46 protein-coding genes (2 of these 46 running past the window's edge) are annotated in these 57,671 nt (G+C 30.0%); 45 read left to right on the top strand and 1 reads right to left on the bottom strand.

Annotated elements, in window-relative coordinates:
* From mutS to BQ5344_RS11560, 18 genes are all read left to right on the top strand, one after another.
* Nucleotides 1–1,038 carry the end of a DNA mismatch repair protein MutS gene (gene mutS, locus BQ5344_RS11650; protein ID WP_071125436.1) on the top strand. Its footprint begins 1,647 nt before the window's first position, so 1,038 of the gene's 2,685 nt are visible here — the last part of the coding sequence; the start codon falls outside the window, past its left edge; its stop codon occupies nucleotides 1,036–1,038.
* Nucleotides 1,039–1,062: 24 nt separating this feature from the next.
* Complete coding sequence (locus BQ5344_RS11645) at nucleotides 1,063–3,411, top strand: LptA/OstA family protein (protein ID WP_071125435.1); 2,349 nt, start codon at nucleotides 1,063–1,065, stop codon at nucleotides 3,409–3,411.
* 1,002 nt (nucleotides 3,412–4,413) lie between these two features.
* Nucleotides 4,414–5,148, top strand: coding sequence for an LPS export ABC transporter ATP-binding protein (lptB, locus tag BQ5344_RS11635; RefSeq protein ID WP_071125433.1), 735 nt, complete (start codon nucleotides 4,414–4,416; stop codon nucleotides 5,146–5,148).
* 5 nt (nucleotides 5,149–5,153) lie between these two features.
* Complete coding sequence (locus BQ5344_RS11630) at nucleotides 5,154–5,777, top strand: Type 1 glutamine amidotransferase-like domain-containing protein (protein WP_021769523.1); 624 nt, start codon at nucleotides 5,154–5,156, stop codon at nucleotides 5,775–5,777.
* Nucleotides 5,778–5,826: 49 nt separating this feature from the next.
* Nucleotides 5,827–8,442, top strand: a complete 2,616-nt coding sequence (gene alaS / locus BQ5344_RS11625) for an alanine--tRNA ligase (protein WP_071125432.1) — start codon at nucleotides 5,827–5,829, stop codon at nucleotides 8,440–8,442.
* Nucleotides 8,443–8,625: 183 nt separating this feature from the next.
* Nucleotides 8,626–9,042 carry a Holliday junction resolvase RuvX gene (gene ruvX, locus BQ5344_RS11620; RefSeq protein WP_021769521.1) on the top strand — a complete coding sequence of 139 codons (417 nt, stop codon included), beginning with the start codon at nucleotides 8,626–8,628 and terminating at the stop codon, nucleotides 9,040–9,042.
* Between the two features lie 348 nt (nucleotides 9,043–9,390).
* A complete protein-coding gene (gene secD / locus BQ5344_RS11615) occupies nucleotides 9,391–10,605 on the top strand; it encodes a protein translocase subunit SecD (protein ID WP_021769520.1) in 1,215 nt (404 codons plus the stop codon).
* Nucleotides 10,595–11,566 (top strand): protein translocase subunit SecF, encoded by a 972-nt coding sequence (gene secF / locus BQ5344_RS11610; RefSeq protein WP_021769519.1) that lies wholly within the window; start codon nucleotides 10,595–10,597, stop codon nucleotides 11,564–11,566. The genes secD and secF overlap by 11 nt, the downstream gene beginning before the upstream one ends.
* Nucleotides 11,567–11,633: 67 nt before the next feature.
* Nucleotides 11,634–12,731, top strand: a complete 1,098-nt coding sequence (gene alr, locus BQ5344_RS11605; RefSeq protein WP_021769518.1) for an alanine racemase — start codon at nucleotides 11,634–11,636, stop codon at nucleotides 12,729–12,731.
* A gap of 10 nt (nucleotides 12,732–12,741) precedes the next feature.
* The gene (locus tag BQ5344_RS11600) at nucleotides 12,742–13,323 is read left to right on the top strand and encodes a CvpA family protein (RefSeq protein WP_071125431.1); all 582 of its coding nucleotides are present in this window, start codon (nucleotides 12,742–12,744) and stop codon (nucleotides 13,321–13,323) included.
* A 94-nt stretch (nucleotides 13,324–13,417) separates the two neighbouring features.
* Complete coding sequence (locus tag BQ5344_RS11595) at nucleotides 13,418–14,515, top strand: LptF/LptG family permease (protein WP_036071189.1); 1,098 nt, start codon at nucleotides 13,418–13,420, stop codon at nucleotides 14,513–14,515.
* Nucleotides 14,516–14,528: 13 nt separating this feature from the next.
* Nucleotides 14,529–15,605 (top strand): LptF/LptG family permease, encoded by a 1,077-nt coding sequence (locus tag BQ5344_RS11590; protein WP_071125430.1) that lies wholly within the window; start codon nucleotides 14,529–14,531, stop codon nucleotides 15,603–15,605.
* A gap of 188 nt (nucleotides 15,606–15,793) precedes the next feature.
* Nucleotides 15,794–17,011 (top strand): M16 family metallopeptidase, encoded by a 1,218-nt coding sequence (locus tag BQ5344_RS11585; protein WP_021769514.1) that lies wholly within the window; start codon nucleotides 15,794–15,796, stop codon nucleotides 17,009–17,011.
* 23 nt (nucleotides 17,012–17,034) lie between these two features.
* A complete protein-coding gene (gene rodA, locus BQ5344_RS11580) occupies nucleotides 17,035–18,138 on the top strand; it encodes a rod shape-determining protein RodA (RefSeq protein WP_021769513.1) in 1,104 nt (367 codons plus the stop codon).
* 15 nt (nucleotides 18,139–18,153) lie between these two features.
* Nucleotides 18,154–19,113 carry an RluA family pseudouridine synthase gene (locus BQ5344_RS11575; protein WP_235846157.1) on the top strand — a complete coding sequence of 320 codons (960 nt, stop codon included), beginning with the start codon at nucleotides 18,154–18,156 and terminating at the stop codon, nucleotides 19,111–19,113.
* A gap of 97 nt (nucleotides 19,114–19,210) precedes the next feature.
* Nucleotides 19,211–20,062: an acetyl-CoA carboxylase, carboxyltransferase subunit beta gene (accD, locus tag BQ5344_RS11570; RefSeq protein WP_021769511.1), complete on the top strand. Its 852-nt coding sequence runs from the start codon at nucleotides 19,211–19,213 to the stop codon at nucleotides 20,060–20,062.
* A 34-nt stretch (nucleotides 20,063–20,096) separates the two neighbouring features.
* Nucleotides 20,097–21,053 (top strand): acetyl-CoA carboxylase carboxyltransferase subunit alpha, encoded by a 957-nt coding sequence (locus BQ5344_RS11565; protein ID WP_021769510.1) that lies wholly within the window; start codon nucleotides 20,097–20,099, stop codon nucleotides 21,051–21,053.
* A 160-nt stretch (nucleotides 21,054–21,213) separates the two neighbouring features.
* A complete protein-coding gene (locus tag BQ5344_RS11560; RefSeq protein WP_083378256.1) occupies nucleotides 21,214–22,263 on the top strand; it encodes a 2,3-butanediol dehydrogenase in 1,050 nt (349 codons plus the stop codon).
* Nucleotides 22,264–22,314: 51 nt separating this feature from the next.
* Here the strand turns inward: BQ5344_RS11560 and BQ5344_RS11555 are convergent, their stop codons facing one another.
* Nucleotides 22,315–22,983, bottom strand: a complete 669-nt coding sequence (locus BQ5344_RS11555) for a hypothetical protein (protein ID WP_071125429.1) — start codon at nucleotides 22,981–22,983, stop codon at nucleotides 22,315–22,317.
* 291 nt (nucleotides 22,984–23,274) lie between these two features.
* Here BQ5344_RS11555 and BQ5344_RS11550 point away from each other — a divergent pair, with 291 nt between their 5' ends.
* From BQ5344_RS11550 to BQ5344_RS11420, 27 genes are all read left to right on the top strand, one after another.
* Nucleotides 23,275–25,380 (top strand): glutamine synthetase III family protein, encoded by a 2,106-nt coding sequence (locus BQ5344_RS11550; RefSeq protein WP_071125428.1) that lies wholly within the window; start codon nucleotides 23,275–23,277, stop codon nucleotides 25,378–25,380.
* Nucleotides 25,381–25,537: 157 nt separating this feature from the next.
* A complete protein-coding gene (locus tag BQ5344_RS11545; protein WP_021769506.1) occupies nucleotides 25,538–26,500 on the top strand; it encodes an AEC family transporter in 963 nt (320 codons plus the stop codon).
* Nucleotides 26,501–26,789: 289 nt separating this feature from the next.
* Nucleotides 26,790–27,329 (top strand): hypothetical protein, encoded by a 540-nt coding sequence (locus BQ5344_RS11540; RefSeq protein WP_036071185.1) that lies wholly within the window; start codon nucleotides 26,790–26,792, stop codon nucleotides 27,327–27,329.
* 12 nt (nucleotides 27,330–27,341) lie between these two features.
* A complete protein-coding gene (locus BQ5344_RS11535) occupies nucleotides 27,342–28,217 on the top strand; it encodes a hypothetical protein (protein WP_071125427.1) in 876 nt (291 codons plus the stop codon).
* A gap of 237 nt (nucleotides 28,218–28,454) precedes the next feature.
* Nucleotides 28,455–29,351, top strand: coding sequence for an adenosylmethionine decarboxylase (gene speD, locus BQ5344_RS11530; RefSeq protein ID WP_235846156.1), 897 nt, complete (start codon nucleotides 28,455–28,457; stop codon nucleotides 29,349–29,351).
* 528 nt (nucleotides 29,352–29,879) lie between these two features.
* Nucleotides 29,880–31,343 (top strand): aminotransferase class I/II-fold pyridoxal phosphate-dependent enzyme, encoded by a 1,464-nt coding sequence (locus tag BQ5344_RS11525; RefSeq protein ID WP_071125558.1) that lies wholly within the window; start codon nucleotides 29,880–29,882, stop codon nucleotides 31,341–31,343.
* A 72-nt stretch (nucleotides 31,344–31,415) separates the two neighbouring features.
* On the top strand, nucleotides 31,416–31,946 hold the full coding sequence (locus tag BQ5344_RS11520) for a glycoside hydrolase family 108 protein (RefSeq protein ID WP_071125426.1): 531 nt from the start codon (nucleotides 31,416–31,418) through the stop codon (nucleotides 31,944–31,946).
* Nucleotides 31,947–32,085: 139 nt separating this feature from the next.
* A complete protein-coding gene (gene speE, locus BQ5344_RS11515) occupies nucleotides 32,086–32,928 on the top strand; it encodes a polyamine aminopropyltransferase (RefSeq protein WP_071125425.1) in 843 nt (280 codons plus the stop codon).
* 30 nt (nucleotides 32,929–32,958) lie between these two features.
* Nucleotides 32,959–33,810 carry an agmatinase gene (gene speB, locus BQ5344_RS11510; protein ID WP_071125424.1) on the top strand — a complete coding sequence of 284 codons (852 nt, stop codon included), beginning with the start codon at nucleotides 32,959–32,961 and terminating at the stop codon, nucleotides 33,808–33,810.
* Between the two features lie 41 nt (nucleotides 33,811–33,851).
* Nucleotides 33,852–35,549, top strand: coding sequence for an AAA family ATPase (locus BQ5344_RS11505; protein WP_071125423.1), 1,698 nt, complete (start codon nucleotides 33,852–33,854; stop codon nucleotides 35,547–35,549).
* Between the two features lie 206 nt (nucleotides 35,550–35,755).
* Nucleotides 35,756–38,347, top strand: a complete 2,592-nt coding sequence (locus tag BQ5344_RS11500) for a DUF2339 domain-containing protein (protein WP_071125422.1) — start codon at nucleotides 35,756–35,758, stop codon at nucleotides 38,345–38,347.
* Nucleotides 38,331–39,503, top strand: a complete 1,173-nt coding sequence (locus BQ5344_RS11495) for a hypothetical protein (protein WP_083378255.1) — start codon at nucleotides 38,331–38,333, stop codon at nucleotides 39,501–39,503. The genes BQ5344_RS11500 and BQ5344_RS11495 overlap by 17 nt, the downstream gene beginning before the upstream one ends.
* A 16-nt stretch (nucleotides 39,504–39,519) precedes the next feature.
* A complete protein-coding gene (locus BQ5344_RS11490) occupies nucleotides 39,520–40,086 on the top strand; it encodes a LemA family protein (protein WP_021768382.1) in 567 nt (188 codons plus the stop codon).
* A gap of 43 nt (nucleotides 40,087–40,129) precedes the next feature.
* Nucleotides 40,130–41,467: a DUF2207 family protein gene (locus BQ5344_RS11485; protein WP_071125421.1), complete on the top strand. Its 1,338-nt coding sequence runs from the start codon at nucleotides 40,130–40,132 to the stop codon at nucleotides 41,465–41,467.
* Complete coding sequence (locus tag BQ5344_RS11480) at nucleotides 41,454–43,406, top strand: DUF2207 domain-containing protein (protein ID WP_071125420.1); 1,953 nt, start codon at nucleotides 41,454–41,456, stop codon at nucleotides 43,404–43,406. Before BQ5344_RS11485 ends, BQ5344_RS11480 begins: the two co-directional genes overlap by 14 nt.
* Before the next feature lie 106 nt (nucleotides 43,407–43,512).
* Nucleotides 43,513–45,405, top strand: coding sequence for a DUF2207 domain-containing protein (locus tag BQ5344_RS11475; RefSeq protein ID WP_071125419.1), 1,893 nt, complete (start codon nucleotides 43,513–43,515; stop codon nucleotides 45,403–45,405).
* Between the two features lie 172 nt (nucleotides 45,406–45,577).
* The gene (locus BQ5344_RS11470) at nucleotides 45,578–46,621 is read left to right on the top strand and encodes a DUF2207 family protein (RefSeq protein ID WP_071125418.1); all 1,044 of its coding nucleotides are present in this window, start codon (nucleotides 45,578–45,580) and stop codon (nucleotides 46,619–46,621) included.
* Between the two features lie 119 nt (nucleotides 46,622–46,740).
* Nucleotides 46,741–47,880: a cysteine desulfurase family protein gene (locus BQ5344_RS11465; protein WP_071125417.1), complete on the top strand. Its 1,140-nt coding sequence runs from the start codon at nucleotides 46,741–46,743 to the stop codon at nucleotides 47,878–47,880.
* A gap of 150 nt (nucleotides 47,881–48,030) precedes the next feature.
* Nucleotides 48,031–48,642, top strand: coding sequence for a metallophosphoesterase family protein (locus BQ5344_RS11460; RefSeq protein WP_071125416.1), 612 nt, complete (start codon nucleotides 48,031–48,033; stop codon nucleotides 48,640–48,642).
* 69 nt (nucleotides 48,643–48,711) lie between these two features.
* Nucleotides 48,712–50,484 (top strand): DUF4032 domain-containing protein, encoded by a 1,773-nt coding sequence (locus BQ5344_RS11455; protein ID WP_071125415.1) that lies wholly within the window; start codon nucleotides 48,712–48,714, stop codon nucleotides 50,482–50,484.
* A gap of 168 nt (nucleotides 50,485–50,652) precedes the next feature.
* The gene (locus BQ5344_RS11450) at nucleotides 50,653–51,444 is read left to right on the top strand and encodes a Cof-type HAD-IIB family hydrolase (RefSeq protein ID WP_071125414.1); all 792 of its coding nucleotides are present in this window, start codon (nucleotides 50,653–50,655) and stop codon (nucleotides 51,442–51,444) included.
* A gap of 34 nt (nucleotides 51,445–51,478) precedes the next feature.
* Nucleotides 51,479–55,036 (top strand): DNA polymerase III subunit alpha, encoded by a 3,558-nt coding sequence (gene dnaE, locus BQ5344_RS11445; RefSeq protein ID WP_071125413.1) that lies wholly within the window; start codon nucleotides 51,479–51,481, stop codon nucleotides 55,034–55,036.
* A 24-nt stretch (nucleotides 55,037–55,060) separates the two neighbouring features.
* On the top strand, nucleotides 55,061–55,831 hold the full coding sequence (locus BQ5344_RS11440) for a hypothetical protein (RefSeq protein WP_071125412.1): 771 nt from the start codon (nucleotides 55,061–55,063) through the stop codon (nucleotides 55,829–55,831).
* Between the two features lie 93 nt (nucleotides 55,832–55,924).
* Nucleotides 55,925–56,479 (top strand): 16S rRNA (guanine(966)-N(2))-methyltransferase RsmD, encoded by a 555-nt coding sequence (gene rsmD / locus BQ5344_RS11435; RefSeq protein WP_071125411.1) that lies wholly within the window; start codon nucleotides 55,925–55,927, stop codon nucleotides 56,477–56,479.
* A 27-nt stretch (nucleotides 56,480–56,506) separates the two neighbouring features.
* Entirely contained in the window at nucleotides 56,507–56,728 is a 222-nt protein-coding gene (gene xseB / locus BQ5344_RS11430) for an exodeoxyribonuclease VII small subunit (RefSeq protein ID WP_071125410.1), read from the top strand.
* Nucleotides 56,729–56,831: 103 nt separating this feature from the next.
* Entirely contained in the window at nucleotides 56,832–57,188 is a 357-nt protein-coding gene (locus BQ5344_RS11425; protein ID WP_071125409.1) for a VOC family protein, read from the top strand.
* Between the two features lie 233 nt (nucleotides 57,189–57,421).
* Nucleotides 57,422–57,671: the beginning of a polyprenyl synthetase family protein gene (locus BQ5344_RS11420; RefSeq protein WP_071125408.1), read on the top strand. 641 nt of this gene lie beyond the right edge of the window; only the first 250 of its 891 coding nucleotides appear in the window; the start codon lies at nucleotides 57,422–57,424; its stop codon lies beyond the right edge, outside the window.

The raw sequence follows: 57,671 nt of genomic DNA, 5'->3' as shown, positions 1-57,671 counted from the left end.
TACATTGATGTAATGGTATCTTTTGCTGTAAGTGCCATTGAAAATGATTACGCAAAACCTGAAATGAATGAGGAATATTCCTTTGAAATTGAGGGCGGAAGGCATCCAGTTGTGGAAAAACTGATTGGAAGGACGGATTATGTTTCAAATGATACAGTCTTTACTGAAAAGGAAAGTTTTGTCGTATTGACAGGGCCTAATATGTCGGGAAAATCAACGTATATGAAACAAATCGCATTAATTTCCATAATGGCTCAGATTGGCTCTTTTGTCCCTGCTAAAAAAGCAAATTTATCAGTTATAGACAAATATTTGACACGGATTGGAGCTTCTGATGATATTTTGACTGGGCAAAGTACATTTATGGTGGAAATGAGTGAGGTTTCCAACATTCTGAACAATGCGACTGAAAAAAGTTTGATAATACTGGATGAAGTTGGACGTGGAACTTCGACAACTGATGGTGTTTCCATTGCGACTGCCATTTCAATGTATATTCACGATAAAATTGGTGCTAAGACAGTTTTTGCAACCCATTATCACGAACTAACTGATCTGGAAAATAAATTTGCACACATTGTAAATTATCGGATAGAAGTGGATGAAAAGCAGGGAAAAGTAATGTTTTTGCGAAATATTGTAAAAGGCGGAGCAGACAAGTCCTATGGTATTGAAGTGGCGAAATTGGCTGGGCTTCCAAAGGAAATATTGATTGAAAGCAAGAAAATATTGAAACGGCTGGAGCAAAAAAAGGAATTGATTGAAAGAACCGTAGATGTTCACCAGCTTTCACTTTTTGGAGGAAATTCAGAGTTAGAGAATGATTTTCAAGAATTTGAAAATGAAAGTGCAAATGATTTTGAAAATACTGAAAGTAATCAATTTTATACGGAAAAATTAGTACAGGTTGAAGAAGAAAAGGAAAGTTTGTTAGAAATTGTGAATAAAATAGAAAATTATGATGTGAATAATGTTACACCGATGGATGCTATAAAATTTTTGTTTGAATTAAAGCAAGAAATCAAAAAAGATAATTAAAATTGGTAAAATAGGAGAAAAATAATGTGGAAAAAAATAGCTTATGGAGGACTTGTATTAATACTGATATATTTTATATATGCGGTATTCTTTAAAAAAATTCCGACACCGCTTGAACAGATGCAAAAGGATATGAAAGCAAAAAAAGTTGTGTATAGATTAAAAGATGATGCTATCATTTATGCGGATGAACAGATTGGATCTGAAGGAGATGAAGTAATCAAATTCAAAAATGTAATAGTAGATTTGGTAAAGAAACAGATGATAATTTCTGGAAAAGAAGGCGAAGTCAATACTAAAACATCTGATGTTACATTAATGAAAAAAGTCGTTGGAACAACTAAGGACAAAAAATGGGAAATTTATACAGAACGTGTAGAATACAAGAAACAAGGCGATTTATTAATTTCACCAGTAAGGACAAAACTTATAAATACTGTTGATGATACAGTTTCTGAAGCAGATAGAGTTGAAACAACAACGAAATTTGAAACAATCGTAGCAATCGGAAATGCAAGTTATAATAACAAGAAAGATAAAAAGACTTTGACAGCAGACAAAATTACATATCATGATCCAACAAAAGTGTCAGATGCAGAAGGTCATGTAATTTACAAAGAAGAACAGACAAAAAGAGAACTGCGTGCTAACAAAATGCGTTATGATGATATAAATAAAATTGGAAATGCAGAAGGAAATGTGATTTATACAGATCCTGAAAATAAATTAACAGGAAATAAAGTTGACTATTATATGAAGGATGAGCGTATAGATGGGCAGGGAAATATTGTCTATACTGGTAAAAATAGTGTGATTTCGGCAGACACAGCTTCATACTTTGTAAAGAAAAAACAGGTTGATGGAAGAGGACATGTAAAATATACAAGTCCAACTTTAATAGTAACAGGAGATCATGTATTCTATGATGAAATTGCTAGAATATTGAATGGTGATGGAAATGGTACATACAATTATTTACCAAGAAAAACAACAGGAACATACAGAAGTGGAGTTTATGATTTAAAAACAGAAACACTTACAACAAATGATTACTATACTGCAAATTACGATGACTATAAAATGGATGGAACAGGACTTATATATGTTTTCCCAACTGGAGATGCCACAATGAACGGATCATTTAACGTTAAAAAGCAGAACTTTAATGTACATGGTGCAAATGGGACAATGAACACAATTTCAAAAGATATTTTTGCCAATAAAATGGAAATGACAAGTGTTCAAGGAGATAGAATTACATCTGACACAGGACGTGGAAGTTTTGAGAAAAAGGAATTTAGGTTTGATGGACATGTTAAAGGTAAAATTCGTGGAAATATAAAAGATCTTGTAAATGATCCAACACCACTTGTAGAATCAGAAGCAGTAAATTTCATAGGAAATACTGCCAAAGTTTATTTCGTTTCACATAAAAATGGAAGTAATATGAGTATTACGCGTAGTGAAATTAAGGAAAATGTGCATATGACTTATAAGGATATTACGCTTGATTCTCAGTATAATGAGATGGATTCAGGAAGAAACCTTATTCTTGCAAGGGACAAGGTTATGGTTGACTTTAAGAATAATACAAAGATGACAGCAAATTATCTTTATATGGATATGAATAAGCAGGAAGGGTATGCCAGAAACAATGTAAAAATTGTAAGTACATTGCCGCAGTTCAGAGCGATTAATACAAGTGCGGATAAAGCTACAATTTATTTGAAAGATAAAAAAATAAAATTAAATGGAAATGTAGTGACTTATCAAGGGAAAACACAAATTTCATCTAAAAGTGCAATTTACGATATGGATAAGAGAATCCTTGAAAACGAAGGAAATATTCAGATGCAATATGAAATTCAGAATAATGAGGAACAAGGACGGTCAGATCCTAAAAATGCAGCGGCAACTCAGGAAGTAATAGGCAAATTGTCAATTCCTGAAGGAGAGGTTAGTACAAGAGGAGGAATTAACTTGCCAAAATCAATGACAGCCTCAAATGGAGTTCCAGTTACAATAAAATGGCGTTCTTCAAATTCAAGCCTGTTTTCAGTATCTGGAAGAATTAACAAGCAATTTTATGGTGGCGGAACAAAAGGAGTAACTTTGACTGCAATAGCTAAAGCTGGTGTAGATACAGCTCAAAGAACTTTTAATGTGAGTGTTCCGACAGAATCAGCACACGAAATGCTTGTTAGAGCCGCAAAAAATATTTATGTTCCAGAAGATGGCGGCAACTTACCTTCGTCAGTAAGAGTAAATGTGAACAAGGGAACAATAGATGTGCCAATTTCTTGGAGCAAAAATGGAGATAGAAATGTTGCAACATTAAGATACGGTGGTGCTTCTTATCAGAAACAGTTTTAGATAAATAAGAAAAGTGGGTAGGAAATATACTCACTTTTCTTTAATATAAAAAAAATATAAAAAATTATAAAAAGAAAGGATGCATTAAATAGTATGGATATGAAAGAATTACAAGAAAAATTGACAGAAAAAAAATTAAATATTTTTCAGCAAATAAAATATACTTTTTTTATTTTTAAAAGTTTACTTTTTGACATAAATGGTGTGTGGTGGATACTATTTTTCTTTTTAATAGATTGTATTAAAATTATAGGAGTATATCTTTTTCAGAATACTTCACTTTCTCCTATGTTAAATTTATTTTCGATTTTTAACTTTTGTTATTATTTGGTACTTTTTTTGTTTTATCAAAAAATAATTTTTAAAATAGAGGAGAAAAATTATTTAAGACTAGGACAGTCAGCTTCAAAATTTTTCTTTTTATATTTTATATACTATATAGCTAGTTATATTGGAGAGTCTTTTTTTCCTTATCTGACATTTTTTGATGAACTTTTCTTAGTTTTTCTTGCAATATATTGGATAGCGATGGTAATTTTTTGGTTGTATATGTTTTATTTTATTCCATTATTTTCTGCAAGACCGTTTAATTTAAAGGAATCTTGGGATTATAATTTACATTTGATGAAAAGAAACTGGCTGAAAATAATATTTTTCGTTATTACATATCTAATTTTTATTTTTTTTACTACAGAAAGTTTTTTAGGTTTAACATACCCAATGTTAGAAAGATTAAATGTTGGATATTTATTTTTTAGTACAATATTTGGTACAGTTTTTTTTGAATTTTTTGGAACTTTTATATTGATATTGTTTGTAATTTTACAGTGTGTAATATATTTGAATGTGGAATATATGGATAGAAGGATAAAATAATAATCTGACTTTTTGCAAATTTTAAAAAAAAGTAGAAAAAAAAGCAAAAATGATTTATAATATAGCGAAGTGGTAACTTTCGATAAGTAAAGTTATTTGAATGATAATTTTAAAATAGGAGAAGATATGGCTAGAAAAATTAGTATAGAAGCCGATAGCTTGAAAAAGATATATAAAAACAGGGAAGTTGTGAAAAGTGTGAGTCTGTCAATGGAAAAGGGCGAGGTTGTAGGACTTCTTGGACCTAATGGAGCGGGAAAGACAACTACCTTTTATATGATTACAGGAATTGTAAGACCAAATCATGGAAGAGTAATGTACAATGGAGAGGAAATTACAACGTTGCCTATGTATAAAAGAGCTAGACTTGGACTCGGATATTTGCCACAGGAGGCGTCTGTTTTTAGAAACTTGACTGTGGAGGAAAATATTGTATCGGTTCTTGAAATGCGAGGAGTTAATAAGAAAGAAAGAATTGCCACAATGCAGAATTTAATTGAGGAATTCAAGTTATCTCATGTAGCAAAAAGTTTGGGATATGCACTTTCTGGAGGGGAACGTAGACGTGTGGAGATTGCTAGAACTATTTCTACAAATCCAGACTTTATATTGCTTGATGAGCCTTTTGCGGGAGTAGATCCGATTGCAGTTGAGGATATTCAGAATATAATAATGCAGTTAAAGGAACGTGGGCTTGGAATACTGATTACCGATCATAATGTGCGTGAAACATTGAGAATTACGGAAAGAGCCTATATAATGGCAGAAGGTACAATTTTGATTGCAGGAACAGGACAGCAGATTGCAAATGATGAAACAGCTAGAAGAGTGTATCTTGGGGATAACTTCAAGCTTGATTAGAGAGGATGATTTTTTTGAAAAATATGATTTTAACATCATCTTTATACGAAAGTATAGAACTTGTAAAAAAATTTTTAGATAAAAATACTGAAAGTAAAAAAATACTATTTATTCCCACAGCAACTAATGTAGACGAATATAAAAAATACATACATCTTACTCAAAAGGCATTTGAAGATTTTGGTTATGAAGTGGAGAATTTTGATGTTTCTATTTTTTCAGAAAATACTGCAAAAGAGAAATTATCAGAAGCGAAAATAGTTTTTATTTCTGGTGGAAATACTTTCTATTTATTGCAAGAATTAAAAAGAAAAAATTTGACATCTTATTTAAAGGAAAGAATAGAAAATGGACTGCTCTATATTGGAGAATCAGCAGGTTCAGTAATAGCGGCTCCAGACATAGAGTACGCCTCTATAGTGGATGATAAGACATTTGCAACAGAATTAAATGATTATACAGGGTTAAGTTTAGTAGATTTTTACATAGTTCCTCATTTTGAGGAAGAGCCTTTTGTGAAAAGTTCGAGAAATACTGTTGAATTATATAAAGATAAATTGGATTTAAAATTGATTAATAATAAAGAAGCAATATTGGTTGAAAATAATAATTTTACAATAATAAAATAAAGATACAATAGGAAAGGAGCGGGATTGTTTCAACAATCTCAAACAAATAATGACAGGAAATGAAATAAGAAAAAGTTTTGTAGATTTTTTTAAATCGAAAGAGCATAAGCATTTTGAAAGTGCGTCGCTTATACCAGATGATAAGAGCTTATTGCTGACTGTAGCAGGAATGGTACCGTTTAAGCCGTTCTTTTTAGGAGAAAAGGAGGCACCATTTAAAAGAATTACTACTTATCAGAAATGTATTAGAACTAATGACTTGGAAAATGTAGGAAGAACGCCTAGACATCATACATTTTTTGAAATGTTAGGTAATTTCTCATTTGGAGATTATTTTAAAAAGGAAGCTATTGAGTGGTCTTGGGAATATATAACGAAAGTATTGAAACTGGAAGAGGACAGACTTTGGGTGTCTGTGTATAAAACAGATGATGAGGCTTATGAAATCTGGAACAAGGAAATTGGAGTGCCAGCAGAGAGAATTGTTAGGCTTGGAGAAGAGGATAACTGGTGGGCAGCAGGACCTGTGGGATCTTGTGGGCCTTGTAGCGAAATTTATTACGATACTCAGAATATGGGAAAAAATAATGAAGAAGCTGACAGAAAGCCAGGAGATGACGGAGATAGATTTTTAGAAATCTGGAATCTGGTATTTACTGAATGGAATAGGCTTGAAGACGGTTCACTTGTGCCACTTCCAGAAAAAAATATTGACACAGGGGCAGGACTTGAGAGAATTGCTTCGGTTGTACAAAACAAGGATAACAACTTTGATACGGATTTATTTACAAATATTACAAAAGGGATAAAATCTGTACTTGAAATTCAAGGAAATGAAAATGAGGAAGCAGTAAAAATTATTGCCGATCACGTTAGAGCCTCAGTATTTTTGATTGGAGATGGAGTGTTGCCATCAAATGAAGGGCGTGGATATATTTTAAGAAAAATTATAAGACGTGCTTTTGGAGCTGGAAGTTCTGCAAAACAGAAAGTTTTTGAAAAAGAAGATATATTTCTTTATAAATTAGTGCCTTATGTTCTTGAGACAATGAATGAAGCATATCCAGAGTTAGCGGAAAAGCAGGAATACATTGAAAAAGTTATAAGACTGGAAGAAGAAAGATTTGCAACAACTTTGAAAAATGGAACTGAAATGCTGGAAGAAGAAATTCAGAAATTAAAAACAGCAAATCAGAAGGAATTGCCAGCTGAACTTACTTTCAAACTGTATGATACTTTTGGATTCCCGTTTGAACTTACAAAATTAATCTTGGAAAATCAAGGCTTTGAAGCATCAGAAGAAGAATTTGAGAAAAAGCTGGCAGAACAGGTACAGCGTTCAAAAGACAGCAGAACAACAATTTCTGATATGATAAAAGATGAATTTATAGATGAATTTTTTGAAAAACATGGGAAAACAGAATTTACTGGATATTTACAAAATTTTGAGGAAAAAAGCACGCTTTTACATATTGCCAAAAGTGAAGGAATCTCAGGATATGAGATGATTTTTGATAAAACTCCGTTTTATGCTGAATCTGGAGGACAAGTTGCTGATACGGGAATTATTACTTCTGGAGAATTTGAAGGAAAAGTTGTAAATGTGGTTAAAAAACATGATGTCTTTATTCATCAGGTTGAAATCACAAGGGGAATTGCTCCAGCTGTAGGCATGGAAGTGAAAATGCAAATTGATGTAAACCGTAGAAAAGATATTCAGAGAAATCATACAGCTACACACATTTTACACAAAGTTTTAAGAGAAAATCTAGGAACACATGTAGAGCAGTCTGGATCGCTTGTGGATGATGAAAAATTAAGATTTGACTTTTCACATTACGAAGCAATCAGTCCAGAAATGATTGAAAAAATTGAAAAAGGTGTAAATGACATTATTTTATCAAATTTACAAGTAAAAATAAATTATGAAAATATTGAAGATGCAAAAGCAAGAGGAGCGATGGCATTATTTTCAGATAAATATGGAGATATAGTTCGTGTTGTTGAAATTGACGGATATTCAATTGAACTTTGTGGGGGAACACACGTTAAATCAACCGGAGAAATAGGATTATTCAATATCGAATCTGAAAATGGAATTGCTTCAGGAACACGTAGAATTACAGCTACAACTGGATATAAAAGTCTAAATTATGTGAATAGGCTTGAAGATAAAATAAAGGAAATATCTGATATTTTTAGAACAGACGAAAAAAATGTTGTCGATATTATCGAAAAATATATTGGAGATATGAGAGCAGCAGTAAAAGTGCATGAGGAAATGCAAACAAAACTTGTAAAATACGAAATTAATGAAATGCTGGAAAATGTGGAAACAGTAAACGATGTGAAAGTATTAAAATCTTCATTTGAGGATAAAAATGTTGATGAATTGAAAGAGATTGTAGACAGAGGAAAAGAAAAGATGCAGTCTGGAATCATCATTTTGGGAACAAATAACAATGGAAAGGCAGTTTTTGTAGTTGGAGTTACGAAAGACTTAATTTCAAAAGTGAAGGCTGGAGAAATAGTAAAAATTGCAGCACAAGTCGCTGGCGGAAACGGTGGAGGACGTCCTGACTTTGCACAGGCTGGTGGAAAAGATGGAACTGCTGTAAAAGAAGCTGTTAAAAAAGCATTTGAATTTGTAACTGAAAAATTATAGTAAACCTACTTTACAACCATACAGGTTTAGATTTGTACTAAAACAGATATTATTTAGTAAGGGGGTAATCCCCCTTGCAAGACAATCTAAAATTATATTTGATTAAGTAAAACTTAAATTTATAAAAAAATAATTTTATTAAGTCTGTAAAATGGTAAATTGTTTAAGAAATGAGAAATAAAAATGAAAAAATTTATTGGATTAGATGTGGGAGATGTTAGAATTGGAGTTGCGAAATGCGATCCTTTGGGAATTCTTGCGACTGCTCTTGAAGTGATTGACAGAACAAAGACAAATCCTGTTGAAAGAATAAAGGAAATACTAGATGATGAAGGCACAAAAAAAGTTGTTGTGGGAATGCCAAAGAGCCTTGATGGTACAAAAAAACGTCAGGTGGAAAAAGTGGAGGAATTTGTGGAAGAATTAAAGAAAGACATTCCAAATATTCAGATTATCTTTGTGGATGAGCGTTACACAACAACAGAGGCTGAGCATTATCTAAAAAACTATTCCAAAAAGAATGGAAAAGAACGTAGAAAAGTAGTAGATATGGTTGCAGCGTCAATAATTTTGCAGAAATATCTTGATACATTGACTTAAAAACTCTAAATGTAAAATTTTTAATTAGAATAACAATTAAATTTTATTATAAGCGTTGATGTATTTTAAAATAAGCAAAACTTCGTTAAAAGAAAAATAGCTGTTTGAGCTTTTGGAATAAATCTTGAAATATATTTAATTATTTATATTAAAAATAATTGAAATTGAAAAGCGAGTTCTATTTTTCTTTTATAAAAAAGTTTTGCGTAAAGCCGGGATGCAAGGACATGGCGTTTGATGTCCTTGCTTAAATAAACTTAAAAATAAATAAAACTTAAAAAGTAATAAAAATATATTAAACATATTTATAAGAATAGATATTTAAATAAAAAAAGAAAGGATGAAAAAATGCAAAATAAAAAATCACATTATATTTGGTTACTTTTAGTAATTTTTGTTCCAGCTCTTATTTTGTACTTTAATAAAGTAAAATTGGGACTTGATTTACGTGGTGGAACATCGGTTGTATTACAGGCACAGGGGAAAATAGAGGCTGATACAATGAGTAAAGTTAGAAATATTATTGAAAGACGGGTAAATAGCATTGGAGTTGCTGAACCTGTTATTCAGCTTAGTGGAAATGATAAATTGATAGTGGAGCTTGCGGGGATAAAAGATCCTCAAAAGGCTATTGAATTGATTGGTACAACAGCAAAACTTGAGTTTAGAATAAAAAATAATGATGGAACTTATGGACCTGTGTTGTTAGAAGGTTCTGCGTTGAAAAGTGCGGGAGTTACAAGAGATCAAGTTGGGATGCCATCTGTAAGTTTTGAGTTAAATTCAAAAGGTGCAAATGATTTTGCTAAAATTACTAGAGAAAACGTTGGGAAACAACTTGCAATAATGCTTGATAACAAGGAACAGTCAGCACCTAGAATTAATGGTGAAATTAATGGAGGAAGTGGAATTATAACTGGAAGATTTTCAATGGAAGAAGCTAATAATTTAGCTAATCTTCTAAAATCAGGAGCATTACCTGTGGAAATTAAAATTGTTGAAAATAGAACAGTTGGAGCGACACTTGGTGTAGATTCAATAAAACAGACCGGAATAGCTGGGTTGATTGCCTTAGGTGTAATTTCGGTATTTATGATTGCTATTTATAAAATACCTGGAATTGTTGCAGATATTGCACTTTTAATAAATGGAGTTCTAGTTTTAGGACTGCTTAGCGGTATTGGTGCGGCTTTGACACTTCCAGGGATTGCAGGATTTATCCTTACACTTGGTATGGCAGTTGATTCAAATGTAATTACTTATGAGAGAATAAAGGAAGAATTACGGCTTGGAGAATCGCTTCACGATGCGGTTGAAAGAGGTTATGAAAATGCCTTTCCTGCCATAATTGATGGAAATATAACAACATTACTTGTGGCAGCGGTATTGTTCTTTCTTGGAACTGGTCCAATTAAAGGATTTGCTGTAACATTGTCGCTTGGGGTAGTGGCTACTGTGATTACAGGAGTATTTGTTTCAAAAGTAATATTAAAGTTATTTATAAAAACATTTAACATAAAAAGAGAGCAGTTGTTCTGGAAAGGAGCTTTGAATGAAGATTAATTTAAAAGTAATAGAGCGTAGAAAACTTTATTTGGGAATTTCGGCAGTAATGGTTATAGTTTCGCTAGTTTCATTATTTGCAATAAAGTTAAATCTGGGTGTAGATTTTAAAGGTGGAGAGTTAATTCAGTTAAAATATGAGAAAAAAATTGACCAGAATGCAGTAAACAGTACATTAAGTGGTTTAGTTGGAGAAATACCACAAATGAAAGCTAAAAGAGTGCAATTTTCAGATACAGATAATACTGTTATTGTAAGAACTGAACAATTAAGTAATACGCAAAAAGCAAAAGTAATGTCAGAATTGAGCCAAAAAACTGGGAAATATGAAGTTGTGAAAAATGAAACTGTAGGTGCCGTAATTGGTAAGGAATTAACATCTAATGCGATTCAGGCATTGTTAATTGGAAGTATTTTGATTATCATCTATATTACAATAAGATTTGAATTTATTTATGCAGTGGCAGGAATTGTGGCGTTAGTTCATGACGTAATAATTGCTTTTGGAGTTATTGCAATGCTTAAATATGAGATAGATACACCATTTATTGCGGCAATTCTTACAATTTTAGGATATTCGATTAACGATACAATTGTTGTATTTGACAGGATTCGTGAAAATATTAAAAGAAATAGGGAAGGTAGAAATAAAGTTACATTATCATTTGGAGAAGTGATAGAAAAATCCATAAACCAAGTTTTTACAAGATCAATTTACACATCATTAACTACGTTGTTTTCTGTAATTGTACTTCTTATTCTTGGTGGAAGCACATTAAAAACATTTAGTATGACTCTATTTATAGGAATGCTTGTTGGAACTTATTCATCAGTGTTTGTAGCAAGTCCTTTGGTTTATATAATGAAAAAAGGTAAAAATGAGCCAAAAGCTAAAGATGTTATAAAAAGTTCTGGTAAAACAGTAAACGGGTATGATGAAAGAGATAAAGTTTTAGTTTAATTAAAAAAGTCGATTTGATGATGCGGATAAAGAAATAAAATGATAAGTTTAGAAGGTGAATTGAAAAATGCGATGCTGGGCAGAAATAAATATAAATAATTTATATAGCAATATTGATGAAATTGAAAAAATTGCGACAAAAGATAAGATAATAGCAGTTATAAAGGCAGATGCCTATGGACATGGGATGCTTGAAATATGCGATGCTTTGATAAAAAAGGGAATAAAGAACTTCGCAGTTGCGACGAGTGACGAAGCGCTTAAAATTAAGGAGCTTCATAATGATATTACGGTGCTTATACTGGGTCCTGTGGAAAATGAATATATGGATTTAATTGCTGATAAAAATATTTATTTTATGGTGACAGATTTTGAGGAAATAGAATATTTGGAAAAAACTGGAAAAGAAAAAGGAAAAACGACAGATGTATTTATAAAGATAGATACGGGAATGGGACGTGTAGGATTTCAGGAAAGTGAAGTCGAAGATTTGAATAAAACCTTAAAAAATTCTAGCCATATTAATCCGATAGGGATTTTCTCGCATTTTTCATCATCTGATAGCGACAAAGACTATACAAAATTGCAGGAAAGCAAATTTAAAGCAATGTGTGAAAAAATATCAAGTGGGATACCATCAATAAAATACAGACATCTACACAATAGCTTTGGAACTTTGAAGTTTCAGGACAGCATAGAAGATTTTGTAAGAGTGGGAATTATACTTTATGGTGGAGTTACAGATGAAGAAACAGCTCCATATAGATTTAAGCCAGTAATGTCTCTTTTTGCAAAAATTAGCTATATAAAGACATTAAAGGAAGATAGCTTTATAAGTTATGGAAATACTTATAAAGGAAAAGCTGGAAAGACTTATGCTACAGTTTCTATCGGATATGCTGACGGAGTAAGGCGTGATTTGTCAAATAAAGGCTATGTTTTTTATAGAGGGCATAAATGTGAAATTGTGGGACGTGTCTGCATGGATCAGCTTATAATTCTACTTCCTGAAGAATTGAAAAATGAGGCTAAAAAAGGCGATGTTGTAGAATTTTTTGGGGAAAATATAAGTGTTGTGGAAGTTGCTGATTTATGCAATACAATTTCGTATGAAATTATGTGTGGAATAAGTCAAAGAGTGCCTAGAATTTATGTAAAAAAATAGGGGTAAAAAAATGATATTAGATATTGGATTTATAGTGTTGTTAGTAATATTTATTATTCTTGGTTATAGAAGAGGATTTTCCTTGGAATTTTTTAATATGTTTAAGTATATTTTTATTATTTTTATAACAAACCATATTTATAAGTTCTTTTTGAACTCAAATAAAATCACACCAAGAAATCAGTTTAAAATATTTATTATTATGGTTTTAATCCAATGTATTGTCTATTCTGCCATTCTAATAATCAATCGAAAATTTTTACAAAGTATAAAAATGAAAAAATTTGATAGATTTTACGGGATGATTTTTGGTATAATGAAAATATTTTTTGTCGCAATCATTGCCTATATTATTGTAATTACAGGCTCTAAATCTAGTAAAAGAATAAAAGACATAAGAGACAAAAGTTTTTCTATACAGATTATGACAAAATATGCATTAAAATTTGCAGATTCTTTTCCAAACTTTATAAAAAGTGACGTTGAAGGATATGTTATAAGTAATAGGGAAAAACAAGTAATAGAGGATGTTCTGAGCAATTACAAAAATATGAAGCCAGATGAATTTGAAAAAAATAAAATTATTAATTAAACTTCTTAAATTTTAAATTTATGTTGTTTTTACTTACTTAAATATTAAAGAAGTATAAATTTTAAAAGAAAAATAAAAAAGGAAATTGATAAAAATGAAAATAATTGACAGATATATTTACAATTCACTTATATTACCGTCGTTATTTGGAATAAGCATATTTACATTCATTATGATGTTAAATGTGGTAATGGAAGTTATGGAGCGATTGTTTGCAAGTGATTTGCCATTTATATCTATAATTGACTATTTGTTTTATGCTGTACCAGGAGTTCTTGTCCAGACAATTCCGATGGGAGCATTCTTGGGAGTAATGCTTGTGTATGGTGGGCTTTCTGAAACTAATGAAATCGTTGCTATGGAAGGTTCTGGAATAGGACTTTTTAGAATAATTCGTCCAGCATTTATCTTTGGAGTTATACTTACTCTTATTGGACTTGGACTTGAGCTTTATGTAAATCCACGTGCTCTAAAGAATATAAATGCTCAGACAAAACAAGTTTTAGCTTCAAAGCCAAGTTCATTATCAGAAGCAAAAGTATTTTTAACAAACGAAGAAAAAGGATTTGGATTTTACATTGACGAAGTTAACAATGAAAAAGCTACAGCTAAAAACTTTTTGATTATAAATAAACGTGGAGATAATCCTTATCCAATAGTATTTTTAGCAGAAAATGCAAAATTTGATCCAGGGATAATAAGATTACAGAAAGTAAAAGGATACGCTTTTGAAAAAAATGGAAATAGTCGAGTGTCGGCTGAATACCAGGAGCAAGAAATTCCAATCACAACTTTTTTTAGAGAAGACACAAAAGAAAAGAAAAAGAGCCGTAATGAAATGAATATAAAAGAGTTAAATGAATTTTATAAAAAAAATATAAAAAATCCTGAAGAAAAGGAAGCGGCATTAAAAGCACAAGTGGAAATTTATCAAAGAATTATTGGACCACTTGCAAGTACATTTTTGTGCTGGCTGGGAGTATTACTTTCAGTAGGGCATAGACGAAGTGGAAGAGGAATAAGTTTTGGAATAAGTTTAATAGTTATATTTGGATATATAGGAATGGCAAGTTATGCAAAAATTATGGTACTAAAGAATAATGTACCTGCAAACATTGCAATGTGGATTCCTAATTTTGTTTTATTTATATTATGTATATATTTTTCAATAAAGAAATATAAAGGAAATTAACGAAAGGAGGAGTATGAACAAGTTAGATAAATATATAATTATAAATTATGTAAAAAGCTTTATTCTGGGAATGATGATGTTTTTTCTAATATTTTTACTAGCTGAAAGTATTAGTCTTACAGGATGGCTTATGGATGGAAAAATGAAAGGTGGAGATGCCATAAGATATCTTAGATACGGAGTACCTGAAATTATAACAAATACTGCTCCTCTTGGAGTACTGTTAGGAAGCCTTTTATGTATAAGCAAAATGGCAAAACAATTAGAAATTGCAGCGATGAAAACAAGTGGGATAAGTTTTGCAAGGATAGCATTATTTCCCATGATTTTTTCATTTCTAGTAAGTTTAGGTGTTTTTTATTTAAATTATGATGTTTTAGGGAAATCAAATACAAAAAAAGAAAATTTAAAATCATTAAAAATTGATAATAAAGAGCCAGTAAAATCAGAAAAGAAATTCATTTTTGTAAAAATTAACAAAAGTACAGTTCTTTTTAGTGAACATGCCAATAAGAATACTGGAACTATGGAGTTTATTCAAATTTTAAAATTTGAAAAAGGATTTAGCCAGATAAAAAAAATCTACACTTCACCATCAGCCAAAATAAATCCAAAAACAAACCAATGGACTTTTACGGATTTAAAAGAATATGATAGTAAAACAAATGTTACAAAACAGATTGATACAAAGAATTTTAAATTTATCGCATCAATGGACAATATCCTAGCAAGTCCAGTAAAAGCAAAGAATTTGACAATGCCTGAATTACGTGAAAAAGTAGTTTATTTTACACGGGTTGGAGCAGATTCGTTAAATTTGAGAATTGAATTTTATTACAGAATATCATTTGCATTGGCTTCTTTCGTAATGTGTCTAATCGGACTTTCACTAGGAAGTAGATACGTAAGGGGAGGTGCAGCTGTAAATATAGGATTATCTGTAATAATTGGTTACGCCTATTATGGTGTCAGCACGATTTTACGTTCGATGGCAGTATCTGGAGCAGTTCCAATTTATGCGGCATGTTTCATTCCGTTACTTATATTTTTAGTAGTTGGAATAAAATTATTTAAAGATTCTGAATACTAATAAATATTTTTGATTTTTATAAAATGAAGTGATTGTCAATAGGTATTTATATGTTTTTCTTTTTTTTAAGTAGTATAAATTAATTGTTTACATTCTAAAAAATCACAAGATTTCAACGTAATTATCATGGTAATTTTAATAGAAAAAATTAATATTAATTAGAATAAGATAAAAAAGAAGGGAATGATATGATAGAGAAAATAAAGACAAATAGTGGAATAGAAGTAATTTTTGATAGACTTGAAAGTATTTCTACCTGCTCAGTTGGAGTATTTGTAAAAACTGGTTCACGAGATGAAAGTGATACGGAGGAAGGAATTTCACATGTGCTAGAACATATGGTATTTAAAGGGACTCCTACTAGAAATTATTTTGAAATTTCTGAAGAAATTGATTATCTTGGGGCAAATGTGAATGCACATACGACTAAAGAAGAAACAGTTTTTTATATAAATGCCTTAACACAGTTTCTAGGAAAATCTGTGGATATTTTGTTTGACATTGTTACAAATTCTACAATTGATGAAAAGGAACTGGAAAAAGAAAAAGATGTAATTGTGGAAGAAATTAAGATGTATAAGGATTCGCCAGATGATCTAGTATTTGAAATGAATTATGCAGATAGTATAAACGGGCAGTATTCAAAACCTATTATTGGGACACAGGAAAGTGTAAAAGGCTTTACTGCTGATGAAATCAGAAAATATTACAAGGAAAGATACACAAAAGATAATATTTTAATTGTTGTTTCTGGAAATTTTGATAAAAATGAGATTATTCAAAAGATTGATCAGTATTTTTCAAAATTAGTCGATAAAAAGACTGATAGACGTGATAAAATAGATTTTTCATTTAATGCTGGAAAGAAAATAGTCACAAAGGATATAAACCAGGTTAATATCTGTATTTCACATGAAAATGAAGATTACAACAGTAAAAATAAAATATATACAGATATTTTAGCAAATATAATTGGTGGCTCAATGAGTTCCAGACTTTTTCAGGAAATTCGTGAGAAAAATGGACTTGCCTATTCTGTTTACACATATAATCAATATTATTTATCAGGAGGCTTGACATCGACATACATTGGAACGAATCTGGAAAATTATGAAAAGGCAATAGAAATAACACTTTCAGAGTTTAAAAAGTTACGTGAAAATGGAGTAACAGAGGATGAACTTCAGAAGGCAAAAAATAAATATATGAGCAGGATTGCATTTGCAATGGAAAATCCACGTTCAAGAATGGGAATTTTGGGAAATTATTATATTAGAAAAAATGAAATTCTAGATTCTGAAAAGATGAAAAATGAAGTCAATGCAGTAAAACTTGAGGATGTAAATAATTTTGCAAAAACTAAATATTTGACGGAAAATATTACAGTTTTGGGGAATATTAAATAAAAATAAGAAAATAGGAGAAAAAAATGTTTCAAAGTCAAAAATTAATTGATCGAATGAAAAATAGTATTTTTCGGATGGATAAAATGATTTTATTAATAGTATACGCTCTTGTAACAATCAGTACAGTATTTGTGTATAGTGCAACAAGACAAAACGGAATGGTTATAAAAAATATTTTGTGGATTGGGATAGGTTCAGTATTATTATTTATTTTGGCATCTATTGATTATAAAATTGTAAAAAGATATATTTGGCATATTTATGGAATTGGTGCGACTTTATTATTAATTGTACGATTTGCTGGGAAAAAAACTTTAGGAGCACAGCGTTGGATTTCAATAGGACCATTTCAATTACAGCCATCTGAATTTGTAAAAGTATCAATTATTATTATTATAGCTTACTGGATTGCAACAAAATATAAAAATGGAATTAATAATCTAACAGAGATTGTGGGAGCAATTTTACCCTCATTACCACTTATTTTATTAATTTTGATACAGCCTGATTTGGGAACAACATTAATAATAGTTTGTGCATTTGTATTTATGATTTTTTTGTATGGTGCAAATATGAAACCGATTTGGATAATAACAATAGTAGTTATGTTGTCAGTTTATCCAGTTTATAGGTTTGTACTGAGTGATTATCAGAGAACACGGGTAGAAACATTTTTACATCCTGAAACTGATAGAAAAGGAAGCGGATGGCATGTAATACAGTCAAAAATTTCAGTTGGAGCAGGGGGAGTATTAGGAAAGGGGGTTTTACAAGGAAGTCAAAGTAGATTAGAATTTTTACCAGAAGCACAGACAGATTTTATTTTTTCAGTATTATCTGAAGAATTGGGATTTGTAGGGTCTTCACTGGTATTATTGCTTTATTTTGGACTAATTTACGAAATAATGCGAATAGCTCGGATTATTAGAGATGACTTTGGAAAACTCATACTCTATGGACTTGCAGGAGTAATATTCATGCATGTAATTGTAAATGTTGGGATGACAATCGGACTTGTACCTGTTACAGGGAAACCTCTATTGTTTATGAGTTATGGTGGAAGTTCCTTTTTGGCATCGTTTATAATGATAGGAATAATTGAAAGTATAAAACTTCATAGTGATTAAAACAGGAGAGAATTTTTGGAAAAGAAAGAAGTTAAGCAAGTTATTGTAGATTCTGAGCTGGAAGGAATGCGGCTAGACAGATATTTGAGGAAAAATTTTAAGGATGAATCGCTTAGCAGAATTTTTGGAGCAATAAGAGCTGGAGATGTTAAAGTAAATGGAAAAAAATCAAAAGAAAATTACAGGCTTTTATTAGAAGATAAAATTACTGTAAAAAATTTATTTCAAAATAATTATGAAAAGTCACAAAAAACTAAAAATAAAGTAAAAAAATTAGAAATACAAAAAAATGAGATTGAAAAATATAAAAAAATGGTTATTTTTGAAAATGAAGATTTTTTCATCGTAAATAAAAAGGAAAAAGTGCCAATGCACAAAGGAACAGGTCATAAATATGGACTTGCTGAAGTTTTTAAAGAAATTTATAAAAATGAAAACATTAATTTTGCAAATAGATTAGATTTTGAAACATCAGGACTTGTGATAGGTTGTAAAAATTTGAAGTTTTTGAGGTATATTTCTGAGAAAATTAGAGAAAATGAAGTTCATAAAAAATATTTTGCAGTTGTTCATAATATAAATAAAGAAAATCAAGATTTTAATTTGAAAAATTTTACAATTGAAAATTATTTGACAACAACAGAAAATAAGGTAGCAGTTTCAAAAAATCCTGTTTCAAAGGAATCTAAAAAAAGTATTACACATTTTAAACAAATTAATTTTGATAAATTAAAAAATTCAAAACAAATATTAAATTTATTGGGAAAAAATAGTAAAAATGCAACTCTTCTAGATATTGAGCTGGTAACAGGGCGAAAACATCAGATACGGGTTCAAATCGCAGATCAAGGTTTTCCAATTATTGGAGATAAAAAATATGGTATAAAAGATGGAAGTGACAGATTTTTTCTTTGTTGTTACTTTCTTTCTTTTGATAATTACAAGTTTTCAATTTTTGATAAAGCATTTTTTTAAAAAAATATATACAAACAAAGTTGTTTCTAATAAACATGAGGTATTATATAAAGTATTGTAACATCTGTTATTTAATTTTAAACACGAGGTGAAGAAAATGGGATTATTTTCAAGTAGAAAATCGAAAAATAAATATGTAACACTAACATCTAAATCAAAATTGACAGTTGATGTTGTAGATGATAACAAGTGGAAAAAATGTAATCAATGTAACGAGATTATTTATAACGAGGATTTAAAAAATAATTTGAATGTATGTCCAAAATGTGGAAATTATTTCAGATTAACGGCATTTGAAAGAATTGAACTCTTAATTGATGAAGGAACATTTATGGAAAAGGATATGACACTCAATTCAAAAAATATATTAAATTTTCCTGAATATGAAGAAAAACTTGAAGTTGCACGTGAAAAAAGCCGAATGTTAGATGGAGTAATCAGTGGAACTGGAACAATAAACGGGATAGAAGTAAGTATTGCAGCAATGGAATTTAATTTTATGGGTGGAAGTATGGGTTCTGTTGTTGGTGAGCGAATTACAAGGGCTTTGGAAAGAGGGCTTAAAAATAAAATACCAGTTGTGATTGTTTCAAGTTCTGGTGGAGCTAGAATGCAAGAAGGAATTTTGTCACTTATGCAGATGGCAAAAACTTCTGGAGCAGTAAAAAAATTAAATGAAGCAGGAATACCTTTTATTTCAGTTCCAGTTGATCCAACTACTGGAGGAGTAACAGCCTCTTTTGCAATGCTTGGAGACGTAATTATAACAGAACCAAATACTTTGATTGCCTTTGCAGGACCTAGAGTTATTGAGCAAACTGTAAATCAGAAGTTGCCAAAGGGCTTTCAAAGAGCAGAATTTTTGTTGGAACACGGAATGATTGACATAATTTCAGAAAGAAAAGATTTGAAAACAACGATTTATAGAGTATTGGAAAAATTAGTGTAAATTTAAAATTTTTTCAAATGAAAGGATAAAAATTATGAGTATAAAAGATGAAATTAAGGAATTGGAAGACAATATAGCCGAGTTAAAAAGATTTTCAGCTGAAAGAAGCATTGATTTCTCTGCTCAAATAACAGAACTGGAAAAAAATCTAGAAGATAAATACAAAGATTTTGAAGAAAATGAAATGGATGCTTGGAACAGAATTCAAATTTCAAGAAATCCTAAAAGACCGTATACTTTAGATTATATAAACGAATTAACACAGGATTTTGTAGAACTTCATGGAGATAGGCTTTCAAAAGACGACAATGCCGTTGTAGGTGGACTTGCGACAATTGACGGGTACAAAATAATGATAATTGGACAGCAAAAAGGAAGGGATATTGATTCAAATATTTACAGAAACTTTGGAATGGCCAGTCCTGAAGGATATAGAAAAGCATTAAGATTAATGAGGATGGCAGAACGTTTTAAATTGCCAATTTTAACTTTGATTGATACGGCTGGAGCATATCCTGGAATAGAAGCAGAAGAAAAAGGACAAGGAGAAGCCATCGCTAAAAATCTATCAGAAATGTTTGGTTTTCGAGTACCAATTGTATCAGTAGTAATTGGTGAAGGTGGAAGTGGAGGAGCATTGGGAATAGGTGTGGCAGATTCAATTTTAATGCTTGAAAACAGTGTATATTCTGTTATTTCTCCAGAAGGATGTGCCTCAATTTTGTTTAATGATTCAACAAAAGCTCCAGAAGCTGCAAAAAGTTTGAAAATGGATGCAATTAGTTTAAAAAGTCTAGGAATAATAGATGAAATTATAAAAGAGCCATTAGGTGGTGCTCATAGAAATTTTGAAGAGACCGCTCAAACCTTGAAAGAAGCTGTTTTAAAGGAATTTAGGAGAATAGATAAATTTTCACTTCGTGAGTTATTAAGAAGAAGATACGAAAAATATAGAAATATGGGAGATTTCTTTGAAGAAATTGAAGATTAGAAATAATTATTTTGGTAAGACAAGAATTAACTTGTCTTATTTTTTTGTATAAATTTATAGATATAAAGTATTGTTTTTGAGAAAAAATGGGGTATACTATTAGAGTATCAAGAAAGAAATTTATAAAATATTATGAATAGTTAATTTAGGAGGTAATAAAATGGCAATTATGAAAGCTGCGAGATGGCATAACAGAAAAGATGTAAGAGTGGAAGAAGTCGAAGTTCCTGAAATTACGAAAGAAAATCAAATCAAAATTGCAGTGAAATATGCTGGGATTTGTGGAAGTGATTTACACGAATATTTAGGAGGACCAATATTTATTCCAGCAAATGCTCCGCATCCATATACAAATGAAAAAGCCCCTATCACAATGGGACACGAATTTTGTGGAGAAGTTGTGGAAATAGGAAGTGGAATTACAAAATTCAAAGTAGGAGACAGAGTTACAGTTGAACCAATTTTAGCAAAAAATGGCTTAATTGGAAAATATAATTTGGATCCTAACTTGAATTTTATTGGACTTGCTGGTGGAGGAGGAGGATTCTCTGAATTTGTAGTTGTAAATGAGGATCAGGCTCATAAATTACCAGATGAAATTGATTATGAACAGGGAGCATTGACAGAACCTGCGGCAGTGGCAGTTTATGCAGTTAGACAAAGCAAATTTAATACAGGAGATACAGCAGCAGTTTTTGGGTGTGGACCAATCGGACTTCTTATAATTGACGCATTGAGAGCATCTGGAGCAACAGAAATTTATGCTGTGGAAGTTTCGCCTGAAAGACAGGAAATCGCTAAAAAATTAGGAGCAATAATCGTAGATCCTACAAAAGTGAATGCAGTTGAATTTATAAAAGAAAAAACAAATGGTGGAGTAAACGTTTCTTATGAAGTTACAGGAGTTCCCGCTGTATTACAGCAATCTTTAGAAGCCGCTGAAAAAGATGGAGAATTGATGGTTGTAAGTATCTGGGAAACAGAAGCACCGATTCAGCCTAACGAAGTGGTAATTCAAGAAAGAACAATAAAAGGAGTTATCGCATACCGTGATGTATTCCCTAAAACATTGGAATTAATGAAGCAAGGATACTTCTCAAAAGATTTATTAGTAACAAAAAGAATTAAACTAGAAGATATTGTGAATGAAGGATTTGACGCACTTGTAAAAGAAAAAAGTCAAGTTAAAATTTTAGTATCACCTAAATAATTAATAAAACAGAGGGCTATCTTAATATGGATAGCCCTTTTATGTTTTTTATTAATTTACAGATTTATATATTTCTCTAAAGTTTTTTAGTTTTTCATCAAGTTCAGCAATTCCCCATTTTCCATTATCTTTTTCTAAATAAATTGTTGTTTTCATAGAAGCATACTTATCGGTTTTTTGGAAGGCTTGTTTCATTGAACTAAACATTTTTGTTATTATTTTATCAAAGATTTCGTCTTCTGAGAAATTATTTAGATTTTTCATTTCTTTTTCGTTTAGAAAGTTGTTATTCATTAATTCTGAATATTTTTGTAAATTTGTTGTTACATTTGGCGTTTTTATATTTAATGTTACTTCAACAATATCATTTGTAACATATCTTATCTTTTCAATTTCAATTTTATTTTTATCCATTATATAATCAAACATATCATTATATAATTCGTTCATTTTTTTCTGAAATTTAAGAGAATTTTTTTGACTTATTGCGGGTAATTGAATTTGTTCATCCAACATTCTGGAAATCATAGATTTCATCCCAACTGATACTGCTCGTTTAATTGAATCATAATCCCTTTTGGCCGCAATCTCAATTTCACTGTTATTTTTTGTAATTTCCTGCTGTGATAAAGTAACCCCTTTCTTTAGAACAACTTTGTAATTGGCTGAGAATAGCTGGATTGAAAGTGTTAGTAGTAGAAAAGTTAGTAATTTTTTCATAGGTAATCAACTCCTTTGGTAGTTTTGTTTATGAATTTATTTTAACATATTTTTTAAGTTTTTACTATTTTTTATAAAATAAAATATTTTAGATTTTTATACATATCCTAATCAAAATAATTAAATAACTCAAAAAATAGAAATTTATTTATGTATAAAGAAATAATAAATGAAAAAATTTTTTGTTTGACTTATATTTTCCCACATTGTATAATAAAATATATTTGAAAAAATGAAGAGTCTAAAAATACTGCTTCATAAGAAATTGATACGGAAAAGAGGTTAAAATTTATGGAAAACGCTATGAAAAGCTTTGGAGAAAATGTCTTTAGGGACAGTAATTTGAAAAAAAGAGTTTCCAAGGCTGTTTTTAAAGAGTTTAAGGCGTCGCAACTGGGGGAAACTGAATTGTCGAAAGAAACTGCTGAAGTTATTGCAAACGCTATTAAAGATTGGGCGACTAAAAGAGGTGCTACTCACTATTGTCACTGGTTTCAGCCATTAAATGACTTGACAGCGGAAAAGCATGATTCATTTTTAGAACCTACTGAAAATGAGGAACTTATTTATAAATTTTCTGGAAAAAATTTGATAAAAGGTGAATCTGATGCATCTTCATTTCCGAATGGAGGACTTCGTAGCACATTTGAAGCAAGAGGTTACACAATCTGGGATACGAGTTCATATCCATTTATAAGAGAAAATAAAAATGGAGTTACATTGTATATTCCGACAGCCTTTATTTCATTTACTGGTGAAGCGTTGGATAAAAAAGTACCTTTATTGAGATCAATGAAATATATAAGTGGACAAGCATTAAGAGTTTTGCGTGCTTTTGGAAATAAAACTTCTAATCATGTATTTAATACTTTGGGAGTAGAGCAGGAATATTTTCTTGTTAAAAAAGATATGTTTGAAGCAAGAGATGATTTGTTGCTTACAGGAAGAACGTTATTTGGAGCTTCTGCACCTAAAGGACAGGAATTAAGCGATCATTATTATGGAAAAATTAAAGAAAAAGTAATAAACTTTATGAGTGATGTTGACGTTGAATTATGGAAATTAGGTATTCCATCAAAAACAAGACATAATGAAGTGGCTCCAAATCAGTTTGAAGTAGCACCATTATTTTCAGTAGCAAACTTGGCATCGGATCAAAATCAGATAATAATGGAAACTATTGAAAAAACAGCGTTAAGACACGATTTAGTAGCATTGCTTCACGAAAAACCGTTTGCAGGGGTAAATGGTTCAGGTAAACATAATAACTGGTCACTAGGAACAGATGATGGTAAAAATCTTTTCAGTCCTGGAAAAGATATGAAATCAAATACTCAATTTTTAATTTTTGTGGCTGCGGTAATTGAAGCTGTTGACAGATATTACCCGATGTTAAGATATGCGACTGCAACTGCTACAAATGATCACAGACTTGGTGGACATGAAGCACCACCTGCAATTATTTCAGTTTTCTTAGGTGATGAATTGACAACAGTTTTAAGCAATATTGCATATAAAAAAGATGCACCTGTGTCAGAATCATCAAAAGTAAACTTGTCAGTTGATGTATTACCTACATTTAGTATGGATGCTGGAGATAGAAATAGAACTTCTCCGTTTGCATTTACTGGAAATAAATTTGAATTTAGAATGCCAGGATCAAGTTCGACACCTGCAACTTCTGCGGCTGTAATAAATGCAATGGTAGGAAAAGTGCTGTCTGAATATGCAGATAAACTTGAAAAAGCAACTGAAAAATCATTCCTGAAAGTGGCAAATGAGATTATTGCTAATGCATATAAAAAACATCATAGAATAATTTTTAATGGAAATGGATACAGCGAAGAATGGGCAAAAGAAGCTAAAAAACGTGGACTTACAAACGAAGTGGCTTCAAATACTGCACTTAGAAAAATGATAGATAAAGATGTGCTTGAACTAACTCAGGAAGTTGGAATGCTTTCTGAACAGGAATCAATTGCAAGATACAACGCTTATGCAGAAAGATATATAACTCAGTTAAGTATTGAATCAAGAACATTAATTGACATTGCAAATAAAAATATCTTGCCATCAGGATTAAAATATGCAAATTTATTAGCTGATCATATTGAAAAAAATTCAAAATACGGGAAAGCGTTCATAAAGGAGCAGGAAGAAATCTTAAAAGATGTATTAGCAAATATTACAAGCTTGAGAAAAGAAGTAAAATCACTTGAAAAAGAAATTAATCGAGTAAGAAATGAAAAAGATTTAGGAAAACAGACAGATTTGGCAAAAGAAAAATTGGTAACAGGACTTGAGGCATTACGAATTCCTTGTGATAATTTGGAAAAAGTTATTGATCAAGAATATTGGAGTTTCCCAACTTACACGGATTTATTATTTAAGTTATAGTATTGATAAAAGTGCAGGGGCTTTAAAAGTCCTTGCTTTGTTTGTTTGAAATAATATTTTTGAAGTAAATTGTGGAAAAATCAAATTTAAAAGTTATGGGATTATTAGGTTTGATTGTGAAAAAAATGGAGTATAGTAGAGAAAGGAATGTTAAAAAATGATTTTTTTGAAATCACTGGGAAGTATTTTCCCTATTATTGTTATGATTGCGGTTGGATATATTTTGAAAAAAAGGCACTGGTTTCACCATACGTTTAGTGAAAATGTTTCAAAACTTATTACAAATGTGGCTTTGCCTTGCTCAATATTTTATTCAGTTTTGAAATATTTGAATATGGATGCCTTGAAGGAAGTGTCAAATCGTCTAATTTTTACATTTGCTTCAGTTATTATTGGATATTTGGCTGCTTTTTTTGTGATAAAGATGGTAAAAATGAGAGATGGACGACGTGGTATCTTTTATAATGCTGTGGTAAATGCAAATACTATATTTATTGGGCTTCCGTTAAATATGGCACTTTTTGGAGAAGCCGCTTCAAAATATTATTTGATGTATTACATTACAAATACTGTGTCAATCTGGACATTGGGATACATGCTTTTATCAGGAGATTCGATTGACGGTAATAAAGATGGAAAAGGTGGATTTAATTTAAAAAAATTATTATCTCCTCCACTTATTGCTTTTGTGATAGCCTTTGCTGTACTTTTGTCAGGCATAAGAGTGATAACTCCAATTGTAGAAACTACCAAATATCTTGGAAGTGTTGTAACTCCTCTTGCGTTGCTGTATATAGGAATAGTGCTAGCAGATGCAGGGCTTCACAGTATTCGGTTTGATTTGGATACAAATTTGGCTTTACTTGGAAGATTTGTATTTTCGTCAATTGTCATGATAGTATTATTGAAAATTGCTGGACATTTTGTGCAGTTGAATGAACTGGAAATAAAGACATTTGTGATACAGTCGGCAGCACCAGTCTTTGCAGCATTGCCAATTTTGGCTAATGAAACTAATGGGGATATTGGATATTCTACCAATGTAGTTACAACAAGTACAATTTTATTTATATTAGTAGTACCTATTTTGATGAGTATTTTAAATATTATACATATATAATTTTGGAAAATCATTAATTTGATTTTCTTTTTTACGTAAAAACTTGATTTTTGAGTTTGCTTTTAAAGAGGTTTTAATATATGTCTTGAAATTAATAAAAAAATATGGTAAACTTTTATTAGTGATATATGTTAATAAAAATAAAAGGTAAAATAAAACTTATAAACATAATAATAAAATATTTTTCACAAAGTTTTAAAATCTAAAACTATGTATTTTAAAACTTAATTATAAGGATATTTTTATAAAATATTTATATTAAATGAAATTGTAAACATTGGGAGGAAACGTGAAAAAATTAATCATATTAATTATTTTATTGGTGTCGGGTATTTCATTTTCAAAAACTTGTAATTGGATAAAAGATCCGAATATATATGTAACTAAGGAAATTGAACTTATAGGTCGTTCACGTTTGACAGGAAATATTTATTGCGATGTAGAACGTGATTTTATGACTTATTATGTTGGGCTAGATAATTTGGAAGTTGGATTAGTTTACAATATACGTGAAAGAAGAGAATTGACATATGAGAATATTTTTAAAATATTAATTGATTTTGAAAATGATATTGCAAAACTGATTCCTACAAATATTCCAAAAAAAGATGAAAAGAAAAAACCAAGATATTATACTTTCAGACTTTATGCTTATGATGCAACTAAAAAAGATACTTTTATGCTATTTAAATATATTTTAGACACAAATAAGATTGACGGGGACTGGAAAACATATTATAATAATGAAATTTTCTCCAAAACAAGCGAGAAAATGCGAAAAACATTGAAGGATAGCGGATATAATCCTACTGAAGATATTGTGTATTAATTAAGGGGAAAAATGGAATTAATTTTAGAAGAAGATATTGTATATAGAACAAAAATAAACGACTTTGGCGTGGAGCCGGTTAACAAAAGAATTATAACAACTGGAGAAAAGCTGATATATTTTAATAAAAATAAATTTGAAAAGGAAAGCGGTGGAAAAGTAAAAAATTGCGAAATTATAAAATATATAAAAGAAAAAAACCAGTTATTTGTTTCAAGTATGTTTTTTGTTTCGACTCCAAATGGAAAAGTGTACAAATGTGATGGAAATAAAAAGAAAATAGTTGAACTTGTATTCGATACAAATGATAGCATAAAAGTAATGAATTTTATAACAAGTGGCAGGATTGTCTATATTGAAAAAAATTGTCTATTTTCCTATGATGTTGACACAGAGGAACTTATTTCTACAAAGTTGACAAGAACTAGAAAAAATGGAAATTATAAAATTTTCACAAGTGGAGAAAACGTTATAATCAAATTTAGGGAAGACCATAAACATATAAATACAATAAATATTTTTGAAAATAAATTAAAAAAAATATTTGAAGTAAAAACGGAAAATAATCACACTTACTCAAAAATAGTGGGACTTCAATATTTTGCAGGAACAGAAGATGGTGAAATAGAAATATGGAACATTTTGGATCAGGAACTTTATAATTCGATAAAAATTTCTGACAGAAAAATAACGTACATTGAAGAATTTGAAGGGAAATATTTTATTGGTTTGGAAAATGGAGAATTGGTAATTACAGACAGTAAATTTCATATTTTAAAACAGGAAAAAGTATTGAAGGAAGGAATTGTAAAAATTTGTGTAATTGAAGATGAAATTTATGTTATGGGGTGTGGAAATAGGATAGTTAAGTATAGGATGGTTTTATAAAAAGATATTTTATTTATTAATCACAGTTATTAATTTAGCTGTGATTTTTTTTGAAAATTCATTTTACAATTTTAATTGTAAAAATTGTGTATAAATGTTATAATTTGGCGAAAAAATAAGTCAAAAAAATAATTAAAAATATATAGAAAAATAAATAATTTTTAAGACTATCAAAAAAAGATTTTAAAACCAAATCTAAATAATAAATTTATCTGTATTTAAAAGAGTTTTAAAAATATGAAAGAAATTGATGGAAAAGGAGAGGAAGTGATGAATGAGTTGGAAAATAATAAAATTAAGCTATATGGATTCAATAATCTAACAAAGACATTAAGTTTTAATATTTATGATATTTGCTATGCGGAAACAGAGAGGGAGCAGAAGGACTATATTGCATATATTGACGAGCAATATAATTCAGAAAGGCTTACAAAAATACTTATTCGTGTTGCAGAAATGATAGGAGCACAAGTCTTGAATATATCAAAGCAGGATTATGAGCCACAAGGAGCTTCTGTAAATGTTTTAATTGCAGAAGAAAGAATAAGTCCTAAGAACATTGATAAATCTTGTAATCAAGGGAAACCATTCTTTGAAGAAATTGGGATAGATAGCCAGAGCATGAAAAAGGGAAATACAAGTCAAGACACCGACACGGTTCACGCTCATTTGGATAAAAGCCATATAACGGTGCATACTTTCCCGGAATACCATCCAGATAATTCAATTTCCACTTTTAGAGTGGATATTGATATTGCAACTTGTGGGGAAATTTCGCCATTAAATACGTTAAACTATCTGATAGACAGCTTTGATTCGGATATAATTACGATTGATTACAGAATACGTGGATTTACAAGAGATATTTCAGGAAAGAAATTTTTTACAGATCACAATATAACTTCTATTCAAGATTATATTGAGCTAGAAAAGTTAAAAATTTACGATGCTATAGATGTAAATGTGTATCAGTCAAATATTTTTCATACAAAAATGCTTATAAAGGAAATCAGATTACAAAATTATCTATTCAATCAAGATGTTTATGAAATTGCACCTAAAAAAAGGCTGGAAATTACAGATAGACTTAGGAAGGAAATGATTGAAATTTATAGTGGAATGAATATCTATTAAGCATTTATAAAGCAAAGGGGAACAGTCGCCATCCCCTTTTATTTCGCAATATTAGTTATTTTAATTTCTTTAAATCATAACATCTGAAGATTTTGGCGAAAGTGCTACGCACTAATCCCCACTTGTCTAAGCATTTTTTGAAATGAAATTAAAATTTTGGAAATTTATAATAAATATTTTTTTAATAAAATAAATTTTTTAGTTTTAGTAAACTGACGGAGCTTTTATTTGTTCAGCTACGATTGTCTGACGACTGAAAGGAGGAGTTTCGGAGTTGGGCAAATAAAAGTCGTAGTCTAGCCATAGGTGCAGGATTTGCGGCAATGAGCAATCCTGCGAAAATAAAGAAAAAACATAATAAAAATAGTAAAAACTGTTATTAAACAAAATAACTTTTATTCCTTGTTAAATAGTATATAATTCAAAATTTATTAAATATTTGCTTTTTAAATAAAGGAATAATATTAATAAAAAATTTGGAGATTTAAAATTATGAATAAATAAAAAAATATGGAAGGAGTTGAAGAAATGGGGAAAAATATAAATAGAAATAAACAGAATAAGACTGTTCTTTTTGATGCTTTAAAAAATCATCTTTCTAACAGGGTTGTGAGATTTGATGTGCCAGGGCATAAGGGAGGGCGTGGAAATAAGGAGTTTCGAGATTTTATCGGGCTGGATGCCATGCAGATGGATGTTAATTCGATGAAACCGCTTGATAATTTATGCCATCCGACTTCGGTTATTAAAGAGGCTCAGGATATAGCGGCGGAGGCTTTTGGGGCAAAGGAGGCTTATTTTATGGTAAGCGGGACGACTGGGGCTGTACAGGCTATGATTATGGCAACTTGCAAGGCTGGAGATAAAATCATTATTCCAAGAAATGTGCATAGAAGTGCTATTAATGCACTGGTAATTTGTGGAGCGATACCAGTTTATATTAATCCCGGACTTAACAAGAAATTGGGAATATCACTTGGAATGTCGATTAATGATGTGAAAAAGGCAATTCAGGAAAATCCTGATGCAAAAGCAATATTAGTGAATAATCCCACTTATTACGGAATTTGTTCAGATTTAAAATCTATTGTAAAACTGGCACATGAAAATGATATGTTTGTGCTAGTTGATGAGGCACACGGAGCACATTTTTACTTTGATGAAAATTTACCAATTTCAGCAATGGAAGCTGGAGCAGATATGGCGGCAATCAGTATGCATAAGACAGGCGGTTCTTTAACACAAAGTTCGATTTTGTTAAGTGGTGAGAGAATAAATGCTGATTATGTTCGGCAAGTTATAAACTTGACTCAAACTACGAGTGCATCGTATTTACTTATGACTTCGCTTGATGTGGCAAGAAAAAATTTGGCGATAAACGGAAGAGAACTTTTTGAAAAAACAGTTAAATTTGCAGAATATGCCAGAAATGAAATTAATAAACTAGGTGGGTATTATGCGTATGGGAAAGAACTGATTGATGGAGATTCGGTTTATGACTTTGATACGACAAAATTATCTGTGTATACAAAAGATATTGGGCTTGCTGGAATTGAAGTTTATGATATTTTGCGGGATGATTATGAAATTCAGATTGAATTTGGAGATTTGGGAAATATTTTGGCGATAATTTCCGCGGGGGACAGAGGATTGGAAATAGAACGGCTAATATCTTCGCTTGCAGAAATTAAACGGCTTTACTCAAAAGATTCCACAGGAATGTTTGATCACGAATATATAAATCCTGATGTTGTGCTTCCGCCACAAAAAGCCTTTTATTCAGAAAAGGAAATGATTCCGATAAAAGATAGTGCAGGTAAAATAAGTGGAGAATTTGTTATGGCTTATCCGCCAGGGATACCGATATTAGCACCAGGAGAACGAATTACTGAGGAAATCATAAATTATATCGAATATGCAAAGGAAAAAGGATGTCTATTAACAGGAACTGAGGATATGCATGTTGAAAAGATAAATGTTGTTTTGGAGTGAAAATTTTTGATGTAAAAACGCAGACAGTGTTTGCGAAATTCCAATTAAAATAAATGAAAGAAGGAAACAAAAATGGCTGACAACAGATTTTTGAAATTTTTTAATTATATTTTGCTAGTTGAAGGAAACTATTCTAATGATAAGAATGATAAAGGCGGGGAAACAAAATATGGCATTACTAAGGAAAGAGCTAGAGAATGTGGATATAAAGGTAGTATGAAAGATTTAACAAAAGCAATGGCACAAAAAATTTATGAAGAAAAATATTATAAGGCTAGAAAATTGGATCAAGTGAAAAATGATAAGGTGGCACTAAGCATATTTGATTTTTCAGTAAATGCTGGAAGATATGGAATTAAAAAGGCTCAGGAGGCTGTGAATAAGGTTTATGGTAAAAATGTTGTGAGTGTGGATGGAGCAATTGGACCTCAGACCCTAAAATATTTAAATGATGTTAATCCAGTTAAATTTTTGATGGTTTATCATAATTTACAGCGTGAATACTACAAATCTCTTGCTAAAAGAGATGCGACTCAGAATGATTTTTTGACAGGATGGTTAAATAGGGTTAAGGTTAAGGAAAATTATTTGAGAAACGTTTAATGAATGTAAGAAATAGAATAAAATTATAAAAAATGGAAAAGTTGAGGAATTTATAAAAAAGTTTCAAAGTACAAAACATTGGAAATAAAAGGTTAGATATTAAAAAAATAGGTAATACAAATTGAAAGGAGTGTAGCAGATGGAATTATGGTACACAGAAGAACATACGAAAAATGTTCGTTTTTCTATAAAGATTGATAAGCAGTTAGTTAGTGCAAAAAGTGATTTTCAGAGAATTGATATTTTTGAGTCGCCAGAATTTGGGCGATTTTTGACATTGGATGGATTTATGATGTTGACAGAAAAGGATGAGTTTATTTACCATGAGATGATAACTCACGTTCCTATGGCTGTAAATCCTAAGGCTAAGAAAATATTGGTAATTGGTGCTGGAGATGGAGGTACTGTTCGTGAACTTGTAAAATATGAACATATTGAGAGAATTGATATGGTGGAAATTGACAAGATGGTTGTCGATCTTTGTCGTCAATATTTGCCTAAGACGGCTAATAAGCTGGATGATAAGAGAGTTTATATTTATTATGAGGATGGATTGAAATTTGTACGTTCCAAGGCAAATGAATATGACATTGTAATTGTAGATTCGACAGATCCGTTTGGACCTGGAGAAGATTTATTTACAAGAGAATTTTATGGAAACTGCTTTAACGCACTAAAAGAGGACGGAATTCTTGTAAATCAGCATGAAAGTCCATATTATGAAGCAGATGCTAAGGCAACAGCAAGAGCAAGTAAACAGTTAAGAGCAGTATTCCCTTTTGCAACAGTCTATCAGCTACATATACCGACATATCCGTCAGGACATTGGCTATTTGGATTTGCTTCAAAAAAATATAATCCTGTAGAAGATTTGAAGGCTGATAAATGGAATAAGTTTGGAATAGAAACAAGATATTATAATACAGAATTGCATAAAGGGGCTTTTGCTTTGCCAAATTATGTGAAAGATTTAATAAAATAATTTAAAATAAAAACTAGAAGGAGAAGTTATATGAAAAATAAAAATATACATACATTTGTAGGGTGTGACAATGAATATAATGAGAGCAAAATCGCTATTTTTGGAGCACCATTTGACAGCACAACTTCGTTTAGACCAGGGACTAGATTTGCTTCGGCGGTTATGAGAAATGAGAGTTTTGGGATAGAAACGTATAGTCCGTATCAAGATAAGGATTTGGAAGATATTAAGGTTTTTGATGGAGGAGATTTGGAACTTTCATTTGGAAATTCGGAAAGTACGTTGCAGGATATTCAGGATGAAACAGCAAAAATTTTGAAGGATGGGAAAATTCCGTTTATGATTGGTGGAGAGCATTCTGTTACGTTGGGAGCTGTGAGAGCAGTTGCTGAAAAATATCCAGATTTGTATATTATTCAGTTTGATGCACATACAGACTTGAGAGATGAGTATTTAGGGCAGTATTATTCGCATGCTTCTGTAATTAGAAGATGTTGGGATATTGTTGGAGATGACAGAATTTTTCAGTTTGGAATAAGAAGTGGGGAAAGAGATGAATGGAAATTTGCAAAGGAACATCTTCATACAACAAAATTTAATTTTGATGGACTTGATGAAGTTGTAGAAAAATTAAAAGGGAAACCTGTGTATTTTACATTGGATCTAGATGTGCTTGATCCATCGGAATTTCCTGGAACTGGAACGCCTGAAGCTGGAGGAGTTACTTTTGTGGAACTACATAAGGCAATAGAAAAAATTTCGCAGTTAAATATTGTTGGGCTTGACATGAACGAATTATCGCCTGTATATGATCAGTCTGGGCAATCTACGGCACTAGCTTGCAAACTGCTTAGGGAAATTCTGCTGTTTATTTATAAATAGTCTAGTTTGGTATTGACCAGGTAAAAAGGGAGGAATGTTAAATGAAGAAAAAACTGCCAATAGGAATATCAGATTTTAAAAAAATAATAGACGGAAATTACTATTATTTTGATAAAACAGAATTGATAAAAAGCATTATAGGAGAACCTGGCGAAGTTAAGCTGTTTACACGTCCGAGAAGATTTGGAAAAACACTTAATATGTCGATGATAAAATATTTTTTTGATATTGAAAATAAAGATGGAAATAAAAAACTGTTTGAGAATTTAAAAATTTCTGAAAATGAGTATTTTGAAAAGCAGGGAACCGCTCCAGTTATTTCTATTTCATTTAGGAATTATGATGAAAGTAGCTGGGGAAATGGGTTTGAGATGATAAAAAATACAATTTCGGATTTATATGATGAATTTGAATTTGTAAAGGAAAATTTAAGTGCGAGAAAAAAAGAAAAATACGATTCAATTTTATTTAACAGAGCAACAAAAGCAACATGGAAATTATCCTTGCTGGATTTAACAAAATATCTATATGAATATTATGGACAAAAAGTGGTAGTGCTAATAGACGAGTATGATCAGCCGATAATTGATTCATACGTGAAAGGCTATTATCAAGAAGCAATTAGCTTTTTTAAAACATTTTATGGAGTTGTCCTAAAGGATAATAATTATCTGGAAATGGGAATTATGACTGGGATTTTGAGAGTTGCAAAGGAAAATATATTTTCTGGATTGAATAATCTAAGAGTTCATACAATTCTGGACAATAGATTTACAGAATATTTTGGGATTACAGAAAGTGAAGTTGAGCAGGCTTTAAAGGATTTTGATTTAGAATTTGAACTTAAAGATGTCCAACGATGGTACAATGGATATTTGTTTGGAGATATAAAAGTTTACAATCCGTGGTCGATTATTAATTTTCTGAATGATGAAAAATTAAAGTCGTACTGGGTAAATACGAGTGGAAATGAATTGATAAAACTATATTTAAAAAAACTCAAAAATGAGATTTTTGATGATTTTTCAAAACTTTTGAATAAAAAATCCATTTTAAGAAGAATAGATGAGAATATGACTTTTGCAAACTTGGAAGCAAATTATGAAGAAAATATATGGAATTTGTTTTTTCACAGCGGTTATTTGACATTGGCAGAAGAAGTTCAAGATGATGAGGAACAAGTTTATTTGAAAATTCCGAATGAAGAAATATTAAAAATGTTTTCAAAAATGTTTATAGAAGTATATTTTGAGAATTATAACAGCTTTTATAATATGGTATATTCCTTAAAAAATGGAGATATCGAAATTTTTAAGAAGGAATTAAGAAAAATTTTATTGGAAAACATGGGAATATTGGATGTAAGCGGAGTTTATAAAGAGCAATTTTATCATGGCTTAATGCTTGGAATAATTTTGACTTTGAAAAATGAGTATGAAATAACTTCAAATAATTTTGCCGGGAAAGGCAGATATGATTTGCTTTTGAAGCCTAAAAATATGGAAAAAAGAAAAGAAGGGATTATTTTGGAATTGAAGGTTGTAAATGCAATGGAAAATTTGAGTGAAGATAAAATTTTTGAAAAATTAGAGAATGAGTGTGATATTGCACTACAGCAGATTGAAAAGAAAGAATATGCTTCTGTATTAAAAAATTCTGGAGTTGAGAATGTATTGAAAATTGGGATAGCATTTTTTGGAAAAGAAGTGGCAGTTAAATTTGATAGAAATTATAGTTAATACTAAATCCAATTTATATTAAACCCCATTTAAATAACGAATTTGTTACGGACTTTTCTAACAAAAGATATAAACCAATATTCTTATAATAATTGAAAATTTATTAAATATTCACTATTTAAATGGGGAATAGTATAAAATTATAAATTATTTTACAGATTAAAAATACATTTATAAAAAATTGTGAGTTTTGAGGAGGTTTTACAATGATTGACAAAATAAAGGAATTGGAAAATCTTGAGAATAAGTATAAGGAGATTGGGAAATTAAATTCTGAGATAGAATCAATAATTGCAAATATAAAAAATGAGGCTGGAATAAGCAGGGAAAAAGAACTTTTGGAAGATAATGAAAGGCTGGCGAAGGATTTAACGGCATTTCATGAAAAGATGAAAGTTAGGGAAGAGGAAATTGGAAGGCTTAAAAATAGTAATGCAGTGCTTATTGAGGAATTGAAGGAAGCGAAAAAGGTTAGGAGAAATGGTGAGATTGATAAGTTTCAGAATATTTTGGCTGAGAAGATGAATGTGGAATTGGAAAGTGGTGTGACCAGAAGGCTTTCTAATTATGCAGAGGAAATGAAGAGAAAAGTTAAAATGCTGGAAAGAAATCTTTATCACGAATTTTCAGATGAAGCTGATTCATTAAGAGATGAATTAAAAAAAATTGATGGGAAAATTGGTGATTTTTTAGAGAAAAGTAATAGGAAAACTTTTGAAAATAAAGTATTTCTCCAGGAGGAGTCTTCGGTTTTTCATAATAAAATAAAAGAAGAAACGGTTTTGAAGGAAGGGGAGTTTCTTTTTGAAAGAGAGAAAAAAAGATTTGTATTTGAAAAACTTATTGGTTTGAAGGGTTTTAACTTTTTAGGGATAATATCAATCTTTTTGGGAGTTTTTTTAGTATTTCGGACACAGTTTGCAAAAATTTTGGCAAATAATTATGTGAAAAGTTCGGCTTCGTATTTGCTTGGGATGTTTTTTCTTTTTGCTGGAGAAAAATTTTATCAGAAAAATAAGAAGCATTTTGCAGTTGAGCTGATTGGTGGTGGAATTGGGATTCTTTATTTGACTACACTTCTTTCCACGCTTTATCTCAAACTTTACCCAATTACAGCGGGACTTTTTATATCAGTAATACTGACAGGGCTGGTTGTAATTCTTTCATTGCGATATAATAGCCAGATAATCGGAGTATTGTCGCTGATTGGTGGATATTTGCCTTACGGAGCGTATATTTGGGTGAATAAGAGCAATGTCCAGATTTATTATGTTTTGGCATATTCTTTGATTTTGCAGGGAATTGTGCTTGGAGTTTCTTGGAAAAAGGACTGGATATACAGCAAGATTTTTGGATTTGTTACAGGTGTAGTAAATATGACGGGGCTGATTTATTACTTAAATTATAGTGTTCATGATAAGATCACGGCATTTTTCTACATCGTAATTTTTACAACAGCATACAGTTTCATTTTCCTAAATTCTCACAAAAAAGAAAATCGTCAAAGCAACGTAATCGACTATATATTTCTAAGTTTAAATCTAATTATAAAATTTTCATTGATTTACAGCCTGTTTGACAAGACAACACCAAGCTGGCTAAAAGCGGTATTAGTCGGAACAGTCGGAATAATTTACGGATTTTTTGGCGACAGGCTCAAGGACAACAAAGTTGCAAAAATCTTTTATATCGTGGCATTAGGAAGTTTTATCCTAATTATTCCGTTAATTGTGCCAGAAAAATTTGTTGTGGTTGCGTGGGGTGCTGAAACTGCACTATTATATTTCTTTTATAGAAAATATAAAAATAAAGAAATGCGATATGGAACGATTGGGATTTATCTAGTTTCGCTAGTGAGTAATTTAATTGTGCGGGAAGAAAAATATTTGCTTGTGTATATTCAAGATTTGATGATAATATCTTTTTCATTTGTGCTTTATTTCCTGATAAAACAAAAAAGCTACAAGACAGAAGTTAGGATTTTAAATGGAATATTTAAATATCTGATTTTTATTTATTCAATATTTTTTATAAATAAAGTTGTTTTTAATGTTGTTACTTCATTTAAAATGATAAATTATGGTGAAGATATATTTTTGAGTTTATTAGTTTCGCTTTTTGTTTTAAGAACAGTAACGTATAAAGCGAAAAAATTACAAGACAGTTTTAGTTTGAAATTCTTGATAATAATTGAAATAATTTATTTGTTATTTATAAATATGATTAATCTTATCCTGTATTTTTTTGGTTGGAGTTCGGATATATTAAAAGAAAGAGTACCAATAAGTTATATATTTCCGTTCTTTTTACCAATTTTAGTAAATATCTATTTATTTATGGTTGCTAAAAATGATATTCATTTATGCTTTTTCAAAAAAAATGAGAAAAAACCATTGTGGATACTCGGAGAATCAATATATTTCCTTTTTGTAGCAAATATTATTTTACGGATATATGAACATTCAGGTGTATTAATTTTAGGAGCTGGACTAGCTTTGGATATAGTTGGACTGCTATTATGTGGATATTTAGTCTGGAAAGGATTTAGAGTGCCAAATAGGAATGTTAGAAGAATTGGGCTTGGAATAGGAATATTTTTTGTGGCAAAAAGTTTTTTATGGGATTTCTTACGATTTGATAATTCCTATAAGTTGATTGCTTACTTTAGTATGGGGGCTATTTTGATTGGGACTTCTTATATTTATCAGACAGCTTTGAAGAAATTGGAGCAGGAAGTGAAAGAGAGTTTGAGTGGCACGGATTTTGGGAAAGGTGAGAAAAATGAAGAAAATAAATAAAATAATATTGTTTTTATTTTTAATAACAATTATTCAACTTTTTTCCAGCCAGTATTTTAAAACTATAAAAATAACAGGAAAGTCGGCATACAAGCAATTTTTTCTAACAGAGGATATTTATGAGAACAGTAAAAATAATCTTGGAGATATACGGATAATTGATAAGAACGGGAAAGAAGTTCCTTATGTTATCGAAACTGGAAAAGAGCAGGAAAAGCGTAGCGAAAAAATTGTGGCAAAGGCAAAAATAGATGAAGTATTGACGAAAAAGGATAAAATGGAATTTATTGTGAAATTTAATTCCGACAGTTCGTTAAAGGATATAATTGGAAACAGGCTCGAGTTGATTCCTTCCAAAAATTTTTACACCGAGTATACTTTGCTTGGAAGTAATAACGGTACAAATTGGGAACAGATAACTTCGGGAGAAATTTATAAGACACCTGATAAGTCAAACTTGACAATCGAATTTTCAGAAAAAAGATATGAATTTTATAAAATCGTAACGCCGTTGGATAAAGGGAATATCTTTAGTGAAGCAATTTTGAAATTGTCAAATAATGAGGCTGGAAAACTTAAAACTGTAGGGACAAAATTGGATTATAAGGTTGAGCAGGAAGGAAAAAGTACAATTTTGAAAATCAAGAGCAAGTTTTTGCCGTTAAAAAATATTGTTCTAGATGTAAATGATGAGTTTCAGAGAAATTATACTGTGAGAAGTGGAGATAATTTTTATGTGGAAGGCATAATTTCTAAAGTTGGGGAAAAGTCAAATTTGATGATAAATTTAGAAAATGTTCCAAAATTGTCTGAAATAATCGTTGAAATACAGAATGGAGATAATTCACCGCTCAAAACAAATGAAGTAACAGGAAACTATGTTCCAGACAGAATTGTGTTTAGGGCTACAGAAGGGGAAGATTATAAAATAACCTTTGGAGATGAAAGTTTAGATAAGCCTAAGTACGATATTGCGGAATTTGCTGATTCAATAAAAGAACGAGATGAAGTTTTTGTAGGAAAATTGGAAAAGGCAGATATAAAGAAAGTTTCAAAGCCAAGAGATTACACGGTTTATTATAATGTTTTTATAGGGGTGGTTGTGGTAATATTAATTGGATTTATGGTAAATAAAATAAATAAAAATAAAAAATAGAAGAGGAGAATGAATTATGAGTATTGTATTTATTTTAATAGGAATTTTGGTAGTTTTGGTTGTAATCGGAATGGGAATTTATAATAAATATATTAGACTAAAAAATCTGAATGAGGAAGGTTGGAGTGGAATAGGCGTATATTTGCAAAAAAGGCTGGATTTGATACCAAATCTTGTTAATACTGTTAAAGGTTATGCAACACATGAAAAAGAAACACTCGAAAATGTGGTAAAATTAAGAAGTCAAATGATGTCGATTGATACAAAGGATATTGACAATATTGAAAAAATTCAAAAGCTTGAAAATGAAATGACAAAAACGTTAAGATCAATAATGATGTTACAGGAAAATTATCCAGACTTGAAGGCAAACGAAAACTTTTTGAGCCTGCAATCTCAACTAACTCAAATAGAAACAGAAATTCAAAGTTCAAGAAAATATTATAACGGAACAGCAAGAGACAGAAATACTTTTGTGGAAACTTTTCCAAATAATATTTTTGGTGGAATTTTTGGATTCAAAAAGGCTGAGTTCTTTAATGCTGTGGAAGGAGCAGAAAAAGCTCCAGAAGTTAAGTTTTAATTTGTTTAAAGTTTTGTAAAATTATCGTAAAGGAAATAACTTTATGGAAATAAGTTTGACTCAAATAATAATTTTATTGATAATGCTATTAACATTGGTGATTTATAGCTATATTACGTGGAAAAAATTTGGGAAGGATTCTGTCGATGAAATTATGTCGGTGTCAGAGCCACCTAAAGAAATTTCGGCAATGATGGCTACTTATATAAATAGTTCTCGGAAAGAAATACCAGATTATTTGGTATATATTGGATTGTTGGAGTTGATAAGCAAAGGATTTGTAATAATTGAGGATTATGTTGACTTGAAAAAATATAATAAAGTTAAGAAAAATTTAAAAATGACAGAAGATGAATACGAAATAAAAAAAGATAAAAAAACTGTTGAAATCATTGACATTGAAAAATATTATAGACAGATAACCAAGAAGAAATATGGGTTCAATATGGAAAAAGTCAATGATTATGGGTGCAGGCAGTGGGAACTTTCGGAAGAGGAGAGAATGGTTCTGGAATTTTTAATTGAATATGATAAGGACACTATTCTTGGGCATAAAAAGCCTATTATGAACCAGCTTCTTAAAATTCTTGAGGTTTTAAAGGAAAAATTTGATGGGAGAGGAAACTACGCTTTCTTGTATTTAATTGGAATAAAGTCTGTAAATAGGGAAAAATGGGATAAAAGGCTTTATACTTCAAATTGGAGATTCCGAATATTTTATATAATTATAATATTTTTGTTTGGAATTTTTCTTTTTATTTTTGAAGGATTTGAGGGAATTGTGCCATTAATTATTTTTTTTCCTATGTATTTTTGGGCAATGTTATTATCAGGTTTGATTTTTGTAATTTTAAAAAATAAAATGTTTCCGATGGTTATCAGGTTAGCAGTTTTTATTTTAATAGGTCTATTTGAAGTTATTATATTATTTTTTTCTGGACTTATGGTTTATGGACTTGGAATATCTGGGATAATTCTAACTTTAGTTGCTATTCTTCAGTTTTTTTATTTTAAAAATATTGGAAAATATACAGATAGAGGAATTGAAGTCAAAAGAAATCTAGAAGGATTGAAGAAATACATAAAAAGTGGTGAAACTAGAAAATTTGAGAATATAGAAGAGTTGATTTCATATTTTAAAAAGATTTTACCATTTTCACAAGCTTTGAAAGTGCAAAAACATGTTGTAAAGATGGTGGAAAAATCTATAGAAATATCAGGATTTAATGATAAAAAGGAATATATTGAAAATATGCTTAATATATTTATTTATAAAAATGATAAATTTATGAAATCGTTTGGGAATGAGATATTTACAAACGAGATATTGGAAAGGGCTCGTAATGATGCATTGGGAGGAAATTACTATGAAGAGTTTTAGCAATCGAAAATGGAAGAGTATTTTTTCAATAAGTTTTGTATTTTTCGCATTGTTTTTTTTTAATGCAAAATCATTAATTTCTGAAAAAATAAAGAATTATGAAGTTACAGTTCAGATGAATAAAAATGGGACTTTGACAGTAAATGAAGTGATTGACTATGAATTTGACGGTTCGGCAAAGCACGGGATTTATAGGGATATTCCATTACGTTCAAAGAAAAATGGCGTGGATATTTACAAATCTTATATAAAAATGAATTCAATAAAGAGAAACGGTATTTCTGAAGAATATTCTACGAAACTTTTTGATGAAGGTATTAGATATAGGGTTGGTTCTGCAGACAGATTTGTGGAAAATGGCGTAAATAGATACGAATTTAATTACGTGATTTATAATGCAGTATTTGAAAAAAATGGAATCTATCAGGTTTACTTTAATGCAATTGGTCAATTTTGGCAAGTTCCTATTGAAAAAGCTGCGGTAAATATAAAATTTGCAAATGGAGAACCTGTTTTAAAAAATGAAATTAGACAATTAGATATTTTTACAGGTGAATATGGACAAAATGGAAAAGATTATATTACAAATTTGAATAATGGAACTGTTGAAATTAAAACAAATAAGGTTTTAGAGGCATATAATGGATTAAGTTTTCGTCTGAATTTAAAAACAGATAATATAAGCCCAACATTTTGGGATAAATTACAGACACTTTATTATGCTCATCCTTTAATTGCTGTAGGACCGATTATAATAATAATTCTAGCAATTTATGGATTTGTAACGTGGTATATATTTGGAAGAGATGTGGATAAAAAGGCAATTGTTCCTGAATTTAACATACCAAAGGATATTTCTGCCATGTATGCGGCTTACATCAATGGAGAAAGGGAGCCAAAAGAAATATTGACAATCGGAGTGCTTTCATTGCTTTCTAAAGGTTATGTTGAAGCTAATGACGAAGAAGGTAATGGAAGAAATGTAGAATATACATTGTCTGACAGTAGAAAAAGCAAACCTGAATTAGCAGAAGAAGAAAAGATTGTTTTTAATGCTCTTTCTGATAATGGATATATATTTAAAAAAGAAAGAAGTCTTTACGACGCTTCAAATAAAATATTAAAATCATTTGAAAGAGAGTATAAAAAGAAAGTTTACAAGGATAATAACATTTTTAATATTGTCTTTATTGTCGGTATGATTATAGTTTTTATGATTTCGTCAACTGCAAGCGGCGGAACGGCAGGTATTTCTGATGGCATTTCCGGAGCAGTTTCTCTAGTTATGGTTGCTATTTTCTTTGGAATAGTATTAAATACGATTTTTTCAATTATCAATAATATTTATGGAAATAATAGTAAATTTTTAAAAATTATTAAGTGGATAGCAGTATTATTCTTTTCATTAATATATGGAGTTTTAAATTTCATTATAATTGGAATAATTATGGCAATGTATGCTGTTTATTCAAAAATAATTGGAAGATATACTGTTGATGGAATGAGAAAAAAAGAATACTTGGATGGCATGAAAATGTACATAAAGACTGCTGAAGCAAATCAGATTATGAAATTTAATGATGTAGATGAGCTGGTAGCTTATTTTAAAGGTATATTGCCTTATGCGGTAGCTCTTGGTGTAAAGAATGAAGTAGTAAAACTTATGAAGAATACAATAAAACTTTATGATTTTGATGAAAGTACATATTCTTACATAAATAGAGGAGTACATTTTAATTCATACAATAATTTCTTTTTATCAGATATGATTTCAAGAGGTTATAACAATGCATACAATGAAATAGCAGAAGAAAGATTTAGCACTTTGAGAGAAAACTCTAGAAATTCGAGCGGAAGCGGTTTTGGCGGAGGCGGATTCTCAAGTGGTGGAGGCTTCTCTGGCGGAGGTTCCGGCGGGGGAGGTGGAGGAAGCTGGTAGAAATACTGGCTTTTTACGATTTTTACATAAATTTTAAATTTGTATAATTGTTAAAGTTTGATACTGAAAAAGTTTTAGAATAACTAAAAATAAGGATAGATAAAATATGATATTTCAAGATAAAAAATTTTCAATATTATTTATGTTTATGGTGATGTTTTTATTTAATTCAAGCAGGCTTGTTGCAGTAATATTGCATAGTGAAAAAATAAGAAATTATGAAGTTACAGTGCAAATTAATAAAAATGGCACGCTGACTGTAAATGAAGTGATTGATTATCAGTTTGGCGAAGAGTTTAAGCACGGGATTTATAGAGATATTCCTTTGCGTTCAAAAAGGTTTGGATTTGATGTTCATAAGTCTTTTATCAAAATGAATTGGATAAAGAGGGACGGAAAGGATGAAGAATATACAAAAAATCATTTTTATGAAGGAATAAGGTACAGAATAGGTTCCGAAACAGAACTTGTAAATTTGTATAAGACTGAGAGCGTATATGAGCTGAATTACGATATTTATAATGCTGTGTTTGAAAAAGATGGAATTTATCAAGTGTATTACAATGCTATTGGACAGTTTTGGAATGTTCCTATTGAACAGGCAAGTGTTATTATAAGATTTCCTGATGGGCAAAAAATTAAAAAAAATGAAATTGAAAAGTTGGAAGTTTATACTGGAAGTTATGGAGAAAAAGGTGAAAATTATGACATTTTAGAAAATGATGAGGAAATACACATTTCAACAAAAGAGCTGGAGGCCAAAAATGGGCTTACATTTATGCTAAATTTGAAAACGGATAAAATAAGTCCAACTTTAGTAGATAAGCTAAAAATTGTATATCTTTCCAATCCAGCAATAATAATTTTGCCATTTTTATTGTTATTTTTAACAATATATTCTATTGTAACGTGGAAGTTTTTTGGAAAAGATCCGCAAGGGAAATCTGTAATTCCAGAATTTAATTTACCAAAAGACATTTCTCCAATGTTTGCGGCATATATAAATGGTGAAAGAGACACAGTGGAGATATTAAATGCAGGAATATTTACATTACTTACAAAAGGCTTTATAGTAGCAAATAGAGTTAATGGTGAAATTAAATATAACAAGGAATCCAAAACTGTGTATACACAGGAAACTGAGCTGGCGGAAGAGGAAAGGATGCTGCTTGATTCTCTTTCTTCAGAAAAGAATGATATTTTTGGTAGTGAAAAAAGAATTTATAATAAGGCAAATAGTATCATTGAAATTTTAAAGGATAAGTATCATAAAATAATTTATAAAAATAATGGAAGTTTTTTAGTTCCGTTTTATTGTGCAGCTCCTGTTTTTATGATTTTTATATTTTCACAGACAAATTTTGAGATTTTCAATCCTTTTATAATATTGTATATACTTATAACATTAGGCTCATTTTTTCATAGAATTTGGATAACAGTTAGTAAAAAATTGTTAATAGGATTAGTAATTATAGTGATTTTAGGTGTGTCTTTTTATCAGGGAATTGAGATTTTTGTTTTTACAACATATTTTGTAATATTGTTTATTGTGTATGCAAAGTTAATTGGTAAATATACAAATGAAGGCTTAAGAAAAAAAGAGTACCTGAAAGGTATGAAAATGTATATAAAAACAGCAGAAGAGAATCAGATAAGAAAATTTGATAATGTAAAGGAATTAATCGAATATTTTAATGGAATTTTGCCTTTTGCAGTAGCACTTGGAGTAAAAAATGAGGCAATAAAATTAATGAAAAAAACAATAAAATTATACAACTTCGACATAAATGAATCTTATATAAATAGCCACACTCATATGTATGCTTATAGTAACAACAGTTTTACGAACATATTTTCAAGAAGTTACAGCAGTGGAAAATCGAAAATTATGAGTGAAAAATTTAGTTCATCTAAGAGTGGCTCAGGCGGAGGAGGCTTCTTTAGTGGAGGCGGCTTCTCTGGCGGAGGTTCTGGCGGAGGAGGTGGAGGAAGCTGGTAGAAATACTGGCTTTTTTTCTTATTGTAAAGTATTGTTTTTTAGTTTATAATATTGGTAGAAAATATTAATTTTTCAGATTTGTTTAGGAATACAGATAAATTGAACAGAATATACAGAAAATGAAAGGGATGGAATATGAAAAGATACAATTTGAATTTTAAGGAGTTTATTAATGAATAAATCTTATATAATTATAATTGAAATTATTGTGGTTTTACTTGTTGCAGTGTACTCTGTCTTAACGTGGCACTTTTTTGGAAGAGATCCGAAAAGGAAAACAGTTATTCCTGAATTTACAGAGCCAGATTATATTTCTTCAATGTTCGTAGCATATATTAATGGAGAGAGGGATTCAAAAGAAATAATAAAAATAGGCATATTATCGTTAATACTGAAAGGATATATTTCCGAAGTTGACGAAGCTAGTACAGGAAATAAGAAGTATGTTTTGAATAAGAAAAATAGGGATAATTTGAAATTGAGAAAAGAAACTTTGTTTGAGGAAGAAAATAATTTGCTGGATGTTCTTTCGGAAAATGAGTTATTTGAGAATAAACTCAAGATGATTGGGTACAAAAATCGTATTGTGTATTTTTTGGAGAAAAAATATGAAAGGACAATCTATAAAAATAATTATATATTCTTTATTCCAATAATATTTGGAATAGCAATATCTATAATTTTTGTATTATTACAATTATTACAGGGGAGTTTTGGAAGTGCAGTTATTGGTACAATGTTTATATTTATATGGCTTGAGTATATACATAGAATGCCTAAAGGGATTTTAAAAATTTTATATGTAATGGTTATTTTGGGAATAATTATTGCCGTAATGATGTATATGCAGATTTATTTGGGATTAAGTCTATTTATTTTGGGAATAATATTTTTGATTTATGAAAAGGCAATAGGAAAATATACTGTTTCAGGACGGCGAAAAATGGAGTACATCGAAGGACTAAAAATGTATTTTGAAACTGCTGAGAAAAATAAAATAGACAAATTTGAAACCGAAGAAGAAAAACTTAATTATTTTAATAGAATATTTCCTTATATTATTGCACTTAAAGTGGAAGACGAAAAAATAGGAATTTTTAAGAATTCTTTGGATTTTTTAAATATAATGGGAAGTTACGCTGAAGCACAATACTATGTTAATGAATACGTAGATAGGAAATTTCCAATTTTTAGAAGAAAATATATTTTTTGGTAAGACAAGAGGATGATTAGAAAGGTAAAATATATTTTTGAATTGAAAATAGTTCATTATAATTATAAAATTTTATAAATCATAAAATTAAAGAAATAACAAAAAGGAGAAGAAAGTTAAAAATGAAAATAGTATATTTAGATAATGCCGCAACTACAAAAATGTCTAACAAAGTGATAGCAGAAATGACAAAATCGTTTAGTGAAAATTATGGAAATCCATCGTCTGTGCATACTTTGGGACAATGGGCAAAATCAGCTGTGGAAAGGGCAAGACATATTATAGCACAGAATTTGAAGGTTGAAACAACTGAAATTGTATTTACATCTGGCGGAGCTGAAGGGAATAATCTTGTGATAAGAGGATTTTTGAAGGCGAATAAGGGTAAAGGGAAACATATTATAACATCTAAGATTGAGCATTCTACAGTTTTGAAAACCTTTGAACAGCTGGAAAATGAAGGATATGAAGTTTCATATATTAGCGTTGATGAAAATGGAGTTGTGGATATTGAAGAATTGAAGCAGGAATTGAGGGAAGATACGGCACTTGTTTCGATAATGTTTGTGAATAATGAAACTGGTGTTATTCAGCCAATTAAGCAAATTGGGGAAATTTTGGAAGAAAGAAATATATTTTTTCATACGGATGCGGTTCAGGCAATAGGGAAATTGGAAATTTTGCCAAAAAATCTGAAAATAGGAGCTTTGACGGCAACAGCTCATAAATTTTACGGGCCTAAGGGAGCAGGATTTGTATTTATTGATAAGAAATATTCAGTTGAAAAGGAAATCTGGGGCGGATCGCAGGAAAGGAACAGACGGGCTGGAACAGAAAATGTTCACGGAATTTTGGGACTTGGCGTGGCACTTGAGGAAGTTTATGAAAATTTGGAAGAAATGTTAGAAAAAGAAGATAAACTGCAAAATTATCTAGAAAATAAACTGAAAACTGAAATTAAAAAATTAGGTAAAAAAATACGGATAAATGGAGAAAAAACCAATAGAATAAAAACAACAACGAATGTCTACATAGAAGGAGTGGATATTCAAATGCTGCTAGTAGCACTGGATTTAAGAGGAATCTGCATAAGCGGCGGTTCAGCCTGCATGTCGGGCTCGCTTGAAAATTCACATGTTTTGAAAGCTATGGGGCTTAATGACGAGGAATTGAAAGGTTCATTTAGAATTAGCATTGGGAAAGATACCACTATTGAAGATATAGATTATTTTGTGGAAAATTTAATTGAAGTTATTTTATAATAAAACTGCTTTAAAACTGAACTCAAAAGTTATGGCTGTTTTACTCAAACCATAAATTTATATAATTTTTAATAGGTTTGACTATATAATTAAATCTTTAAATAAACAAAAAGAAAATAATGATATATTTTAAATTGGAGAATAAAATAAATGAAGAGAAATAAAAAGAAAAAATACAAGTTTCTGTGTGTTAGTGATATTGAGATTTTGGCGGATATGGAAGAGGATTTCTTGAAGCAGAGATTTAAGGATATAGATTTTATAATGTCTGCTGGAGATGTTTCCAACAATTATCTGGATTATCTTGTTTCGGTTTTAAATAAAGATTTGATTTGCGTTAATGGAAATCATACGTATAATAGGGATTGTCCGATAGAATTTGCAAAGGTAATTAATGGTAAATTTATAAAATATAAGGGACTGCGGATATTGGGGCTTGATGGGAGCAAGGTTTATTCGTTTCAAGAACATCAATATAGTGAAAGTCAGATGAAAATGAAAATTTTAAAAAATATTTTTTTTCTTCGTAAAGGTGTTGACATTGTTTTGAGCCATGCTTCGCCTGAAGGGATTCACGATAGAGATGATGGTGTTCATAATGGATTTAGGGTATTTCATAAAGTTATACAGCATTTTAAGCCCAAATTATGGATTCATGGACATATTCATTTGTCTAATTTTATGAATTATCAAGATACAAAGGTGGGAGATACAATGGTGTCAAATACGTTTGGATATAGGATATTTACTATTGAAAAATAAAAAATGTTTAAAAAATTGTACAGTTATTAAAATATTTTATTTTAAAAAAAGTGGATGTTTGGAGGAAAAATGGAAAATAGGACTTTGATGAGCGTGTTGGAAGCAGAAGAGGCTTATAAAAAATTTTTGAAGTCTTCGAGAGGAATATTTGGATTTAATTTTAAGAAAAAGGAGAATTTAAAGTCATTTTCGGAAATTCAAAAGGAAGAAAATGCCTATAATAGCGTAAATTTGGGAATAAAAGAAGTTCCGCTTGATAAAATAGTAGGAAGTGTTGAAAAGTATGCAGATTTTGATAAAAATTTTGTTCCTAAAAATAATGTCGTAAAGCAGAGATGGATAAATATTTACATCGGATACACATCGGATAGCATGCTTCCGACAGTTATTCTGTACAAAATAAAGGATAATTACTATGTTTATGATGGTAATCACAGGGTTTCGGTAGCGAAATTTCTAAATTTTGCGACAATTGAGGCACAAGTGGAGGAGTTTTTGCCAACAAAGGATACGAAAGATAAAGTTATTTACAGGGAGAATATGATTTTTGAGAAGGAAACAGGACTTTCTGATATTTTTCTTTCAGAGCCAATAAAATATAAATATTTGAAAGAAGAAATTGAAAGTTATAAAAATCTTTTAGATAAGAGAAAAAATGAAAATATGGATTTGAAGAAAGCAGCTAAAAATTGGCATATAAATGTGTTTTTACCAATAAAAATAATACTTTCTGAAAATGAAATAATTAAAAATTATGAAGGTAATCCAGATGATGTTTTTTTGTTTTTTTTAGAACATAAATATTATTTGAGTAAAAATCATGGGAAAAATGTAGGATATTTATATAGTGTAATTAATTTTATAAATTTGGTAAAAACAAACGAAAATAAAGATTTGGAAAATATTTGTGAAATTCAGACGCAAGAATTAATTGAAAAATGTAAAAAATTGGAAAAGATTGATAATGAATTGATAAATTCTAATTTTAAACATGAAATACAAGTAGAAGCAGAATTGGAAAATGAAGCTGTAAGTTATTTTAGAAATGCAGTAGAAAAACTTTCTAATAGATATTCCAGCTATTTGTTTGAATCTAAAAAAATGGCAAATAATGAAATATGGACTTATTTTGCTAAATATATTTTGAATTATATAAAAATTTTAAATACTCAGAAAAATAATGATTTTAGCAATATGAATAGAGAAAGTATCATTGGGGAAAATAACTTTGAAAAAGAGCAAATAACTAAATCAAAAATGGAATTTGACAATATTGAAGTAAACACATTGAACTATATCCTTGAGGTATTTTTGCCAATTGCTGATATATTTTTGAAAATAAATGAGAAAGATTGTTTTGTTATGGATGAATACGAAAAATTGCAAAATGATTTCTTTAGTTTATTAAAATTAAAAAATTTGCTTAAAGCAGAAGGAAAATCTACTAAATATGAGAATATAATGACTGAAAGTATAGAAATTGGTATAAATACCAAAAATAAAAAAGTCCTTTTTGGAGTACAAGAATTTCTTGTTTTAGAAAAGAAAAAAGAATTTTTGAAAAACTTGAAAAATCCTAAAATTTTTGAGGGGATATTGAAAAAATGTGGAGAAATAAAAAAATACGAAACTTATGTAAAATTTTTTATAGCACTTGATAATTTTGGAGAAGAGGAATTTTTGAAAAATTTAGAAAAAGATTTGGAAGAATTTTATTTGCAAGATGATAATGTGGTTGAGTACAAGACAGAAAAAGTCATAAAAATTGAGAATAGCAGTATTTTTGAACATGATTATGAAATTGGATTTATAGATTTTTTTTGTAATAAATTTGTTGATTAGTTGTTTACAAAAAAGGTAATTTTTATTATTGATTTTACAAAAATCATGATATTGTTAATTTAATTACAACAGTTAATTTCAAAAAACAATTATTAATCAAAATATCTTGAGGTATAAAATAAGTTAAAAAAATTAAAGAAAAATTTGTTAATAAGGAGTGGAATTAAAATGAATAATATAAAAGCGATATTTATGGATTTGGATGGAACAGTGCTGACAAGTGAGCATAAAGTTTCGGAAAATTTGATAAAAAAATTGAGAGAACTGGAAGAAAAGGGAGTAAAAACGTTTATTGCAACTGGGAGAACCTTTATTTCATCAAAGCCTTTTGTAGAAATGCTGGGTATAAAAAATCCAGTAATTAATTATAATGGTGGGAGAGTTACAAATCCTTTGAATAGTGAAGTTATCTTTGAAAAACCTGTTGAGGCACAGGATGTTAGGGAGCTTATTAAAGTTTCGAGAGAAAAGGGAATTCACTTAAATTTATATATGGATGACAAGTTATATATTGAAAATGAAACAGATGAAGGTAAAAAATATTCAGAAAGTGTGGAAATTCCATATTATGTGAAAAATTTTGATGAATTCATTGGAAAAACTTCTACGAAAGCCTTATTTATTGCAGAAAATTCCATTTTGCTGGAGTTAAAAAAGGAGTTGGAAGAAAAATTACCACATATTAATTTTGTATTTTCAAAACCGCATTATTTAGAATGCTTGAATAAGGAAGTAAATAAAGGGCTGGCAATAAAGGAACTGTTGAAAAAATATGATATTTCTCCAGAAGAAACAATGGCGTTTGGGGATCAGTGGAACGATTTGGAAATGTTGAAGTTTGTGAAATACGGATATCTTATGGGGAATGCTACGGAAGAATTGAAACAGGAGTTTTCAAAAGATAAAATTATTCTGTCAAATGATGAAGAGGGGATTTATGAAGTGATAAAAACACTTTAGGTACTTTTATAAAAAAAGAAATTAGGTAGAAATTATGGGAAATAAATTTGTATATTTGAAATTGCATACGGAGTATTCACTGCTTGAAGGAGTAGGAAAAATAGATGAATATGTTGAAAAGGCTAAGGAAATAGGAGTAAAAGCACTTGCAATTAACGATACTTCGATGTTTGGGGCAATCGAGTTTTTTAAGAAGTGTAAAAATGCTGGAATAAAGCCGATTATTGGACTTGAGGTGTTTCTGGATGGGTTGGAGAAAGTGGGGGAGTATTCGCTTACTTTACTTGCTAAAAATCAGAATGGGTATAAAAATTTATCAAAATTGTCGTCAATTTCATATAGCAGGTTTACACGGAATCGAAATAAAATTAAGTATGATGAATTGAAAAAATATTCAGATGACTTGTATATTTTATCGGGTGGCATAAATAGTGAGGTTGTAAAGGGTATTTTGGATTTGGAAAATACTCAGGTTAGAAGGGTTATTGAGAAACTTGGTAAAGATTTTGGGGATAATTTTTTTATTGAAATTCCTGCTGTGGAAAAGCTGGAAAAGGCTAGGAAAATGCTTTTTGACATTGTGCGTAAAAATAAATTTGATAATTTTGTTATTACAAACGATGTTTATTATCCAAATCGGAAAGATGCAGTTTTGCAGAAAATTGTGGAATCAATAAAAGAGGGAAGCAAAATTGATACAGAAAAATCCGAAAATAGTGAAATTTTGTATGATGATTTGTATCTGAAATCTGAAAATGAAATAGAAAAAAGTTTTGAAAACAATGAATATAGCGAGTTTTATGAAACTGGAATTAATAATGTGGAAAAAATTGTGGAAAACTGCAATGTTGATTTTGAGTTTCATCATTTTAAATTTCCAAAATATTCATTGCCACAAAATGTGAGTGAAAAGGAGTTTTTACGAAATCTAGTATTTGAGGGACTTTTTCAAAAATATTTGAAAAAATCTGTTTCAGATTCTGAAAAATTACAGCTGGATAAAAATTTTGAGATAATAGAAAAAGAGATTGCGAAAGATGAAATTGCTGGGCAGAAATTGAAAGAAGTTAAAATTCGGGAAGAATTATTAAAGAATAATTTGGAAAATGTTTTGGAGCGTGCAGAGTATGAGTTGGAAATTATTGATAAAATGGGATACAATGGATATTTTATCATTGTCTGGGATTTTATAAAATTCTCACGTGAAAATGGGGTTTATGTTGGGCCTGGAAGGGGTTCTGCGGCTGGGAGCATTGTTTCGTATGCTTTGAATATTACGGAAATTGATCCACTTGAATATAACTTGATTTTTGAACGTTTTTTGAATCCTGAACGTATTTCGATGCCTGATATTGACATAGATTTTGATCAGGAACAGCGGGAAATTGTTATAAATTATGTGGTAAATAAATACGGGGCGGAATATGTGGCACATATCATTACGTTTGGAACGCTAAAGGCAAGGCTTGCGATTCGTGATGTGGGACGTGTGTTAAATGTTTCGCTTGTAAAAGTCGATAAAATCGCTAAAATGATACCGTTTAATACGGAACTGAAAGATGCCTTGAACAATATTCCTGAAATTAGAAAAATGTATGAAACCGACAGAGAAATAAAAAGAGTGATTGATTATTCACTAAAATTGGAGGGTAAAGTTCGTCATGCCTCTGTTCATGCAGCTGGAGTCGTTATTTCCAAAGATGTGTTAAGCGATGAGATTCCAACTTATTCTGATGGAAAAACGAAGATTGTTTCGACGCAGTATCAAATGAAGGAACTGGAAGAGCTGGGAATTTTAAAAATGGATTTCCTTGGATTGAAAAATCTCACAATTTTGCGGAAAACTGTGGAAAATATTGAGAAAAGAAGAAAAACAAGGATTGTATTAAATGATATCCTTCTAAACGATGAAAAAACTTATGAACTGCTTACAAAAGCTGATACAATGGGAGTTTTTCAATGTGAGTCAGCTGGAATCAGAAGCCTTATGAAAAAAATGAAAATTGAAAAATTTGAGGACATAATCGCATTACTTGCACTGTATCGTCCAGGACCTTTGCGAAGTGGAATGGTGGATGATTTTATAAATGTGAAAAATAACAGGACTGAGATAAAATATATTGATGATTCGCTAAAATACATACTTGAGGAAACTTACGGAATAATTTTGTATCAGGAACAGGTTATGAAAATTGTGAGTGAAATGGCAAATTATTCACTTGGGGAAGCTGATGAGCTGCGGCGTGCGATTGGAAAGAAAAATCCTGAACTAATGAAGAAAAATCGTGAAAAATTTGTAACAAATGCTCAAAAAAACGGAGTTTTATCGAAAAAGGCAAACGAAATTTATGATTTAGTGGAAAAATTTGGTGGATATGGATTTAACAAGTCACATTCGGCGGCTTACGCCTTGATTGTTTACTGGACAGCGTATTTTAAGGCAAATTATCCATTGGAGTTTTTTGCTGCGATAATGACAACCGAAGTGCATAATTTGGATAGATTTGTTGTTTTTGTGAATGAAGCGAAGGAAAAAGGGATTAATATATTTTTGCCAGATGTGAATTTGTCTGATTATGATTTTGAAATTGAAGAAAATCAGGAGGATAAAGAAAATTTTGGAAAGGCTGGAATAAGATTTGGACTTTTTGCGATAAAAGGCGTGGGGGTAGCTTTAATTAATGAAATAAAAAAAGAACGAAAAAACGGAAAGTTTGTTTCCTATAAAGATTTTGGATATCGGATGAAGCAAAACGGAATTACAAAAAAACAGCTGGAATCGCTAATTTTATCGGGAGCATTAGATGGACTTGATGGAAACAGGTTTGAAAAATACAAGTCTATTGACAAAGTTCTAGAATACAGCCAGAAAAAATACGAATCTGAAGAAGATTTGCAAATGATTTTATTCGGCGGTAAAAAAGAAATATCAGTTGACTTCCAGATGGAAAAAAGTGATGAATTTCCTCAAAAACTTTTACTTCAAAACGAAAAGGAATATTTGGGAATCTACGTTTCAAGCCATCCTTTAAATGAGAAAAAAAATTTGATAAATATAATTTCCCATAACAAAATATCAGAAATTTCCCAAAAAGAGCTAAAAAAAGTAAGAATTATCGGAATAGTAAAAAATGTAAAAAAATTTGCAACACGGGCTGGAAAAGAGCCAATGGTAAAATTTGAAATGGAAGATTTTCAAAAAAGCATTGAAGTAATCTGTTTTCCAAGAGAATACATAACTTTTGGATATAAAATTACGGAAGATCAGATTATGGTGCTGGAAGGAATTGTAAATTCCGAGCAAAATAAAAATACAGTTATTTTAAACAACATTTGCAACATTGAAAATCTGGAAGAAAACAAGAATCTGAAATTATACATCTTGATTGACGAAGAAGTGAAAGAAAAAAATCAGGAATTGAAGCAGCTTATTTTGAAAAATAAAGGTGATAATCAAGTATTTTTAGCGTTTAAAACGAATGAGAAAAAGGAAGTTGTAAAACTGTCTGAAAAATATAATGTGAACTTGTCGCTCAAGTTTATTAGGAAAGTTGCGAAATTGGTAGGTATTGAGAGAATAAAGTTGAAATGATAAAAAAATTAAAGGAGTTGAGATATGTTTTTTTTGAATAATAAGAAATTAAAAAAATCTTTTAAAGTAACATTTATAATGATAATATTTTTTGCAATAAACATTGTAACATTTTCTGCAAAATCAGAATTTTTGGCAATTGGAAATTTGAAAATTGTAAGACAGGAGCCGTTAGTTATAAAGAGGGAAGATTTGAATATTACGATTGAGAAAAATAAGACAATAAAGGTTGAAAGTGTTTATACGTTTGAGAATATTGGGAATTATAATGTGAAATCGACGTTTATGTTCTGGCTGGATACGAATATTGAGAAGAGCTTAAAAGAGGATTTTAGTAATAAAAATACGAATAACCGAGGGAAATTTGTAAAAAATATAAGGTTTTTGACAGATTATAAAAAGGCACAAAATTTGAGAGCAGTTATAAAATTTGATGAAAATATTTATGAAAGTCAAGTTACAGATAGTATCCAGCGTGAATGGTTTGCCATTTCAAAGGTTATTCCGTCGATGGAAGAAGGGAAAATCGCTGTTTATTATGATTTAGTAAATACAAAATTTTCAAGAAATAAGGATTTTGTGTACAGTTTTGAGTTAGTTGACAATTTTTTTAACAAAAATAAGGCGGAAATATTGTACGTAAATGTTTATAATAAATCAGATTTAAAAATTGCCAGTATAAATTTTAAAGATTATGAATTTAAGAATATTAGTAAAAATAGTACAAAAGAGCATTATGAACTGCTTGAGGGTGGAGTAAATCTGGATGGAAAAATTTCAATAAAATTTAAGTAGGGCAAATGTTGGTAATTTTGCCTGAAATGTAGTAAAATATACACAGATTAATTCAAATATAGAGAGAATCATAAAAATTGAAAAGAGGAAAAAATGAGAATTGTAGCAGGAACATTGAAAAATAGAAGAATAAAATCAAGGGAAGGAAGAGAAACTAGACCTACGCTAGAAAGAATAAAAGAGGCAATTTTCAGTATAATTGGAGAAAAAGTAGTAGATGCAAAATTTTTGGACTTATATTCAGGAACTGGAAATGTCTCATTTGAAGCACTTAGCCGTGGTTCAAAAAGAGCGATTATGATTGAGGAAGATAAAGAGGCGCTAAGAGTAATTATTGAAAATGTGAATCATCTTGGAGTGGAAGAAAAATGTCGTGCCTATAAAAATGATGTTTTTCGAGCGATAGAAATCCTTTCAAGAAAAAATGAAACATTTGATATAATATTTTTGGATCCGCCTTACAAGGAAAATATCTCAACAACAACGATTGAAAAAATATCAGAAGAAAATCTTTTGGAACGAGATGGAATTATAATTTCAGAACACAGCACGTATGAGAAAATGGCGGATAAAATAGGTGATTTTGTGAAATATGATGAAAGAGATTATAATAAGAAGGTAGTTAGTTTTTATAGGTTTGAAGGATAAATAAAAAAATAAAGGAGAAAAATAAAAATGGCAGTAAAAAAACAAAGTTATGAAGAAAATATTGCACAAATTGATGAAATTTTGGAAAAATTGGAAAGTGAGGAATTATCGCTAGATGATTCAATTTCTGAATACGAGAAGGCGATTAAACTTATTAAAGATTCGGAGAAATTACTTGAAGTCGGAGAAGGGAAAGTTATGAAGGTGCTTGAAAAAAATGGAAAAGTGGAAATGGAAGAGTTTGAATAAAGATTAAAGATAGATTTTCAAGTGAATAGAAGCAGGATATTTAAAATATTTGAGTTTAGTTTTGAAGTAAATTTTGTTCAAAATTAAAATGAGGAGATTTAAGATGAAAAAATACGATAACTTTTTTGTTCCAGTTGATGATTTAGAAATAGCAAAAAAATATTATAAAAATAACTTAGGATTAAAAGTAAAGTTTGACTTTTCGGATATGGGAATGGTAGCATTCAGTATTGATGGTGAAGAAGCGGCAATAATATTAAAAGATAAAAACAAATTTAAAGACTTGAAACAGACAATATGGTTTGAAGTAGATAATGTAAATCGTAAGTATCAGCAAATGAAAGAAAGCGGAATTAAATTTTTATCGGAACCTTTCAGAATAAGAACAGGATATGCTGTTGAGTTTGAAGATCCGTTTGGAAATAGATTTGGAATAACTGATTATTCTGTACTAGAATAGATGTGTTATAAAAAAATAGCATTCTATTTTGGATAATTTTTAAAATAAAAACAGTATAATCCTATATAATTCCTTTAGAGATTATTATAGGTAAAATTCATAGCAGCTAAAGCAGCAAAAGAAATATATTTGAAAAAATGAATTGTTAATAATTGATAAAGGCGATGAATTTTTAGGAGATTCTTGGAATAGAAAAGTTAATGAAAATAAAAATTTGAGTGACGGGGGATAAAATGTTACGGGAATATTTGGAAGAGAAAAAGAAGATTGTGGAAGAAAGTCTGATAGAATTGCTTGGGAATTACAGAAATAAATATCCTGAAAAATTGGCGGAAGCAATGGAATATGCGGTTATGAACGGAGGAAAACGAATACGTCCTGTTTTAATGTATATGATTTGTGATTTGTTTGAAAAAAATAATTCTGAAAATTATTATAAAGTAAGGGAAATTGCCATTGCACTTGAGTTTATACATTGCTATT

Origin of the sequence: Leptotrichia massiliensis (genome assembly GCF_900104625.1) — a bacterium.
GTDB classification, from domain to species: domain Bacteria; phylum Fusobacteriota; class Fusobacteriia; order Fusobacteriales; family Leptotrichiaceae; genus Leptotrichia; species Leptotrichia massiliensis.
The sequence above is the reverse complement of the archived record's forward strand: the minus strand, read 5'-3'. Positions and strand labels throughout refer to the sequence as shown.

Excerpts from the sequence above, each read along its gene's own strand:
- BQ5344_RS11630 (WP_021769523.1), top strand. The coding sequence starts at position 5,154 with ATGATTTTTTTGAAAAATATGATTTTAACATCATCTTTATACGAAAGT.
- speB (WP_071125424.1), top strand. The coding sequence starts at position 32,959 with ATGAAAAATAAAAATATACATACATTTGTAGGGTGTGACAATGAATAT.
- alaS (WP_071125432.1), top strand. The coding sequence starts at position 5,827 with ATGACAGGAAATGAAATAAGAAAAAGTTTTGTAGATTTTTTTAAATCG.
- accD (WP_021769511.1), top strand. The coding sequence starts at position 19,211 with ATGGGATTATTTTCAAGTAGAAAATCGAAAAATAAATATGTAACACTA.
- BQ5344_RS11490 (WP_021768382.1), top strand. The coding sequence starts at position 39,520 with ATGAGTATTGTATTTATTTTAATAGGAATTTTGGTAGTTTTGGTTGTA.
- rodA (WP_021769513.1), top strand. The coding sequence starts at position 17,035 with ATGTTTCAAAGTCAAAAATTAATTGATCGAATGAAAAATAGTATTTTT.
- BQ5344_RS11600 (WP_071125431.1), top strand. The coding sequence starts at position 12,742 with ATGATATTAGATATTGGATTTATAGTGTTGTTAGTAATATTTATTATT.
- secF (WP_021769519.1), top strand. The coding sequence starts at position 10,595 with ATGAAGATTAATTTAAAAGTAATAGAGCGTAGAAAACTTTATTTGGGA.
- rsmD (WP_071125411.1), top strand. The coding sequence starts at position 55,925 with ATGAGAATTGTAGCAGGAACATTGAAAAATAGAAGAATAAAATCAAGG.
- BQ5344_RS11595 (WP_036071189.1), top strand. The coding sequence starts at position 13,418 with ATGAAAATAATTGACAGATATATTTACAATTCACTTATATTACCGTCG.
- BQ5344_RS11460 (WP_071125416.1), top strand. The coding sequence starts at position 48,031 with ATGAAGAGAAATAAAAAGAAAAAATACAAGTTTCTGTGTGTTAGTGAT.
- secD (WP_021769520.1), top strand. The coding sequence starts at position 9,391 with ATGCAAAATAAAAAATCACATTATATTTGGTTACTTTTAGTAATTTTT.
- ruvX (WP_021769521.1), top strand. The coding sequence starts at position 8,626 with ATGAAAAAATTTATTGGATTAGATGTGGGAGATGTTAGAATTGGAGTT.
- BQ5344_RS11495 (WP_083378255.1), top strand. The coding sequence starts at position 38,331 with ATGAAGAAAATAAATAAAATAATATTGTTTTTATTTTTAATAACAATT.
- BQ5344_RS11480 (WP_071125420.1), top strand. The coding sequence starts at position 41,454 with ATGAAGAGTTTTAGCAATCGAAAATGGAAGAGTATTTTTTCAATAAGT.
- BQ5344_RS11525 (WP_071125558.1), top strand. The coding sequence starts at position 29,880 with ATGGGGAAAAATATAAATAGAAATAAACAGAATAAGACTGTTCTTTTT.
- alr (WP_021769518.1), top strand. The coding sequence starts at position 11,634 with ATGCGATGCTGGGCAGAAATAAATATAAATAATTTATATAGCAATATT.
- BQ5344_RS11645 (WP_071125435.1), top strand. The coding sequence starts at position 1,063 with ATGTGGAAAAAAATAGCTTATGGAGGACTTGTATTAATACTGATATAT.
- BQ5344_RS11585 (WP_021769514.1), top strand. The coding sequence starts at position 15,794 with ATGATAGAGAAAATAAAGACAAATAGTGGAATAGAAGTAATTTTTGAT.
- BQ5344_RS11440 (WP_071125412.1), top strand. The coding sequence starts at position 55,061 with ATGTTTTTTTTGAATAATAAGAAATTAAAAAAATCTTTTAAAGTAACA.
- speD (WP_235846156.1), top strand. The coding sequence starts at position 28,455 with ATGAAAGAAATTGATGGAAAAGGAGAGGAAGTGATGAATGAGTTGGAA.
- BQ5344_RS11565 (WP_021769510.1), top strand. The coding sequence starts at position 20,097 with ATGAGTATAAAAGATGAAATTAAGGAATTGGAAGACAATATAGCCGAG.
- BQ5344_RS11465 (WP_071125417.1), top strand. The coding sequence starts at position 46,741 with ATGAAAATAGTATATTTAGATAATGCCGCAACTACAAAAATGTCTAAC.
- BQ5344_RS11500 (WP_071125422.1), top strand. The coding sequence starts at position 35,756 with ATGATTGACAAAATAAAGGAATTGGAAAATCTTGAGAATAAGTATAAG.
- BQ5344_RS11505 (WP_071125423.1), top strand. The coding sequence starts at position 33,852 with ATGAAGAAAAAACTGCCAATAGGAATATCAGATTTTAAAAAAATAATA.
- BQ5344_RS11485 (WP_071125421.1), top strand. The coding sequence starts at position 40,130 with ATGGAAATAAGTTTGACTCAAATAATAATTTTATTGATAATGCTATTA.
- BQ5344_RS11535 (WP_071125427.1), top strand. The coding sequence starts at position 27,342 with ATGGAATTAATTTTAGAAGAAGATATTGTATATAGAACAAAAATAAAC.
- BQ5344_RS11425 (WP_071125409.1), top strand. The coding sequence starts at position 56,832 with ATGAAAAAATACGATAACTTTTTTGTTCCAGTTGATGATTTAGAAATA.
- BQ5344_RS11545 (WP_021769506.1), top strand. The coding sequence starts at position 25,538 with ATGATTTTTTTGAAATCACTGGGAAGTATTTTCCCTATTATTGTTATG.
- lptB (WP_071125433.1), top strand. The coding sequence starts at position 4,414 with ATGGCTAGAAAAATTAGTATAGAAGCCGATAGCTTGAAAAAGATATAT.
- speE (WP_071125425.1), top strand. The coding sequence starts at position 32,086 with ATGGAATTATGGTACACAGAAGAACATACGAAAAATGTTCGTTTTTCT.
- BQ5344_RS11470 (WP_071125418.1), top strand. The coding sequence starts at position 45,578 with ATGAATAAATCTTATATAATTATAATTGAAATTATTGTGGTTTTACTT.
- xseB (WP_071125410.1), top strand. The coding sequence starts at position 56,507 with ATGGCAGTAAAAAAACAAAGTTATGAAGAAAATATTGCACAAATTGAT.
- dnaE (WP_071125413.1), top strand. The coding sequence starts at position 51,479 with ATGGGAAATAAATTTGTATATTTGAAATTGCATACGGAGTATTCACTG.
- BQ5344_RS11455 (WP_071125415.1), top strand. The coding sequence starts at position 48,712 with ATGGAAAATAGGACTTTGATGAGCGTGTTGGAAGCAGAAGAGGCTTAT.
- BQ5344_RS11560 (WP_083378256.1), top strand. The coding sequence starts at position 21,214 with ATGGCAATTATGAAAGCTGCGAGATGGCATAACAGAAAAGATGTAAGA.
- BQ5344_RS11520 (WP_071125426.1), top strand. The coding sequence starts at position 31,416 with ATGGCTGACAACAGATTTTTGAAATTTTTTAATTATATTTTGCTAGTT.
- BQ5344_RS11590 (WP_071125430.1), top strand. The coding sequence starts at position 14,529 with ATGAACAAGTTAGATAAATATATAATTATAAATTATGTAAAAAGCTTT.
- BQ5344_RS11475 (WP_071125419.1), top strand. The coding sequence starts at position 43,513 with ATGATATTTCAAGATAAAAAATTTTCAATATTATTTATGTTTATGGTG.
- BQ5344_RS11450 (WP_071125414.1), top strand. The coding sequence starts at position 50,653 with ATGAATAATATAAAAGCGATATTTATGGATTTGGATGGAACAGTGCTG.
- BQ5344_RS11555 (WP_071125429.1), bottom strand. The coding sequence starts at position 22,983 with ATGAAAAAATTACTAACTTTTCTACTACTAACACTTTCAATCCAGCTA.
- BQ5344_RS11550 (WP_071125428.1), top strand. The coding sequence starts at position 23,275 with ATGGAAAACGCTATGAAAAGCTTTGGAGAAAATGTCTTTAGGGACAGT.